Here is a 57,671-nt window from a genome sequence, read left to right as displayed (position 1 = left end):
TTCACAGGTAGCCGCTTCAACTGAGGAGCTAGCAAAAGGCAGTTACTCTATTTCTGAGGACGTTCAGTCCACAGCGCAGCTAATGACAGGGATGAATCATACGTTCCAGGAAAGTGTTGCAATCGGCAGAGAATCTTCTGATAAAGGGAAGGAAGCTTTACACTCGGTACAATCCGGGCGCGAGTCCCTTCTCATGCAGGAGCAATATGCTCAAAAAGTAGCGGAATCCTCACGAGCAATCAAAACTGCAATTGACCAGTTTACGGAGTATGCCGGAGAAATTCAGCAGGCAGCTGTATTTGTCCGCAGTATTGCAGACCAAACCAACCTCCTCTCTTTAAATGCAGCGATTGAGGCTGCAAGAGCAGGTGAGGCTGGAAAAGGATTTGCTGTGGTAGCCAATGAAGTAAAAAAGCTCGCAGAGGACTCATCACAGGCAACCGACAAAATTTCAGTTATGGTGCAAAACATTCAAAAAGGCATTGCAGCTATAGTTGAGGCAGCTGACGAAGGACAGACGTTATCTTCTAAGCAGCTTGAATCAATGAATGAAACAGAAGCTGCTTTTAAGATCATTTCATCAAAGGTTAAAGCGATTGATGATCAGTTAAGTTCTCTCGTGGAAAGCATGCAGCAATCCAGCACGCAATCCAATCAAGTGGTGATTGCCATTGAAAATATTTCAGCAGTCTCTGAGGAAACCGCTGCCGGAACTGAAGAAATTTATGCTTCAACAGATGAACAGCTAAAAGCTTTTGAAGAAATGAATAAGCAAATTGATGTGTTATCTGAGATGAGTAAAGATATGAAACTCCAGATCAATCAATTTACCTTGCCCAATGTAAGCGAGACAGAAACTACATCGCATGAAAAGAACGAATAAGCTTATATCAGCTTTTTAGAATTTTTCAGACCATCCACCTATATGTGTTCAAATGTCTGCTCAATTTAGAGGATGGGTCACTCGTTCTATTCTCCCTCTAGTGTTCAAAGGTCATTATTTTAATGAAAGAAAGCTTTATAAGTCAGTTAGTGGCAAAATACCAGCCAAAAGTCAGCAATAATACAGTTCCAGAGTGGTTTGTTTTATACTTCTTCCGCAAAAATTAACGTTTAAGAACCTGTCATTCATTGTGATGACGGGTTTTTTTCATTACAGATCGATTATTATTTTATTACAGCAGATCGAATTATTTTAAGAAAGAAAACGCTTCACCCCCTTTTATATAGGAGTTTCACTTCTTTTTATACAATTGTAAAAACTTCGTCTATTTTGTAATATACAATTTCTCCATCGTTCGACTCTCCAACTCTCCTTAAAAATAGTCTATACTACACGGAAGAGCACTCAGGTCAGCGTTTACCCAAGAAGCAGTAAAGTATTTCCACAGCTGAGGGATAAAAAGATAACATGAATCTTTCTTCCTCCCCTGTCTAAATTCGACAGAAATAGAGCTGAACGCGGCTGCAAAGTGCCTATATTTGACAAACTACAATCCTTATAAACTATAACAATAATATCGGAGGAATCATACATGCTATCAAACGCTGAAATCGGCATCGACTTAGGAACGGCTAATATACTGGTATATAGTAAAAATAAAGGCATCATTATGAATGAGCCTTCTGTAGTAGCAATTGATATTAACACCAAAAAGGTTCTGGCAGTCGGGATTGACGCCAAAAATATGATTGGTAAAACGCCTGGCAATATTGTCGCAGTCCGTCCTTTAAAAGACGGGGTAATTGCGGACTTTGATGTCACAACGGATATGCTGAAACATATAATGGGAACGATTGGAAAAAAACTTGGATTTTCTATGCGCAAACCAAGTGTGGTGGTGTGCACCCCTTCAGGAGCGACGTCTGTTGAACGCAGGGCCATTCATGATGCAGTGAAAAACAGCGGTGCAAAAGCTGTTCATTTGATTGAAGAGCCTGTAGCAGCTGCTATCGGAGCAGACCTTCCAGTGGGAGAACCTGTAGCGAACGTTATTGTGGATATCGGCGGCGGAACCACAGAAGTAGCGATTATTTCGTACGGAGGCGTTGTATCGTGCAATACAATTCGTGTTGCAGGCGATAAAATGGATGAAGATATCATTCAATACATCCGCAAGTCCTATAATCTTTTGATAGGCGAACGAACTGCTGAGCAAATAAAAATGGAAATCGGCTATGCCCCTATCGAACATGAAAGTCTTGAAATGGAAATCAGGGGACGTGATCTTGTGACGGGTCTGCCTAAAACCATCTCATTAACGTCAAAAGAGGTTCAGCAGGCCATTCAGGAGTCATTATCAAGCATTCTTGAAGCCATCCGGGCAACGTTGGAAAACTGCCCTCCCGAACTTAGCGGAGATATTGTAGACCGCGGAGTTATTTTATCCGGAGGCGGAGCCCTTTTAAATGGAGTACAGCAATGGCTAAGCGAGGAAATTGTTGTTCCCGTACACATTGCACCAAATCCGCTTGAGTCTGTAGCGATTGGTACAGGAAAATCATTATCTGTTATTGATAAGCTTCAAAAAATAGCCAGATAACAAGGAACGAACCTTAATTTGCGCATTAGCGGCGAAGAGTCAGAAAACAGCGATTTTCTTTCTGAAAATCGCTGTTTTTTGCGTTTATTCTTTTTTATTCAGGGTAAACACTTTTCCTTTTAGAAAAAGTGATCTAAACTATAAGTTGTTTCGTTTACATATTAACACGGAAATTGTTAAGTGGCTCTTGTTCCCGTATGATAGAACTATCATATTTTTCAGCAAAGGAGTTTGTTATGTCGGGACCACAAGATATTGAACTTTATCAGCAGCTATTGCAGAAAGACAAGAGTGCCTTAGAGTCATTGTATGACCGCTATCACAAATTAATTTATTCGTTTTCTTTCCGCATGACAAAGGATACGACTCTGGCAGAAGAAGTCGTACAGGAAGTTTTTATTAAGCTGTGGAATTCTCACTCACCATATAGTGAAGAAAAAGGAAAATTTTCCTCCTGGCTCCTCACCATGACTCGGAACACTGCTTTGGATCACTTGCGCAAACAGTCCTCCAAGCCGGCGGTCGAGTTTGAAGAAAGAGATTCACTAAACGAAACAGCAGAAACACCGAGTGATCTTCTTGAAGAAAAAGAGAAAAACCTGCTTGTTCGCCGCTCCGTTCAAAAATTAAAAAAAGAGCAGCGCCATATTATTGAATTATTTTATTTTCAGGGATTAACCCATGAAAAAATTTCAGACAGGACGGGACTGCCGCTCGGTACTGTTAAAGGAAGAATACGGCTGGCATTAAAGCATCTGAAATCGCATCTACACGAGGAGGGAGGAAAAGCCAATGGCTAAACACGGAGCTGAATGTGATCAAATTATCGATTATTTTAACGGGCACTTATCACAGGCGGAAAAAGAAGCATTTGAACATCATCTAGAACATTGTCCAGAATGCCAGGCAGAACTGGCAGAATGGAACGCCTTGATTGAAGACCTTCCTTATGATTCAGAGCCTGTATCACCGCCTGAAGGAATGAAGGAAAGAGTTCTGACAGCGGTTTTTGCAGAAGAATCATCTAAACCGCATACACCTCCAGCAGAACCTGCATCGATTAGTGATAGTAAATCTAATTCTTCCTCCCGATTTAGACGTTCTTCAGCAAAGTGGGCTCTGCCGGCAGCTGCTGCTTTACTTCTTTCTCTTGGTGGCAATGCATTTTTGTACAATGAATTACAGCAGCAATCAACAGAATTAACGCAAACCCAGGATACAGTTGATGAACTGCTTCAATATGTAACGTTATCACCAACCGGCGAAGCGGAAACCAGCCCTGCGGCGACTGCCTCCATAGTGAGAACAGGGTCTGAGGTCAACGTGGTGATCAACGCCTCATCCCTAGGACCGCTTGCAAATGATGAAGTCTATCAGGTGTGGTTAATCGAGGGCGAAAGTCCGAAAAGAGCTGGTACATTTGTAGCCAGTGAAAACGGGGCAGGAGCTGTTGTGTTTACGCTGGATGAATTTAATTCGGATCAATGGAACCAAATTGCCATTTCACATGAACCTGATGCACAAAGCGAAACACCTGAAGGAGAAGTTATATTAGCCTCGGAGCTTTGATTGTATTCTTACTTGATAAAAAACAAGCATGTCCCCGTGACCGTGAATCATGTGGGCATGCTTGTTTCTTTGACTGCATCCTTACATTATATAGGAGCTGTCCTTTTTGTCTTAACTAAAAGGACAGCTCTTTTTATTGGAAACAGGTTCCGTCTTGCTTTTTAAAAAAGACGGCTGGTATAGAAAGTTGGGTGAATTCCAGGTATTTTTATATCGTTTATGAAAAATATGAGAAGCTGCGGGAGATACAGGCGGGATCAGCCAGGTCCAGTCTCCTGTTACCTCTCTCCCAGCATACGCTTCCTTCTCTTCAAATAAAGCAAACTGATTGCCTGCAGTATGATGGTCCACCATGCTTACACCTGCCTGCTTGAAAGAATCCAGTACAGCCTGATTAAGCTCGATAATCGCCCTGTCCTTCCACAAATTCGATGCTAATTGAGTGGATAACCCCATCTTTTCCGCCACTAATGGAAGCTCATTGTATCTTTTTTCATCGGCAAAGTTGCGTGCAGCGATTTCCGTTTCCATGTACCAGCCGTTAAAAGGGGCTGCAATATATTCCAGTCCTCCGATTTCCAATTTCATATCAGAAATAATCGGAACGGCATACCACTTTAATCCAAGCTCATTAATACCAGGAACCGCGCTGTGTTTAATCGGCACTTCTTTTACAATGGAAGACGGAATGCTGAAGTAAAAAGGCTCTTCTTCATTTATCTGAACAACGATTGGCAGTACGTCATATTTTGTGCCTTTGCCTCTCCAGCCTAACGATTCGCAAAACTGTGTAAAAGAAACCGAATGAGGATCTCCTATTATTTCTCCATTTTCCCTGCGATAGCCGGCATAACGAATTAGCTGATGATTCAATATTCTTATAGCATCCTTGTTAATTTGACGGGGTGTAAAGACAGTGATTGTGGGTCTTATTTTCCCATCATTTGTGGCGTATTCTATATGATTAAGCAAGGCTTTTTTAACTTCGTCCTTTGTCAATGCCGTTCTGGCATCCACTACATGCAGACTGTTCCAAAAAAGACGCCCTATACAACGGTTACTGTTGCGCCACGCAGCTCTCGCTCCAAATTGAAGCTCATTTGCAGTATGCGAATACGTACCCGTCCTCTCAATATCTCGCTGGATTTCTTTTAATCTGCTATCTTTTTCCTGAGTACTTCTATTCATCTCACGGCAGTATAGATGAATAAAAGATTCTGCTTTTTCCATTAATGAGTTTGTCATCATCATACGCCCTTTGTCATTCTCTATTTTGATCTTTTATTATCATAGCATGATCAAATTAGCAAGGTCACAAAGAAGCGTTTAAATTCGTGAACGACTTATGAAAGAAGATTATACCAGTCATGATAGGCTTGCTCGGCTGACTCTCTTTCCTGATATAGCCGCTGCAGCTCTTCGATGCTTTTTTCCTCAATTAACTGCTGATCCAGCTCTTCCAGCTTTTTTTCAAGCTCATCAAGTTTTAGCATCCACTCCTCCTCGCTTATTTCCTCGGAAATAGGAGGAGCTTTCTCTGGGGTTGATGCGTTTTTAATTCCTTCTTTATTCCTTCTGATCTCTTTTTTCTGAATGGATTTTTCTTCTCTTTTTTCTTTTGCCCATTCGTACGAGCCTTCGAAAACAGTTAAGTTTTGATTTTCCAGCCAGGCAATTTTTGTGAACAGCTGGTTTAAAAAATATCGATCATGTGAGATTGCTAAAATCGTGCCATTGAACTCTCTTAGCGCATCCTCCAGCACCTCCCGTGACTCAATGTCCAGATGGTTAGTTGGTTCATCCAACAAGAGCACATTGCAGGGTTGATGCATGAGAATGGCAAGGCGGAGCCTCATCCGTTCTCCCCCGCTCAATCCCGATACCTTATTGAAGACATCTGCCCCGTAAAACAGGAAAGTAGCCAGTACATGCCGTGCTTCAGGTTCTGTCATTTCAAGGTCTTTTCTAAATAAATCAATCACCCGGTCGCTTTTTTCAAATTGCAGTGCGTCCTGCGACAAGTACCCAATCCGGCAGCTCCTTCCTATTTTTACAGTACCTGAATTTGTCTTCTCCATGCCGAGAATGAGACGAAACAGCGTCGATTTTCCCGTACCATTATCTCCGATGACGGCCATTCGGTCTTGATGAAATAAAGAAAAAGAAACCTGCTTGAATAGGAGCTCATCATAGCCTTTTGTTACCTGACCAAATTCGATTACATCTTTTCCGCTTCTTTCGCCGGATGTAAAAGCAAGATTCATTTTTTTAGCTTCCAGGACCGGCTTTTTTAACCGTTCGATTTTTGCAAGGGCACGCTCCATACTTTTAGCTTTTCTAAAAAGTTTTTCGTTTGGCGGGTTTGCTTCATTTGCCCATTGGCGCAGCCTTTTGATTGCCTCTTTCATTTTTTTAATTTTTTTCTGCTGTTCTTCATAAGCATGAAACTCCTGAAGCAGCTTCTCTTCTTTCCGTTTTGTAAATTCTGTATAGCTGCATGAGTATACCGTTAATTCCCCATCCTCTAAATCCGCAATAGAGGTGACGGTTTTATCTAAAAAGTAGCGGTCATGAGAAATAATTACCACTGCACCGGAATAGTGCTGAATAAACTGCTCCAGCCATTCAATTGAATGCAGGTCAAGATGATTCGTCGGTTCATCAAGTAAAAGCAAATCAGGCTTTTGCAATAGTAAAAGCGCTAACCCAAGCTTTGTTTGCTCACCCCCGCTCATTTCGCTAAAGGTACGGGCAAGCAAATGATCAATTTTGAGGCCATTTGTCACCGCGTCAATCTTAGATGATAGTTCATAGCCGTTTTTCAGCTCAAATTCTTCCTGCAAAGCCCCATATTGTTCGACTAAAAGGGATAGGCTCTCTCCATCCTTTTCCTGAGATAATAAAGCCTCGAGCTCGGTCATTTTTTCCTGGATTAAAAGTTCTTCTCTGAAGGCCTGCTTTAAAAACTCTTTTCCCGACATCTCTTTTGAAACAGAAGGAATTTGTGCCAGTGATCCAACCGTACACTCTTTTTGCTTTGTTATAACGCCTTCGTCAGCTTCTTCCTCCCCGCTGATCAGTTTCAATAGAGTTGACTTACCACAGCCATTTCTGCCGACCAGACCTAAACGTTCCTGTTCTTTTATCGTGAGGGACAATTCCTCAAATATCATTGTCCCGCTAAATTCCTTCTTCACTGATTGTACTTGACATAGTATCATCATAAGTTCCTCCCAAACGATTGTTGAGAGACCTCTTTTCCATAAAAAATAGCCATAGGGCTACTTATCCCCACAGCTACGTAAACAGAGCCAGACATTCAGTATGCTTCGGACATACTCCTGCTCTATTTTGCTAATGTTAAGGTGATAAGAGATCTCTGAATGAAATTGGTTTCGTGCATTTGCTTAAAAAAGGACAGACTGCTCCCTTTGAGCGTATATGCATGAAAAATTCCACAGCAGATCGTAAGAAAACTTAAAATCGCTGAGAAAATCGCCAATTCATACCCCATCTCTTTCACCTCCCAATCCGTTCAATCTAAAATATGACTTTATTATAGAGAATATTCTTACCAATTACAACGCCTTCTACTGCATAATTTTTATTTTTTCCATTAAAAAAAGCGAGCCTGGGACAAAAGTGTCTCAAGCTCGCTGACCGTTTTCTGCAGGGACGTCCCTGAGCCTTTTCAGGGCTCTGCGCTGTAAAGGCTCTAACAACGTTATAACCTGAACGAGTCGCCGTCTTCCGGTCCCATCATACTATTTTTAAATACTACCTCGTTTTTTACCTTTTCTAAGTTTTGTCCCAACCTAGGAGAATATTTATTTATATGGGAAGCTGTATTGCACATCAGGCAAGACGCTTAAAGTTCTGACCCAGTATTTCATTCATACTGTGAACGGTAATAAACGCCTTCTCATCCTGTGCGCCGACAAAATTCTTCAGTCTGGATAAGTCCTTGCGACCAAGGATCGTTGTAATAACTTCTTTTTGTTCAAAGTTAAATGCACCCTTGGCTGAATGAATCGTTGCTCCACAGCCAAGTTCTCTTACAATAAACGCACGAATTAAGTCGCTTTTCTGACTGATAATCACGACTTCTTTATTCGCGTTAAACTGCTGTAGTGTATAGTCAATCATTAAGCCATTTAAAATAACCCCGAAGAATGCATACATTCCGATCTGCGGCCCAAATAGCAAAACAGATGAAAGCGCGACAGCTAAATCTGAAAAAAGAACTGCCCGTCCAATTTCAATTCGAAAATATTTATTAATAATCATCGCAATAATATCTGTTCCGCCAGTTGAAGCCCGCTGATTAAAAACAATGGCCATCCCAATTGCTGCGATACATTGTCCAATAATTAACTGTATAAGTATATCATCACTTAAAGGTGCGGAGATCGGCACAAGCCACTCCAGCAGCCAAACATATCCGGATAAAGCAAAGCTCGTGTATACGGTTTTAGCACCGAATTGAAAGCCCAGAAAAGCCACACCAAGTGCAAATAGCACAATATTCACAATCACCATGAATAAACCAATTGACATTGAAGGAAAAAGGGAGTTTAACACGATTGACATCCCGCTCACTCCACCTGTTGCCAAGCTGTTTGGTGAAAGAAAGAAATGCACATTCAAGGCAACAAAAAGTGCACCTAGATTCATTAATAAAAAGCTTGTAACTTTTTTCATACGAAATGCCCCCTAACGCTCAAGTTTATATTCACAAGACCGCATTATACGCATGTCCTATGCCTATGTAAAGCAAGAAAGAGGATGCAGAATCGCATGTGAATTCAGTCAGTTTTTAAGATGCATGGCGATGTTTTTTTATTCATATCGGTTTGCTCAACGAACTCAGATCTGACAGTACTGTTGCCAGTTTGTCACTGTTTTTCTGGTACTTTAATCTATTTTCATCATCGGCTGCATACATGGACAGAAGATCGAGCTCGGCTTTAGATTTCTCCAGAACCGCTTGAATTACTTTTCTCTGATCAGATAGATTATTCGTATCTGGATCATCATAAAGATCCAGATGCAGCTGTCCGAATGAATTAATCTGGGCTAAAAAAACATCTTCAATTTTCTTCTTTTTCTTTGCCAGCTGCGCGGTTAGCCATGATTCATCCTTCCCGATAGAAGCAAGCGTTTTGACCATAACAGAACCATCCATGATAACGGTGCACGGCTCTTTTTCTTCAGCAATGGAAAGGCCGATATCTTTTGGAGTCAACGGCCTTTTTTCCCTTTTTAACAGAACATTTAAATCACCTGTCGGCTCTAAAATAGCAAACTCGACATCCGAGATATCAAACACTTCTTTTTTACGAAGAAGCTCCATTAATTCATCTGTTGTATAGCTCTCTTTTTTCATGCTTTCTTCAATTATATTGCCATTTTGAATAACTACCGTTCCTTTTCCTTCAAAGAAATCACGCAGCTTCTTATTTTTCATCGATAATTTATCAATAATGATTGGAATAGCAATAAAAGAGGCGATGCCGATAATTCCATGAAAAAAATTTCGATCCAGTCCGGTTATAACCTCTGCTCCAATACTACCTGCTGTAATCCCAATCACGTATTCAAAAAAAGACAGCTGGGAGATCTGCTTTTTCCCAAGCACCTTCGTCATGATAAACAGGACAATCAACATGGCAAGTCCTCTGCCTACAACAATCAGCCAATCCGGCATCTGATCACTCCTCTGCTCCAGGCTGCTTTATGACTGCTTGGAGATGTCTTCTTGAACCAATTGATTTTTCATATCATGGATCACTTCACTAACTTGTATCATCGCTTCGCTGTAAAACTTTTTTTCTTCTATTGCTGCCGCCTTAACCGCCTGCTCAGCCAATTTTCGTTCTACCTTTTTTAAATTCACCAGACAGTTTCTCACTTGAACCTTACTCATCTCTTCACCCCTGGTTTTTTACTCTTTACTCATTATGGGGAAGTTGCTATGTGGTTATGCAAGAAGGAGGAATTTTCTTAGAATATACTCCTCCCTCATATCTCTTGTGGTAAAAATAAAAAGAAAAGAGGTCAGGAAAAAGTGTCTCAACCTCTTCTAACCGGTTCTCTGCGCTTCAGGTGGACGCTCTCCTCAGGGACGGCGCTGAGCCTTTCCAGGCCCTTGCCCTGAATAGTCTCAGCTTGCCGTCAAATCCTGCAGGAGTCGCCACCTTCCGCTCCGTTCACCTCAGTTATCTATTAGAACATACTTAATATACGGTTTAGGTAGTTGTTCCTTGCTAAAAAAATGGCTTATTCGTCTTTAAAGTAATCAAAATCAATAGCTTTAACAATAAAGGTTTGGTTCACATCGACCCCTACATTATGAGAAATCATTAATTTTGAAAGTTCGATCCCGTCAATCAAAATAATTTTTTTTGATTCAAGACGTTCCGCATATTTTTTTGCACCCTCCGTGAAATACGAAGTTGTTATAAATACACCTTTTCTTGCACCTTTTCCATCCAAAGCACCTGAAAAGCTTTGAACTATTTCTCTGCCAACAGAATTAGTAGCTGAAAACCTTTTTGCTTGAACATAGATATTGTCCAGACCCAATTTATCTTCTTTAATTACGCCGTCCAACCCTTCATCATTGGTACGTTGAGTTACCTGGCCATCCCCATATCCCATTACAGTTAGTAATTCAACAACGATATCTTCAAATTTCATCCAATGAACCGTTCTTAATTTCTTAAGCAGGTTATCTGCTAATTCACTATTCAGCTCATCTAACTTTTCCTTTACTACTGTTAATGGATCTACATTTCTTTCCAGCTCTTCAATTTCTTCAGTAATTTCAGAATAACTTTCACCAAGTAATTCACGGCCCTCATCTGTTATTCTATACGTTAATCTGCTCACTTCTTCTATGTAATTTTCTTTCTTTAAACTATATCTGACTCCTCTTATTCTTGATAATAGTACAATATCAGATGTATTTTCGTAACGCATATGTCGTTGTTTTTCAGATAAATTAAAGTGCTTCACAATTTTTTCTGTAATATCACTTGCAGTATATATATTTCCATCTTTGATAAGTTCAAGATAAGGTATCATTAACTGACCTGAGGAAGGAATGGATTCTTTTATATTCTCATCAAATAGATTTTGAACTGGTTTTAACTTTTTTTGAGTTAGTATTAGGTTTTCTTCTTCTTCAGTATTAGGAACACCCTGTGTTAAAAATATTTTTTTAAGCTCTGAGGCTGTATATCCCGCATCGTTCATCTTTTTTAAGAACTTCATGATCCTTAAAGATTCATTCGTGTACATAATTCGATTATTCATAAGCTCGTAAGGAATAAAATCTGAAAAGTTTTTCACCCAACGTCTTCCGTTTGCTTCAGACCATCCGGTCATTTCCGACATCTTAGTCTTAGTCAATAAGTTTTTCACCATCCGACTGCACCTCCTTTATATTACTTTTACTGTTTAATTTTAACATATATAATCCGTTGATTCTTCATATTAAAAACTAAAAACACTCATCCATACTAATTTCATCCTAAACTTTTGCAATCTGCAAATTTCAGGTGAACTTAAAATGAATGAGTGCTCTATTCATGACTAGACTAATTTACCGATTATCAACCGTCTCCGGGTACATATCATGATTCATCAAACGATGATACGCCATTTCCTCATACTTCGTTCCCGGCTTGCCGTAGTTGGTATACGGATCAATGGAAATTCCGCCTCTTGGCGTAAATTTCCCCCATACTTCGATGTAGCGTGGGTCCATCAGTTCGATTAAGTCGTTCATGATGATGTTCATGCAGTCCTCGTGGAAGTCGCCGTGATTGCGGAATGAAAATAGGTAAAGCTTTAGGGATTTGCTTTCGACCATTTTTTGATCTGGGATGTAGCTGATGTAGATGGTCGCAAAATCAGGCTGGTTTGTTTTCGGACAGAGTGAGGTAAATTCAGGGCAGTTGAATTTAACAAAATAATCTCTTCCTGCATGCTTGTTATCAAATGATTCAAGGACTTCAGGTGCATAGGTAAATGCGTATTGTGTTCCCTGATTTCCTAATAAGTTTACGCCTTCAAGCTCTTTATCTGTTCTTCCTGACATATTGTTTTCCTCCTATTAAAAGATGTAGCACCTTAAGTATAAACCAGAAAAAGGACACATCCCAAGGAATGTCTCCGATTAAAAATAATCCATGTTACTATACGCCTGATGACAGGGTTAGTCAATACTTCTTGTAGGCAGTTTTACCGGCACGCCAATGGTTAAAGAAGGGTTTAATTTAAAGGGATCATAGTCTATTGGATAAACATCAAGGTGATTAAAACCGGAGCCATTCATGTGATAGCCATGCTCCTCCACCCATCTGTAGAGCTGCTCGTAGCTTTTCCAGGCGTGCTGCCCTTTGTGTTCCGTTATGGCATAGTCATGGGAGGGGATAATAATTTTATGCATATCCGGTGGAATGGGCTGTGATTTTATCGCCTCGGTGCCAATGTAATACGTAAATCCATCTATTCTGTCGTGGTAGGATAAGCCAATCAAATTGGAATGTTCGTTGGTCAGTTGAAGCTCCTGCAGCCGGTCTTTCGATGCCTGAATGACGGGCTGAATGCTTCCGTGCGCTGCCGCTTCATACGTTCCTGTCCATTTCAGTCCGATAAAGTAAAAGCTTGATTTTCTCATAATTCTGCATTCCTTCATTTAAAAGGCTCCTTTCACCAGTTAGAATTAGAATGAAAAATCGTCCCACTTTACTTATTCTCCTTTTGCCTCTTTAATCCTCTTTAATTCTTCACAATTCCGAGCATTATTTTTATCAAAACCTGCTGATCTGTGCTATCGTTAAGGTAGCATTGAACGTCTCTAATTCCCTTACGATTCATGTGATTAAATCTTATGCGGGGTGAGTAAATGCAAGGTAAAAACAAGAAAAAATGGTTTGGATTCAGTATTGCTTTTGTCTTGTCAGGAATTGCTTTATATATAATGTTCTCGGATCAATTTGCCAGCAACTCCTATGGAAGTGAGCCTTTAAATGAAATGGATGTTCAGGAAACAGAAGAAATCGCTGTTTTTGCAGGAGGTTGCTTCTGGTGCATGGAACCTCCTTTTGAAAAGCTTGCAGGTGTGAGAGATGCTGTCTCAGGCTACACAGGAGGCAGTGAAGAAAATCCGGAGTATAAGGAAGTCGCAGGCGGAGAAACCGGCCATACGGAAGCGGTAACAGTCATTTATGATCCATCTGTGATCTCCTATGAAGATTTGCTGGAGGTTTACTGGAGACAGATTGACCCGACCGATGCGGATGGACAGTTTGTTGACCAGGGAATGCAGTACCGGCCGGAGATTTTTGTTCAGAACGATGAACAGCGTGAAGCCGCTGAGGCATCGAAACAACGATTGGAAGAGTCAGGCCGCTTTGATGAAGACATCATTGTACCGATTACAGATGCAGACACATTTTATGTCGCTGAAGAATACCACCAGGATTACTATATCAAAAGTGCAGACCGCTACGAATTTTACCGGAAAAATTCCGGGCGGGACCAATTTTTAACTCAATATTGGGGAGAAGATTTGAGTACTTCCTTTACAACTAAAGAAGAAGCAAAAAAAGATAATCCTTATTACGTGGACTATACAGAGGAAGAATTGCGGGAAATGCTGACTGATATTCAATACGAGGTTACGCAGGAGGATGGAACGGAAAAGCCGTTTGACAATGAATATGACGGGTTTTACGAGGACGGCATCTACGTGGACATCGTTTCAGGAGAGCCTCTCTTCAGCTCTGAAGACAAATATGATTCAACAACAGGCTGGCCATCCTTTACAAAGCCGCTAGTTCCTGAAAACATTGTAGAAAAAGACGATCCCGGATTATTTGGAAACCGGACTGAAATCAGAAGCAAGCATGGAGACTCTCATCTAGGCCATGTATTTGACGATGGTCCGGAACCAACCGGACTCCGCTATTGCATGAATTCAGCTGCGTTAAAATTTATCCCAGCTGAAGATCTTGAAAAAGAAGGCTACGGCGAATTCAGCGATCTTTTTTAAACGCTACACAAATGAAATCACAAAGAAGAATGTTTTCATGACTGTTCATGAGAACATTCTTTTTTGTTCAGAGTTATTTTTGGAATGAAAAGCTGAAACACAGCAAAGGACTCACGTTCCTCCTTTAAGAAGCGGACCGGCACCTATGTTCCACCTACAGATCTGAATAGTACTCAGCAATCGTACTAATTACAGCTCCCATGGTCTGACCTTTAAATGCATCTGGAACAGACACATTTTCCTGATTGGCATAGTAAAAAGCATCAAGTTGGCTGTTAAAGGCAAAGCCCAGTGCGATTAATTTCTCCTGGAGTACCTGCGGCAACGTAGTTTCACCTGTATGTTCAGTAAAATAAGCAGTTGGATACACCCATACATCGACGTCTCCTTTGCCTGTATGAACCACAAATAAATCACGATCTGTTTGAGAAATCCATTGATTCTTGGAATAAAGTGAAACCCGGGCCTTCTCAAGCCCTGAAATACCATCTAAATTAATGCCGAAAATCTGGTTTACAATCAGTCTGAGCTCTTCGCCGCTCAATTTCTTTTCAAAAGACGAAAAGTATAAATCCATTGCCTGCACTTTTGATAATGACATGATGTAAGCATCCTGTTCGTTTGATTGAGGATTGATCCCCAATTCCTTCCTTATGCCCTTCATTGCGTCGTCAGGATAGGAATCTGCCCGTCTTCCCTCTCCTAGGTCAGATACAGCATTCAGGTCAATGTTAAAAACATCGTGAATAATTTTCCTGCTATCTTCAGCCTTGATCTTGTTGCCAGGCTGCTCAAAAGAAGTATCCATCACTTCTGTTTTACTCATGCTTTGAAGCGTCGAAAGTGCTTCAGGAAAAGAGAATTTCCCCTTTGCTTCTTTTTTCAACTGTTTTAATACGGCTTCTGTAACCTCTGGTGAATACATTCTTTCTTTTGAATCAAGCTCTTCAATCATGTGCTTCAAAGGTTTCGCCTCCCCTGTGTCTGGCATAAATACGAGTGAACCGGCTATCGTTAAAGCTGCAGCCCCAAGAAACGGCTTTTTCCAATGTTTGTTTCCACTATGCATGACCAACCTCTCCATTCTTGAGATTACATAAATTAGTATACCTTAATTTGCTAGTTTAGAAGTTTTGTTTTTAGTAAAATCGCCTTAATGTTTGTAAAAAGTCAGCCTTCACCATAAAATATAGAAGTAAAAATCATTTGACTAGGAGGATCACTACCCATGTCACTTCTTTCTGAAATTCTATCCTATAATGAACAATTTGTAAGAGAGAAAGAATATGAATCGTATGTTACAACAAAATTCCCGGACAAACGTTTAGTTATCTTAACCTGCATGGACACGCGCCTTCTAGAATTGCTTCCAAAATCCATGAACATGAAAAATGGGGATGTAAAAGTAGTCAGAAACGCTGGCGCCCTTATTGCGCATCCGTTTGGCAGTATTATGCGGAGTCTTCTTGTTGCCGTGTATGAGCTGCAGGCGGATGAAGTGCTGATTATTGGCCACTATGACTGCGGCATGGGCGCTGTAAACAGCCATTCAATGATTGAAAAAATGAAGGACCGGGGAATTGAAGAAGATACGCTTGCCACCCTCCAGTATTCAGGCATCGACGTTCATGACTGGCTGAAAGGCTTTGATGATGTACAAGACAGTGTCAGCCACAGCGTGGAAATGGTACGCCAGCATCCTTTAATGGACAAAAAAATCCCTGTACATGGTCTGGTAATTGATCCGGGGACAGGTCAGCTGGATTTAGTAAAGGACGGGTACAAAGAAATTGAGATTCAAAATAAATAACAATTGATTTCAAGCTAAAAAAGAACAATCAGGAAAGCAGTTTTCACTGCTATTCTGATTGTTCTTTGCTTTCTCTCATCTCTTCTAAATAATAAATATAATCATAGGGTTTCCCTGCAAAACCCATTTGGCGGTGCATGGCGGTGACGTTTCCACGGTGATAGGAACCGTGGTTGACCACAGTGTATACCATTTCTTCAATTGAATTTTTCATTTGTATTCCTTTCATCGTCCGAAACGAATGAACGACAGCAGGGTCCTCAACATTTTCTATGTAAGTCATCATTTGATGATGAAGATCAGTAAATTCCCGTTTAGCTGTTTCTATATCAGGAAGAACGATAGGATCAACTCCAGGTTTTTCTTCTCCCTGCATTCGCTTTAGCCATGAGGAATCAACCAGCCATACATGTTCAAAGACAGCTTGAATCGTCGGGAAAACGCTTTGTATTTGGTTCGTCCATACAGTGTCAGGCAGCTCTTGAAGATGAGTCAGCTGCCGAGCTGTTCCCCAAATATGATAAGAAAACCAGTTCTGAAGTGAAATCATATGAATCTTCCTTTCTCTCATTTTAAGATCGGCCAACAGGAAATGAGCCAATAGTGGCTCCACTGTCCAGCTTCGCATAGGAGGACCTCCCAAGATATAGGGGAATGGAAAGGGCCTGAAAGTCAGGCAATCCGTTAGCTAAAAATCTTTCCTCGTCTTTGTAAAACGTTTTAATTTCCCCGACAAACCAATCATGGTCCCCATAGGTTTGCCTGTCAATTATGGTCAACTCATAGGCCACATAGGCATCATGCAAAATAGGCGCGTCTGTCGTTTCCCCCCGGTCAAAACCAATGCCGCGGAGCTTATCTTTTTCATTTCCTGTATAAACTCCTGATTCCTGAATAAGCTGCGCCAGCTCAAAAGGGACAAATTGAACAGCAAAGGTGCCTGCTTCCCTCAGCATCTGATAGGTATGCCGGTCCCTTCCGATCGCTACACCATAAAGCGGAGGATCCATTGAAATATAGGAATGCCAGCCGGCTGCCATGATATTATCGCAGTCATTCGCATGAACCGTCACAAGCGCGACCATCCCGGGATAGCTGTGCATGACGGTTTTATTCACTTTTTTCCTCAATTGATTCAGCTCCTCCTTGCATTGTATTACTATTTTACTTCCAATTGAACAGTCCATGTGTGAAAGGTTGTAGTAAAAGAAGCTTCCGGGGATGGACTGCACGCATAAAGCCCCACTTTAATGGGCTGGCTGTGATTATCCTCATGCAGCCTAGTAATGCGCATTTGTTCGTATTCCTCTCCATGCAGAGCCGTCTTTACCCAAATTTGATACGTCCCGCTAGTCCGCTTGATTTTAAAAGACAGAGGCTTGCAGGAATCTTTATTAGGAAAATTCTTTGAAGACCAGTCTGAAAATCCGTTATTCGTAACCACCGAGCCTAAATAGCATTCTCCATCCGGCATATATTCGAGAGACGCTTTTAGCCAGCAATCCTCAGACAGCATGATAAAAAGTCCTGCCTGGTCATATCGGTTTGAAGGATCTTCCATTGTTAAATTTACTTCCGTTTCAAAGTCACCTTCGATTTTTTTAAAAAACACATGCCCATTCATTCGTTCAAATCCGTAGTACGTTTTTCTCCAAAAATCTGTATTTTCTTCTGATTTTATTTTCAGCACTTGATTTTCAAGTGACCAGATAGAGGGTTCATTGATCCAGCAGCAATCGTGGGACTGATCTAGCAGCAGTGAACGCATAATGATTACTCCTTTCAAACCTGTAGTACTCTAGTCTTTCCCTCTTCGGTCACCTTGATAACGCCTTTTGGCACATTTCTATTTTGCAAGCTCATGTTTAAAGGCATAAATAACCGCCTGGGTTCGATCCTGGACCTCTAATTTCCCTAAAATATTGCTGACATGCGTCTTAACGGTCTTTAATGCGATATACAAATGATCTGCGATTTCCTGATTCGTTTTTCCTTCCGTCATAAGCAGCAAGATTTCTGTTTCCCGCGCAGTTAACTCTTCATGAAGCGGACGTTTATCTCCTTGACGCATTTTTTTCATCATTTTGCCGGTGACTTCCGGTTCGAGCACCATTTCCCCGTAATATGTTTTTCTTACAGCATCTGCTATTTCGCTTGCTTTGGAGGTTTTGAGCATATAGCTTGTCGCTCCTGCTTCAAGAGCGGGGTAGACTTTGTCATCATCAAGAAAGCTCGTCACAATAATGATTTTCGCCTCTGGCCATGAGGCAGTAATTCTTTTGGTGGCTTCGATGCCGTCCATATTTTTCATTACAAGATCCATTAAAATAATATCAGGTCTCAGCTCCAGCGCCATTTCCACTGCCGGACCGCCGTCGTCCGCTTCCCCGATCACCTCTAAATCCTTTTGGGCAGACAAATAAGATCCTACTCCAATACGCACCATTTCATGATCGTCTACAAAAAGCACCCGAATCACGACAATCCCTCCTTCCTTTCTTCAAACCGCACTCTTACTTCCAAACGCGTTCCTTTACCCGGCAGAGACACGATTTTAAGCGTACCGCCTATTTCACCTGCACGCTCTTTCATATTCATTAAGCCATAAGAACCTGCTCGTTCAGTCGTCACATCAAAGCCTACACCATCATCTGTCACCCGGAGAATAACATACCCATCCCGCTTTATGCACAGCACCTGAAGTGAATTGGCTTTGGCATGGCGAAGAGTATTAGACACTGATTCCTGCAAAATGCGAAAAAGATGATCTTCAATCCCTTTTTCAATGTTCATCTCTTCAGACTTCCACTCAATGGCAAGCGGCACTTTTTGTTTAAGTTCAAGAAGCAGTTCATCCATCCCTTCTTTCAGGGTTTTTCCTTTTAAGGCAGCCGGGCGTAAATGAAGCAGCAGCGCCCTCATTTCAAGCTGGGATTGATGAATCATTTCTTCCACCATTTTAAGCTGACGGGTTTCCCTGCCTGGTGAATCATCCCTTGTTTCATTTATTGCTGACATCAGCATGGAAGCCGCAAATAACTGCTGACTGACGGAATCATGCAGCTCCCGCGCCAGCCTGTTTCTTTCCTGGGATACCATTTCCTGAACAATCTTCTCCTGGCTTTCCACACGCTCACTTGCAAGCTTTTGAGCGGTGCGTGCCTGGTCATGAATCAATTCCTGAATACGGTCAGCTTCCTTTGAAAGAACACCAAACTCCACAGTCTGCGGGGGTTTGCCAGCTAAGGTAGACCGGCCCAATTTAGTATCCTCAAGCTGGTGGGTTACGTATTGAATCTGCTGCCGGAGTCCTATGCTTTGGACGAGCGCCCACAGTCCTGCAATCAGACAGATGCTCATTAAAAGGAAAAACACCAATGGAATATCAAGCAGCCGCGCAGACCAGAAGATATTCCAGCTTTGAGGCGGAAACAGCAGCAAATAAACACCCAGTGAAGCGATAACCGCAGAAAATGCCAGACCCAGTGCCTGAAGAACCAGTTTCATCAAAATGGTCATACGCGCTTCACCTCAAGATCCCCCATCCAGGCAGAGGTAAGAATTTTAATCTTTTGTGGGGAAGAGGGATAGGATTCAGAGGTAAATGACACACTCTCATTCCACAAGCGGGTGGTCTGAAATTGGAAAACGGAGGCTGTGCCGATTAAAGAAGAATGGCGAATGGCCACATCGAGTTCATATGGAACCAGGATGGTCAGCTTCCCGACACAGCTGCGAATCGAAATAACCGACTCTCCGGCCGGCAGAACCGTATTGCTTAAATCAATCACGACATCTCCAATTCCATTTTGAAGCTGAATGTCCTCCCATTCATACGTATGCTCAGGAGTATGCTGATGTCCCACCCACTTATTGTTTAAAAGCTGTTCACGTTTAAACTGCAGGCCTTCCGCCATTCCGGATTCCTGGGGAGAATTAACTTTTGGCGTGATGATTTCTGGATCTTTCTGTGTTTTAAAATAATGACTTACCCAATAAACAATTCCGGCAAGCACGAGAAGTTTCAACGTGAACATAGAAAGAATCGTTAACACTAAGGTAAGCAGCCCTAGTCCAAAAATGATTTTCCCTAATAACCTGGTAAACTTTTTTCGGCCAAGATACAGGAGAACTCCTGCAAAAAAGAGCGAAAACAGCGTACCGCTGCTGAAAAATAAGATTTCAATGAGAACAAGGCCAAGCGCAAGCAGCACCCAATTGGCAATCATGTCTGTCTTAAATTTTGAAAACATCCTCATCACTGCCCCCTTCTTTCCCGCCTGTGCTTCATATAAAAACATGAACAGCCATCAGATCCACTCTGATTTGCTGTTGATGTTTTCACCCTTTCTATTGTACCGTTCTGTCGAAACAATCACTATACCAAATGAAAGAAATTCGGGAGTGCGCTTTGCATCCTCCCGAATCGTCTCGTTTAGCTCTGCTGCTGTGAATCGTTTGTTTCTTCTTTCATTCTTTTTTGTAGCTGAGCGATTTGCTGATCAATTGACTGCTCTTCCTCTGCTTTTTCACCTGTTTCAAGCTGCCGAAGATAATTCTCGATCTTTTTAAATCGCAGCTCTTCTTCTGTGAGGCCTGAATCATCGGTAAATGTCTGCTCTGCTTTTTGGTTAGCTTGAGCTACGTTCTCTCTTCCCATTACTTCAAGACGTTTAATGTACATGTCTTTTAGCTTATGCTTCATCGTGGCATGCATTTCTTCCAACCGGTGCAGCTGGTCTGTCGTTTCCTGAAGGGAAAGCTGCAATCGTTCTTTTCTGCCCTGATAATGCGTGAGCTCGCGAAGCGCTGTTTTTGCCAGTTCAGTTTCCCCTGCTTCTTCTGCAATTTTGACATGCTCTTCTCTTTTAGCTGCCATGGAAGAAGCCTCTTCAAGCTCTTTAGTAAATTCTTTCTTTAGTAATTTCTGGCGATCCACAAGCTTTCCGACTTTATCTGTTTCCGCTTCACATTCACGCAGATAACGATTAAGTTTTTGAATCGGCTCACTTTTAGCTCCCCCGCTGCTTACATCCATGAAATCTGCTTTAATGGCTTCTGCTACTCTTGTTAAAACGTTTGTCATTGTAACCGCTCCTCTTTTATGATTTATTTTTCAGCTCTTGCCATTGCTTTTCAAAACTGGCGAATGGGTCGTACGATTTCCCGCTCGGTGCGTCATCCCATTTTTTATAAACGACATACACCACATACAGCGCAATAAGGGCTAAAATTGCCGGCACGTTAGCAACAGCTGTTATCCCTGCAATGGCAGCAATGGATCCCCACAGAATTTTTTTGAATAAGGAATCTGTTTTCATAAACCACTTAACCGTGTAGTACAGAATTGCTGTACTGATCGCAAGACCGATCAACGATCCGAGGTTTGACAGGGCGATAAAAACTGCCACAATTCCAATCACAACCAACCAAAATTTATTCATATTTTGTTCCTCCTTTTCTTATCATGCTCTAATCTTACCGTGTTCTTATTTTTCACAACACGCTCTCTGGCTTGATTTCCAACTAGGACCTGAGGCGTACTCGGACGCAGGAACTATTCCACAAGCACAAAAAAGATGAATCAGGAGCTCATCGTGCTTGCTCCTGATTCATCTTTTCCCATTCACCACATCCAGCGGCGCATCATGCCCAATGTTTGTATAAGGTATTTTTCCCAGGGGGCCTTGCCCTTTCAAAATTCGTCTTCAATCATGCTGTATAAAAAGTGGTCCTCCCATACCCCATTAATAAACAGATTCTGGCGCAGACGTCCTTCCTGCTGCATTCCCACTTTCTGCAATACTTTTATGGAGGCTGTGTTCCTTGGAGAAACAAGTGCTTCCATCCGGTGCAGTCCAAAATCACGAAAAGCAAAACGTAAGGCTGCTGCTACCGCTTCTGTTCCATATCCCTGCATCGTTTTCGCATGATCCAGGGAATACCCAATATAAGCAGAAGAAAAAGGCAGCCTGCGAATAGAATAAATCGAAATACTGCCAATCAGCTCATTGGTGTGCGCCAGGAATATCCCCCAGCTGTATTCTTTACCCAGCTTTAACTGTGCCTGCGCCTCCGCCAGTTTTTCCAGCTGCACCTCCCGTGTGTAGTATGATTCAGGGTGTTTGGGTTCATGAATTGTCCAGAAATCCCGATTGCGCCTTAGCAGCTGAACAAACAGATCCACATCCTCCACTCCCAAAGGTCGAAAATACAGCCGCTCACTTTTCAACAAAATCATCTATACACTCTCCAGTACGACCAAACTTTTTTCCATACTATAAGTGTAAACCCAAACCTCCAAAAAATCGAATGGATTTTAAAACGAGATTTTTTTTGGATTAAGGAGTGGGAATACGATTACTCTTTATTGAAGTAAAGCACAAAAGGGGTCTGGCCCCTTTTGCAAAGCAATGCATAAAAGGGGCCAGACCCCTTTTATGGGGTAAAGCATTAAAAACGTCCGCAGGAAACCTTACCTGCGAACGCAATTTAAAGTTATTCAGCTGAAAGCTCGATAAATTCTTTTGCGTCACGGACGCAAAGGGCAATGCCTTTTTCCCAGAATGCTTCTTTTGTAATGTCTTCGTTTAAATGCTTCATGGCTAAATCTTCCGTACTCATGACAGCTGTATCGCGTAATAGCGCCATATATTTTTCTTCATAGTCTGTTCCTTCTTCAAGTGCTCTTGCATAGATGCTTAAAGAGAAAAGATAGCCGAATGTGTACGGGAAATTGTAAAACGGCACACCTGTAATATGAAAGTGCATTTTTGATGCCCAGAAATGCGGGCTTGTGTCTTCTACTGCCCCGGCATAGGCTTCCTGCTGCGCCTCTGACATCAGTTCATTTAAACGGCTTGCAGGGACTGTTCCTGCTTTTCTTTCCTCATAAAAACGCGTTTCAAATAAGAACCGGGAGTGAATGTTCATAAAAAATGCAATGCTTCTCGACACTTTGTCTTCGAGCAGTGACAGTTTTTCCTCATTGGATGAAGCTTCTTTTACCGCTGCATCCGACACAATCATTTCTGCAAAGGTTGAAGCGGTTTCTGCCACGTTCATGGCATACAGACGATTTAACGGGTCCATGGGACGGAGTGCGTAGGTGTGAAAGGCGTGTCCAAGCTCGTGAGCGAGTGTCGCCACATTAGACATTGAACCGCTGTATGTCATAAAAATACGTGACTGCTCATCTAAAGGAAAGCTTGTGCAAAAACCGCCTGGCCGTTTATCAGAGCGGTCTTCTGCTTCGATCCAGCCTTCTTTAAAGGCCTTCTGAGCAAACTCAGTCATTTCCGGACCGAATTTTTCAAAATGCTTTAAAATAAATTCAGCCCCATCGTCATACGACAGCTCTTTCGACTCTGAAGAAATGGGAGCACCGAGATGTGCCCATGTCATTTTTTCCAGGCCTAAAAGTTCTGCCTTGCGCTGGAGAAAATCAGCAAACGTTTGTTTATTTTTTGCAATTGCTCCCCACATCGCATCAAGTGTTTCCTGTTTCATCCGATTTAAATCAAGCGGTTCCTTCAGTACATTATCCCAGCCGCGCTTTTCGTAGACGTTTAAGCGGAAGCCGCCGAGATGATTTAAGGTCTCTGAAAACAGACTTTCATGATCTTTCCAAGCTTCTTCAAGCTTTTGATGCACTTCTTCACGCACCGCTGCATCTTTATGTGAGGTTAAATTATTTGCCTGGCCGACAGACAGGATTTTTTCTTCCCCGTCTACTTGCACCTTGATGCTCATTGAGGAGATAATAGCATTGTACATTTGTCCCCATGCATGGTATCCGTCCACTCCAAGAGATTGGATGAGGGCTTCTTCCTTCTCAGAAAGCCTCTCTTTGGATTTTTCTCTCCATTCGTTTAACACGAACGTTAAAGGTTTTAACTCCTCATCTTCAATAAGCCGGCTCCATGTTTGCTCATCCACTGCTGATAATTTCTGTTGAAACGCAGTGAAGGCTGAACCAAAAGCGGCACCCAAGCCTGTAATGTTGCCTCTTAGCACATTCGCTCCTGTATCCTTCGTATCCTGGGCTTCAAGACAGCTGGCAAAAGCGCCTGCCTGGCGAATTCCCATCATTGTCTGTTTTGCTTCTTCTATCAGCTCTTTTACTTGTTTGTGATCCAGATTCTGCTCAGAAACGCTGAAATTATGTACGTTTTGTGCGAAAGCTTCTGTTTTCTTCTTATACTCTTCCAGATGTTCTTTTAAAGCGGATGATTGACTTCCACCTTCAAAAAAAACCTCCAGATCCCATCGCTGCGGATATGTTACGCTCGACATTCCCATTCCTCCTTTGAAATAACTGTTCATAACCGTAAGACTGCCTGTTCGGTCTTTGTGAACGCGCCAGTAATTTAAGAAATTTTCTGATTACTCGCTGTTTCTACTATAGCATAATACTTCGAATCACGAAACAGTCTTCTTTTCAAGCCATTTTCCTCTTTCGAAATGTCTCCTTCTTCTTTATCCACAACGGCCTTTTCATGTGATAAACTAATAGAATTGAAGTTGAACGAAAGGATGATTAGATGATCCTGCAAGCAGAAAAAGCATTGCAAACCTATTTTGGCTACCGTTCTTTCCGACCGGGTCAGGATCGGGTGATTGAATCGATTTTAAATGGGGAACACTCCCTCGGAATTATGCCGACAGGAGGCGGGAAATCGTTATGCTATCAGATTCCTGGGATTATTTCCGAAGGAACTGCCCTTATCATTTCCCCGCTTATTTCACTGATGCGCGATCAGGTGGATGCACTGACTGCAAATGGCATTTCCGCTACGTATATAAATAGCTCCCTTACTTCAGCAGAAGTATCACAGCGTCTGCAGGATATACGGCAGGGTCAGTATAAATTCGTTTATGTAGCGCCGGAACGGTTTGACAGCGGGGCTTTCTTCCAAACGATTTCTTCTATTAAACTATCTTTAATTGCTTTTGACGAAGCGCACTGTATTTCGCAATGGGGCCATGATTTCAGACCAAGCTACCGGTCCATCGTCAGCACATTAACTTTGCTGCCCAATCTGCCGGTCCTGGCTGCACTGACCGCTACAGCAACCGATACAGTCATCCAGGATATAGCGAGACTGCTGTCGATCGAACCGGACCATATCGTGAATACCGGCTTTGCCCGAGACAATCTTTCCTTTCACGTGTTAAAGGGAGAAGATAAACAAAAATTTATTTCACGATATATAAAAGAGCATGAGCTTGATACAGGCATTATTTATGTGGCGACACGTAAGGAAGCTGACCAGCTGACTAAATCCCTTTCCTCAAAAGGTCATTCAGTTACGTGCTATCACGCCGGACTTCCTGAACACATCAGGGATGAAGCGCAGCGGCAATTTATTTATGACGAGAAAAAAATAATTATCGCTACGAATGCGTTTGGTATGGGAATTGATAAGTCAAATGTACGGTACGTTATTCATTATCAAATGCCGATGAATATGGAGTCGTATTATCAGGAAGCAGGTCGTGCAGGGCGTGACGGGGAGCCAAGTGATTGCTTTTTGCTTTACAGCCCGCAGGATGTCATGCTGCAAAAATTTCTGATCGAACAATCGGTGGCAAATGAAGACAAAAAAGCAGATGAATACGGCAAGCTTCAGCAAATGGTGAATTACTGTCACAGCAACAGCTGTCTGCCGCGCTTTATTCTTCACTATTTCGAGGATCCGCAGATGACAGGCGACTGCGGCCATTGCAGCAACTGCAGAGACGAAAGGGAAAAAATCGATCGAACCCGTGACGTTCAAATTGTACTGTCTACTGTAAAGCGGATGGGTGAGCGATTTGGGACGGGAATGACAGCAAAAGTGTTAAAAGGATCAAAAAGCAAAAAAATACTGGATTTCGGTTTAAACAAGCTTTCCACTTACGGCATGATGAAATCTCAAACGGAAAAACAGATTAGTGATTTTATTCAATACCTGATTTCAGATGGCTACCTGGGGTTAGAGAGCGGTCAGTTTCCGACCATACGTCTTGGAACCAGGGCACTCAGCGTTTTAAAAGGGGAAGAAGAAGTGTGGGTGAAATCAGCTTATCAGGTTCAGCATCAGGATTCCTCCTATGATGACCGGTTGTTTGAAGAGCTTCGTACGCTTCGCTCTCAGCTCGCCAAGGACCATTCGATACCTCCTTATCTGGTGTTCTCAGATGCTACGTTAAGGGAAATGTCTACACATTATCCGAAAAACGAAGAGGAAATGCTTGCTATAAAAGGAGTTGGTGATCGAAAGCTGAAGGAATTTGGACAAGCTTTTATGGAGTTGATTCAATCCTACGTAGAAGAACATGGGACCACTTTACCAAAAACAGAAGCTCCCACTATAACCAGCGATAAAACACCTTCTATCCTGCCTGAAAACGAAGAACAGCCAAGCTACTTGTTTTCTTATCAGCTTTTACAGGAAGGGCATACGGTTGAAGAAATAGCGAAAGCCCGGGCCATGACTGTACAAACAATTGAAAAACATTTGGCCTCTTCTTTCAAAGAAGGACATCCACTTCCCTTTGAAAAGTGGTTTTCGCCTGAGCTTGAGGAATCAATTTTACGTATTCGTCATACCCTTGAAGAACCGAAGCTAAAACCGATTAAAGAAGAGCTCGGAGATAAAGCAAGTTATTTCCAAATTAAAATGGTGCTTGTTAAAAACAATTTTATGTAGAAAATTGTCCCACGGATGGATGAATAGCGATAAACAGGGAATACAGGAAACATAACTTAGCAGCAGGAGGTCTTTTCATGATACATTTTTTTGTTAATCTTCTTGCGTTGATAGCGGTCATTGCCGTGAATGCCCTTGCTAACATTCTCCCAATTAACGGGCAGACCACCGGCGAAATATCAGACCGTCTCAATGTGCTTTTCACACCTGCGGGATATGTATTTTCTATTTGGAGCTTGATTTATGTTCTTTTGTTTATCTGGGTTGTCAGAGGCGCCTTTCCTTCTCAAAGAAATCGGGATATCTACACGCGCACTTCAGCCCTCTTTGTGGCAAGCAGTGTATTCAATATTACCTGGATTCTAGTGTGGCATTATGAGTTTTTCATCGCTTCAGTTTTTGTCATGCTGGGCCTTCTGGGTTCTCTTATACTTCTGTATCTTGTCATTCAGCGAAATGAGCCGTCATTTTTTGACCGCCTTCCTTTCTCTGTGTACTTAGGCTGGGTAAGTGTTGCCACCATAACAAATATTTCATATACACTCACTTACTATGAATGGGATGGCTTTGGTCTTTCTCCTGTGCTCTGGGCTGTGATTGGACTTGTAGTTGGGACATTTCTTGCGCTTTGGTTCCGCTATACACAAAGAGACTGGGTTTACCCTCTCGTTTTTATTTGGGCGTATATCGGCATTGCGGTTAAAAATCAGGGAACAGAACCAACAGTCGTTTTTGCTGCCATCGCATTAGCAGTGGTCATTGTGATCGGCACGGTATTTTTAAGGAAGAAGAAGAAAAAACTCTCCGGATTCAGCACGAGAAAACTTACGTTCAAATAGATACGTCTTCACCCTTTTAAAGGATGAGGCAAAATTGATAAATGGAGAAGGCCTGGGACAAAAATGTCTCAGGCTTTTTGACTGGTTTGCTGCGCTCCCCCTGGGTTCCAATTTCAAGAAAATCCATCTTCAAATTAAATAATTTGAAGTTTACATTTCGATTTGTGATGTCTCAGCAAGTGTGAAATTCTAGCTGAATACTGACTCCCCACTTCTATTTTTGTTTGCCATTACTGGACTTTCTGATAGGATAAGAAAGGAGTAACTTCCTGTTTTTACAGGAGAAGGAGCGGAATTTTGGACGGACAATTTGTTTTTTCGATGTTTTTAATTACACTGTCAGTGGGACCAATCCTGATGATTCTTTCCATTATCTATGGCCGAAAGAAGCAGATGAAATGGCTTTGGATAATGAATGCTATTTTTCTGTTATTTTCAATTGGAGTTGTGCTTTATTATCTTTTCAATTTGGATAACATAAATGCAGAAAATGTGCCGGGCGACCCTCGTGTGCTCGTATTGCTTCTGATGTCTTCCTATATATCTATTCCCACTGCTCTGTCATTCTTTTCTTTGGCAGCAGCCATTTTTATTCAACAAAGAAAAAAAGCAAATGAACAAACTGAAATCAAAAAAAGCTGAGTGCTTGCATTCAGCTTTTTTTGGTTCCAACAATGTATTCCGTTTGAGGGTAGACAATATCCTGAAACTACTTTAGTATATAAAACGTAATAATTACGATTTAAGAGAGGAAGAACTACATGACCATTCCTGTGACTGTCCTTAGCGGCTATTTAGGCGCCGGCAAAACAACTTTACTAAATCATATCCTATCAAATAAAGACAATCTTCGTGTTGCCGTCATTGTGAACGATATGAGTGAAATTAATATAGATGCAGCACTGGTAAAGAACGGCCATTTCAGCCGAACTGAGGAAACGCTGGTAGAGCTTCAGAATGGATGCATCTGCTGTACGCTTCGGGATGATTTAATGAAGGAAGTTGAACGTCTTGTCCAAAGAAGCGAGTTTGATTATATTCTTATTGAATCAACCGGAATTTCTGAGCCAATCCCTGTTGCTCAAACCTTTACGTATCTTGATGATGAGCTCGGCATCGACCTTTCTTCCATCACAAAGCTCGATACAATGGCAACTGTAGTCGATGCTTTCCGATTTTGGCAAGATTATGAAAGCGGCGAAACACTTCTCGACCGGAAGCAGACAGGTGACGAGCTGGATCAGCGTGATGTGTCAGATCTTTTAATTGATCAGATTGAATTTGCAGATGTGATCGTCTTAAATAAAACAGATTTAATTTCTCAGGATGAGGTTCAGCGAATCAAAGCCTTTTTAAAGAAAATTAATATGGAGGCTCATATCATAGAGTCGTCTTATGGAAAAATACCTTTAGAGGAAATTCTTCATACTAATCGATTTAATTTTGAGCAAGCGAGCCAGGCTGCCGGATGGATTAAAGAACTTAATGAAGAACATATACCGTAAACGGATGAGTACGGAATTTCTTCTTTTGTTTATCGAAAAAAGCGTCCCTTTCACCCCCGGCGTTTTCATGACTGGCTTATAGACATTCCGGATGAAATCGTGCGTTCAAAAGGATTTTTCTGGCTGGCAAGCAGAAATCAGACAGCAGGATTATTTTCTCAAGCCGGTTCATCTATTCAGCTGCAAGGAGCAGGAGAATGGATTGCAGCTTTATCTTCAGAGGAACAAGAGCAGGTAAAACAAGAGGAACCGGAAATCCTTGAAAAATGGGATGACGTTTGGGGAGATCGCATGACAGAACTAGTGTGGATTGGCATTGATATGGAGAAAGAGTCGATAATCTCTTCCCTGGATCAATGTTTATTGACGGATGAAGAGATGAAAAGCGACTGGAGCCTGCTTGAAGATCCCTTTCCGCCTTTTCAGGTGAGTGAATAACGAAGCTGGGACCGTTACGATCGTTAAAAAATTATAGCCGGTAATTTTACAGCGACCCAGCTCATATGAAGGAAAAATACTCCTGTATAAAGTAAGGCAGCCGCCGAAATCCCTATCTTAAACCATGGTTTTTGCAGGATACGATCATAGGAAATAAACAGAATTAAAGCCAGTGAAAGAACTAATTTTATCGTCAAAAATAGGAATGGATGCATGTCGTAGACCATCCTCATAAACGGGTTTGCTTCTTCTATAAATGAATAGCTTAAGCCAATATGCGTAATCACACCATCAAGCAAGTTGAGTATGGATAAATAATAAGTAACAGCTTTCATCCAGATCCGCCCTTTGATCGTAATAGTTAGACTTGTTTTATTATATATGCCCTTCATTACAACTTTTAAAAGTGCTAATAGACCCAGATCTTGACTATCTATGCTTGAAAGAAAAAAAGATGCTGTCGCGAATTATTCGTGACAGCATCTTTTTAAATTTAGTTCTATGAGAAAGGGTACGGTTCAGCCTTTCAAAATCAAGCTGACTCCCCCTGCCTCTCTTATTTTGTTAAGATCATCGGCTCGCCTTTTGTAATCACGATCGTATGTTCAATCTGAGCGACTAAGCTGCCATCCGGAGTTTTGTACGTCCAGCCGTCTGATTGTTCTTCAACAAAGTCGGCCTTAGAGGAAATAAACGGTTCAAAAGCAATAACGCTGCCTTCCTGAAGCAATTCGTTATCCCAAGGATCAAAATAATTTAAAATATGATCTGGTGCTTCGTGAAGGGATCTTCCCACACCGTGACCTGTAAGGTTGGTGATGACTTTATAGCCGTTTGCACGGGCTACACGGGAAACAGTCTTGCCAATCTGACTCTTTTTTGATCCTGCCTTTGCTTTTTTGATGGCTTCATAAAAAGCCAGCTCTGCTGTTTCACAAAGTTTTGTCAGTTCTGCGTTATCTCCTACTACAAAGGAGATTCCCGTATCAGCAAAATAGCCGTCCAGTGAGCCTGAGACGTCAATATTGACAAGGTCACCCTCCTGTATAACGCGGCTGCCTGGAATCCCGTGTGCCACTTCGTCATTTACACTTATACACGTATAACCGGGAAAATTATATTCTCCTTTTGGACCAGATACAGCTCCATATTCAGCAAATTTTCTTTCCCCTATTTTATCGAGTTCACTTGTTGTGATGCCCACTTTTGTCGCAGCTCTCATTTCGTCACGGATTTCCGCTACGATCGCACCAATTTTTTTAAGAGCCTGAAGCTCCTCATCTGTTTTTACTATCATGTTCTCTCTCCTCACACCGATTAAACTTCCCACTGACAAGTCAGCGGTATATTGATCTTTTTAGGGTATCATTTTTCCTTAGAAAAAGTAAGTGACAAGCCCGTCGGATCATTTTTGGATCGAGAAAAAGGACTGCCGGATGCCAGCAATCACTGAAATTCCGTACAGTCCTTTTGGGTTCTGCTTATTTATGAAGCTCTTCTTGTACGCTGCTGAGTCGCCACCCGCGGCACTGTTGTAAGAAGTGTTCCTAACACAATCGCTGTAAGGATGAATGCAGGTCCAAGGTAAGAACCGTTATACGTCAGCGAAAACAGCCATGCAGGTACAGATGGATCACCGGAGCCAAAGAAGATGACACCTGCAAGGTAATGGCAGATAAATCGAAGCAGCACGCCGATAAATGTACCCACTGTAATCCATGTTACGGCTTTTTTCATCAATCCATCACCCAATGCCCGCTGAATGGGTCCTGCAAAAAGGCCCGCCATGCCGACTACAGTAAATGCGATTGGATAATCAAGAGCGCCTTGAACAGGAGTTAAGATATACGCTCCTCCAAGAATAATCTGCAGGATGCCTACCAGAAAGCCTGTTAATAAACCGCCTTTAAGCCCCCACCTGAACGCCATAAGAATGATTGGCACCATGGCAAAGCTGATGGATCCGCCCTGCGGCCAAATGGAAAAACTGAATCGGTCAAGGATTAATCCAATTCCGGAAAAGATCGCGACCTCCAGTAAAAATAATAGTTTCATCCGTTCCATACTGATTCCTCCTTCTGCGAATCGATGCACCTCGCTCCAAGGGGACTTTACCAGTTGCTTTTTGCTTTTGAAGCCAACCAACGATGCTTGGCGGGGTTAAGTTGCATTCCGCTTAAACATATGCCGCAGCGTATGGCTAAAAAAGCATACAAAAAAGCAATGTCCTGAGGATAGAAATCCAGACATTGCTTCATCCGCGCCTGTTTCCATCCACATTCCTGCGTAAGCATTAACTTACAGGTTCAAAGGGTCTGAACAGAAGTGTTCACTCTCAGCCATTTCGGCTCCCCTTGTGGAAGTTGCATCTTCACTTATTGTAACGTCTATGAACCTATTTGTCACCCGTTAGATTCCTCATTTATTGAAGTCATTTTGTGCTATACTTTAGGATGACTAAAAATTGGATGTTTCTTAAAGAGAGCACTTTCACGAGGGATGTTAAAAAGATGAAATGGATAAAAAATAGATTTATAGGCGGGCGAATCGTCAAAACAGGAGTAGCAGTCTTTATTACGGCGTTCATATGCCAGCTCCTCAACCTCCCTGTTATGTTTGCTGTTATTACCGCCATTGTTACAATTGAACCGACCGCGGCTGACTCCATCCGAAAAGGGATGATCCGCTTTCCCGCATCAGCCATTGGAGGCGCCGTCGCCATGCTGACTGCTTTTCTACTCGGAAACACCGCCATTACTTATGCCATCGCTGCAGTAGTGACCATCTGGCTTTGTCATAAATTGAGGCTGGAGGCTGGAATGCTGGTGGCTGCTTTAACAGCCGTTGCCATGATTCCTGGAGCAGAAGATCATTTTATGCTTACATTTATTACACGGCTTGGCACAACACTCATCGGCCTGTTCACTTCTACACTCGTAAACTTTGTTTTGCTTCCACCTAAATATGAAAATCAGATTACCCAGCAGGCTTATGAATCTCAGCACGAATTTACTGCTATATTTCAACAACGGATTGAAGAGCTGTTGAACGGCAAAGTTCGGTCACGTCACCTTGAGGGAACAGCAGAGCGTCTGCGGCATAAACTCGACCGAATTGAAACCCTCTGTAAATTTCAGCTTGAAGAATGGCATTATCACAAATACAAGCGGGAGGAAATGAGAAAGGTACATTTTCATCAAAAGAAAATCTACTTGTTGAAACAGCTTACCTATCATCTTACCAACTTAATTTCCCCGCCTGTACAGGACCAGCCGTACTGGTCTGACAAAGAAAAAGAAGACATCAGACAATTAACGGCTCAGCTGATTGAACGGGTGCACAGCACGCAGCACTTAGAACCCATCAGCCGCAGCTCTTTGCAGTCAATGCGTGATGCATTAAAGAATGAAACACATGAAGATGAACTTCCCTTAAAAAGTTATATATACTTTGAACTGCTGACCATCCATGCACTGCTTCGGAAGCGGAAAGATTTCGTCCGCGTGCCCAGCACCAAGCCTGCAGACCTGTAGGGAGATGAAAGTCCATATTTTATCTTACTGAAAGTACAATAAAGGCTGAACAAATTGATATCGTAAATAAGACCATTTTGACCCTTTTGGATTTCTATCTAAAGGGGCGTTTCATTATAAAAGGGATTTTCTTAATTAAGTTATTCTCCTTAAACTAAATTTATAAAAAAATGAAATGATATATGTATATAGCAGAGCCAGGGCAGAGTACAGGAAGAATCGAGATAAAAAAGATGTAGCAAGGGAGGAATTTTCTTGAGGTTTTCCAAAAGTGTTTTTATACTCGTTTTTGTTCTTTTGATTGTTGCTTGTTCTAAAACTGAGGAGCCAGAAAAAATAATAGGTGAAACTCCAAGCGAATCGAAAGGGGCATTTGCTTTTGATAATAGTTTATATACTATAGAACGAGGGAAAGTATTGGCTGCAGATGCAGGAGAAGAAATCGGGTCAATCAAAGTACTAGTAGATGAAATAAATGAGAATGGTGAAGCGGTAATATTTGATTCCTCCCTTAACTTACAGGCTGGGACTAAGATATTTAAAGTAAAAGAACAAGACCAAAGCAATACTGTGGTTGCAATAAAAATTGGTGATATATATTATGGGGCCATCTTTCATTCAAATTTAAATTAAGTCTTTTGGAAAACAGTTTGCTTTTCTCAATGAACTCTATTTGTAATAAGTATTACTTTAAAAAATTTAGATTGGATTCCTTATGTGAAAAATGGAAAGTTTTTTGTTCCAAAATACACCTGCTCAATTTCATGACAGATCTGAATTGGAGAAACGAACGACAAATGAATTGAGAGAACAACGATAAGCGGATAAGCACCTTTCTTTGGTGCTTTTTTGATGCCTATGGTCTGCTGAAAAAACAGCCGTTATTTCAAAGCTAGATCTAAGACATAAATAAAAACTGCCCTCATGAACAATTTTTCTGTCCGTGAAGGCAGTTCTTTTTTATGGAAAAACTCTAAGCTTAAAGCACATTAAAATATCTTGCTTCAGGATGAGCGAATACAATAGCAGAAACGGAAGCTTCCGGCTCCATCATATATCCGTCGGTTAGCTCAACACCAATTTCTTCAGGTCTGATCAGCTTAAATAATTTCTCCTGATCTTCCAGATTCGGACAGGCCGGGTAGCCGAAGGAAAAACGCTGTCCCTGGTATTTCGCACTGAAACGCTCCTGCATCGTAAAGTCCACTGGGTCCGGAAAGCCCCATCGATCTCTCATTTGCTGGTGAAGCAGCTCTGCAAATCCTTCTGCAGTTTCAAGAGCTAGTGACTGAAGAGCATGACTTTCAAGGAAGCGTCCCTGCTCTTTGTAGGCCTGCGCTTTTTCTCGAATTCCACGCCCTGCAGTGACAGAGAAAAATCCAACGTAATCCATAATGCCGCTCTCGACGGGCTTTAAATAATCTGCTAGACATAGAAATGGCTCTCTTGGCTGACGCGGGAACGTAAATCGTTCAATTTCATTTGCCGGATGCTCAGGATCATAGATAATCACATCATCGCCATCACTTTGAGCAGGGAAAAACTGATACACGGCTGACGGCTGGATGAGTGATTCTGCCTTCACTTCCGTAATGAGATCATCCACGACCGTTTTGATCTTCATGGTCTTCTCATCTTTCTCAGCAAGCAATCTTGAAATCTTTCCTTTTACTCCAAGATGGTGGCCAATGAGCATCTGCAGATTAATATACGCTTCTACGTGCGCCACTGAATAGGAATTTAACACTCTGCGCTTTAAATCAGAAGGTGTAAAAACCGGAACATCTGTATTTACGGCAGGCTTTGTTTTTACCGCCGTTACGGTTTTTTTCTCCGGTTCTGCCACTGCAGCATTGGCGGCCGCTTCTTTTTTCAGGCGGCGTTCTTCTACAAGCTGCTGCCGTTCAAGTTCATCCTGCAATTGATTTGCGAGTGTTAAACCATTCATCGCATCTTTTGCATATAAAACAAGTCCTTCATAATTTTGCGATATTTTCGTATCAACAAACTTTCTCGACAGTGCCGCACCGCCTACTAAAATCGGAATATCGAGTCCTTCTTGTTTCATGTCGCCTGCTGTAATCACCATTTGCTGAGCTGATTTGACCAGAAGACCTGAAAGTCCAATAATATCCGGCTTCTCTTTTTTTATCGCTTCGATTAGAACAGGCGGTGTCACTTTAATGCCAAGGTCCACTACCTCATAGCCATTATTGCTTAAAATAATATCCACCAGGTTTTTCCCAATATCATGAACATCCCCTTTTACCGTCGCAAGCAGTACTTTTCCTTTAGAGGAGGAAGTATCAGAGGCTTCCATATGCGGTTCAAGAAAGGCAACAGCCGCTTTCATCACTTCTGCGCTTTGCAGAACCTCTGCCACAATCAGCTGATTATCGTTAAACAGCCTGCCTACCTCTTTCATGCCTGTCATCAGTGGACCGTTAATAATGCCAAGCGGAGCGTCGTACTCTCCAAGAGCCAGCTCCAGATCCGGTAGAAGTCCTTCCTTCGTTCCTTCCACCACATAATAAGCCAGACGTTCTTCCAGTGTCATATCAGGCATCGTTGATTTGGATTCTTTTTTCTTGCCCCGGTAAAATTCTGTGAAGGTAGCCAGTGATTCATCAGTTGTGTCAAAAAGCAGCTCTTCAGCCAGCTTAATTTCTTCTTCTGAAATAGAAGCAAACCGTTCCAGTTTTTCTGTATTAACGATGGCATAATCAAGACCAGCTTGTGTGCAATGGTAGAGAAAGACAGCATTTAATACTTCCCTGCCAACAGGCGGCAATCCAAAGGATACATTCGAGATTCCAAGAGTCGTCTGCACAAGCGGAAGGGCTTCTTTAATTGCCTTGATTCCTTCTACAGTGGCTTTAGCTGAACCGATATACTGCTCATCACCTGTTCCGACCGGAAAAACGAGCGGGTCAAAAATAATATCGGAAGGATTTACACCATACTCATCCACTAAAATAGAGTAGGAACGCCTAGCGATCTCAAGCTTTCGATCGACTGTGACCCCCATCCCTACTTCATCAATGGTTCCTACTACAACAGCCGCTCCAAATTTTTTTACCAAAGGAATGACCGCATCAAAGCGTTCAAGTCCATCCTCTAAATTTATAGAATTAATGATTGCTTTCCCCTGGGAATACTTCAGGGCTTGTTCAATAACGTCTTCATCGGTTGAATCAATGACAAGCGGGACCTTTACTTTTTTAACAACTTCCTGGATAAACGTCTCCATATCCTCACGTTCTTCACGGTCAGGATCAGCAAGGCAAATATCAATCACATGCGCGCCGCCTCTCACCTGGGCGCGTGCAATTTCAGAAGCCTCTTCAATTTTGCCTTCAGCAATCAGCCGCTTGAATTTACGTGAGCCGATGACATTGGTTCGTTCTCCGATCATCAGTGGGCGCATAGAAGGGTCATCATAGACCAGCGGTTCAATACCGGACACCGTATGAACCTGTTTTTTCTCAAACTTTCTAGGCTCATACGCTGCCATGGTCTCAGAAAGAGCTTTAATATGAGCAGGGGTTGTGCCGCAGCATCCCCCTACAATATTCAGCCAGCCTTTTTCAGCAAACCCTTCCAGTTTTTTAGCTAAAGACAGCGGAGTTTCATGATAGTTACCTTCTTCATCCGGCAGTCCGGCATTAGGGTAGCAGCTCACATAGGAATTGCTTAAATCAGACAGTGACCGGATATGATCCTGCATAAATTCAGGACCGGTTGCACAATTAAGCCCAACTGAAACAGGATTCATATGCTCCACGCTTATATAAAAGGCCTCGATCGTCTGACCGGCAAGAGTCGTCCCCATTGGCTCAATGGTCCCTGAAATCATAACATGAAGTTCTTTCCCGGTTTTTTCAAAGGCTTTTTGTATGCCTAAGAAGGCACATTTTACATTCAGCAAATCCTGGCTCGTTTCCACAAGCAAAAGATCAGATCCGCCATCAATTAATCCCGTGGCCTGTTCGGCATAGGATTCAGTCAGTTGGTCAAACGTCGTTCCACCGGTTACACTGAGCGTTTTTGTTGTTGGCCCCATCGAGCCCGCTACAAATCTGGGGCGTTCCGCAGTTGACCATTTATCCGCAGATCTCCTTGCAATTTCTGCTCCGAGCCTGCTTAATTCATAGGCGTCCTGTGAAATGTCATACTCTTCAAGCACGACACTCATACTGCCAAATGTATTTGTTTCAACGATATCCGCTCCTGCTTCAAAATAAGCATCATGAATCCGTTCAATCACATCTGGTCTTGTGCGATTTAAATTTTCATTGCACCCTTCAAATTCTTCTCCGCCAAAGTCCTCTTCACTTAGCTGGGCTTCCTGAAGCATTGTGCCCATTGCCCCGTCCATTATAAGGATTTTCTTTTTTAGTTGATCAGTGAATAATGTTGGACACATTGTGAATCCCTCCGGCTCTTTTTGCAGCTTGTTTATTTGCGTATTTCGTCAATTCAGCAGTTACTTCATAGCGCATAAAAGGAGTGATTAAATAGATCCCATTAAAAAGGTCAAGCGCTGCGTCGATGAGAGATTTTGTGATGGCAATCCCTTCTTTAGCGGACTGCTCTTTATCGCCTGATACTTTTGCCATGCGTTCCCGCACCTCATCTGAGAGCTTAATGCCCGGTACTTCATTATGAAGAAATTCTGCATTGCGGCTTCCCGTTAACGGCATTAATCCAATATACATCGGCTTTTCAATATGCTTGGTGTGCTCATAGACTTCAAGCAGTTTTTCCTGTGAAAATACCGGCTGACTCATAAAGTAATCTGCACCAGCGGCGATTTTTTTCTCCATTCTTAATACGGCACGTTCTACACTTCTGACATGCGGGTTAAAGGCAGCTCCGATTGAAAATGAAGTCGACTCGCCCAAGTCTTTTCCTGACATGGAAACTCCCCGATTAAGCTGGCTTATCATTTCAATCAGTTCAAAAGAGGATACATCATATACCGAGGTCGCCCCTGGAAAGTCCCCAACCTTTGTCGGGTCTCCCGTTACAGCGAGCAGATCGTGTAGACCCAGTGTATGAAGGCCCATCAAATGAGACTGGAGTCCAATCAGATTCCGGTCCCGGCAGGTAATATGAACAAGCGGTCTAGCACCGATTTTTTCTTTGATTAAATGGCCTAGTGACTCGTTTGACACCCTCGGACTTGCCAGTGAATTATCTGCAAGTGTAATTGCATCGGCTCCCGCTTCCGTTAAAGCTTTAGCCCCTCGCATAAACGCTTCTGTGTTGAGTTTTTTTGGAGGATCCAGCTCAACTACTACTGAAGGCCTCGATGCGACAATAGATGGCAGCGATTCGGGAAGATCAATTGCTCTTGATCTGACTTCGATTTTCGACTCAGGCTCCCGGATTTTTTTCTCGGTTACAGGGACTGCTCCTTTGAGTGCATTGGAAAAGGCGCGTGTGTGATCCGGCGTTGTTCCGCAGCAGCCTCCAAGAAGTCTCACCCCTTGAGCCTGAAACGATTTTGCCACTTCCCCGAAATATTCAGGATTATTATTATACTGCAGGCCGCCATCTGTAAAAGAAGGGAGACTCGCATTTGGATAAGAAGATAAAAAAGCGTGCTTAGGAAGCGGCACACCCTCAAGTGACCGGAGCATATGATAGGGACCCTGCCGACAATTAATTCCGACTCCATTTGCTCCCAGCTCCTCCAGCTGTTTTAAAGCAGCCCCAACAGATGTTCCATCCTGAAGCACGCCAATTTCCTGCAGGGATACCTGTGCAATAATTGGCAAATCAGTTGCTTTTCGTGCAATCTGGACTACTGTGGAAAGCTCTTCCAGATCGTAATAGGTTTCAAGCAGTAGACCGTCCACGCCTTCAAGAAGCAAACAGTACAGCTGTTCTCTAAATGTTCGCTTAATTTCTTCGAGCTCAATGGATTGAGGACGAATGCTTCTGATGCCGCCAATAGTTCCCAGCACATGAGTCGATTCCCCGGCTGCTGTCTTGGCATTTTTAACTGCTGCGCTGTTTATTTCTTTTACATGATCCTGCAGACCATACCTCTCAAGTTTCAGATAATTGCCCCCATACGTGTTGGTCTGAATGACGTCTGCGCCTGCTTCAATATAAGCAGAATGAATCTGCTGAATATGTTCTGCCTGCGAGATATTCAGCTCTTCAAAGCACTGATCCGTTCCGTATGAATAAAGCAATGTTCCCATTGCACCATCGGCTATAAGTATTTTTTCTTTCAGCGCATCCTCAAGCTTCATGTTCATTCTCCTCTCCCTCTCATTGCGGCCCTGCAGCCTTTTTCTCTTTGCGATCATCTTCTATGAGTCCTTATACTGGTCGGAGCTGAGCGAGCGCCTTCAGCTTTTACTCTATCCAGCTTCAGGCGCTAGCTCCTCGAGGTCATAAGTCACGGCGACCCAGCAGGCGAAGGGCATGCCTGCATGGTCACTGTTCCTTATGCTTGTCGAAGCTGGACGAGCGCCTTCAGCTTTTACCCTATCCAGCTTCAGGCGCTAGCTCCTCGAGGTCATAAGTCACCGCGACCCAGCAGGCGAAGGGCATGCCTGCATGGTCACCGCTCCTTATGCTTGTCGAAGCTGGACGAGCGCCTTCAGCTTTTACTCTATCCAGCTTCAGGCGCTAGCTCCTCGAGGTCATAAGTCACGACGACCCAGCAGGCGAAGGGCATGCCTGCATGGTCACCGCTCCTTATGCTTGTCGGAGCTGGACGAGCGCCTTCAGCTTTAAAATTAAAAAGGCCTTCTTATTTGTATAAGAAGACCTGTAGGTTTGTTTACAACTCTCCTTATCTTCCTTCCACGGTTTTACGTGCAAGCTGGAGTTAGCACCTTTTCATGAAATAGTGTTCATGAAGGTTGCTGAGGTTTCGCAGGGCCTGTTCCCTCCACCTCTCTTGATAAGAATCCAAACTATTTAATTAATTACGACTACTCTACTAGATGAGGATTGTTCTGTCAACAAACTTTCGCTTTCTATAAAGCTAGTCAAGGGCAGTAATTCCCGGAAGACGCCATTCCACTTCTTCATCTTCAAAGGTACCGACCCATTTGAAGGCGGTGGAAGCAGAGGCTGCATATTGAAATGTTGCTTCCGCAGATTCACCTGAAGGAATTGTTACATTTACTTCTTCTCCATGAAGTTCTTTTTCTTCATCTGTAAGGTCCATCAATACAAAGTTTTCATTAGTAATTGACAATTCTTCTTCCGAATCGTTTGTTACATTTAATGAGATTTCGTAAACTCTCTGTGATTCATCAATTTCTTCAACTACTCCTGCTTGTGTGACGGACATGGCTGCTCCATTTACTTCTGCTTCATCTCCAACGACGTAAAGAGATGATTCTTCTGTTTCCTCAGCGGGTTCTTCAGTCATTACTTCCTCCGCTGAATCGTTCTCCTCTTCTGCTGGCTCGTTTGTGGTTTCGTCTGATGAACAGGCAGCCATCGTTAAAGCTCCTGCCAGTGCTGTAATTAACCAAAATTTCTTCATTTAAAATGTCCCCCTATATATGTAAAAGATTCCTATCCATTATCCTTCGTAGAACGAAAGATTTCAAGGGGATACCCAAAATAACCCAAAAGTCTAATTATTTAATATATTTAGTATTTTCTGTTTTCTTTTACCTTTTCTCAATCATTCTGTTTATTCTTTTCCAAAAGCTGTTATTGTTTAATCATTTCTATTATTTTGTTAAACTAATTAAAACGAATGAGAGAGAGGAGCATGGCATATGTGCGGCCGGTTTTCACTGATCGAGGCGCTTGCAGATTTAAAAGCTCATTACGATTTTAAAATGAGAGACGACTTTGAGTATGCAGCAGGGACGAATATTGCCCCTTCTCAATATGTCACTGCAGTTGTAGAAGTAGATGAAATTCGGTATCCTGTTCAATTTCGCTGGGGGCTTATTCCTCCATTTGCCAAGGACGAAAAGATTGGCTACAAAACATTTAACGCCCGTGCAGAAACCGCAGCTGAAAAACCCAGCTTTAAGCGGGCATTTCAAAAAAAGCGCTGCTTGATCCCTGCTTCTTCCTTTTATGAATGGCAAAAAATTAACAGCAAAGAAAAGCAGCCTTATGCAATCAAGCCTTCTGCTGATTCTCTCATTACGTTTGCTGGTTTATGGGAGACATGGAAAAGCGAGGAAGGCAGTATAAGGAGCTGCACAATATTAACTACCCGGCCAAATGAAAAAATGGCTTCCATTCATGATAGAATGCCTGTGATTTTAGAGCCTGAGGCTTATTCAAAATGGCTGAATCCAAATACCCCGGAACAGGAGCTCCAGGACCTGCTGCAGCCCTGCAAGCCTGAAAATATCAAGCTTGAAAAAATTCCAAATGACTTCTTTAAAACAGCAAAGTAAACTCTTTACTAAGAAGCTTTCATACACTTTATATAAATAAAGAAGGCTGAGACAATTTGTCCCAACCCTCAACTATTGATCCGTGAGCAGATGTTCTCTTATCCAGCGAGTACATCTGTTTTCGGATATTTTATTTTACTATTGTCCGGCTTTGCAATTGAGAAAGCAAGTGTGAGCGGACCAAGCTTCCCTACAAACATCACCACGATGAGCACCACTTTACCCGCTTCGCTTAAATTACCTGTGATCCCCATAGACAAACCAACCGTACCAAAAGCAGAGACGGTTTCAAACACGATCTCTAAAAACGTGAAGCCGCTTTCCGTGTGGGTTAAAATCATCAAAGCCAACGTCACAAGCAAAATACTGCTCATGGCAATGGCCAGGGATTTAAAAACGAGCTCCTGCTTGATCTGACGGCTGAATAAATTGATCTCTGCTTTTCTTCTGAAAAAAGAAACAGTAGCAAGCAGTATTATCACAAAGGTTGTAACCTTTATCCCGCCGCCGGTTGAAGCACTGCCTGCCCCAATAAACATGAGGACAATAATGAGCAAAATGGATGAATCATCCAAACTGGCGATATCTAGCGTATTGAAGCCGGCAGTCCGCGGTGATACAGCCTGAAAATAGGAGGCCCACAGCTTTCCATCCAGTTCCATTGGTCCCAGCGTGAGAGGATTTCCATATTCATTTAGAAAAATGTAAAGCATCGCCACTACGTTTAAAACAAAGGTTCCAAGCACCATAATTTTTGTGTGTAAACTTAATTGTTTCACAGATCGTGAATGCCAAAGGTCAATCAGCACGGTAAACCCAATCCCCCCAAGTATAAACAGAGCCGAGATGACAATATTTATAAGCGGATCATTTACATACCCGGATAAACTATCTGCCTTCAGCCCGAAGCCCGCATTATTAAATGCAGATACGGCATGAAATAAGCTGAAGTAAAGCCCTTTTGCCATGCCAAACTCAGGCACCCATACAGTTGCTAGCAGCATTACAGCAAAAGCTTCTATAATAAAAGCAAAGATCGCAAGCTCAATAGCAAGCCGAATAATTCCTCCTGCTCCATTTTGATTCAAGGACTGCTGGATAATAAGTCTTTCTTTAAAGCCGATCTTTCTTCCAAGCAGGAGAAAAATTAAGACCGCAAATGTCATAATTCCAAGTCCGCCAAGCTGAATCAGACACATAATCACCACTTGACCGAAAATAGTATATACGGTCCCAGTGTCTACTACGGCGAGTCCTGTTACAGTCATGGCTGAAACTGCGGTAAAAAAAGCATCGAGCCAGCTTAGCTCGCCTATATAAGAAAATGGCAGCTTAAGCAGCAAAGTTCCGATTGAAATACTGATGATAAAAACAGCAATTAATAGCTGCGGCGGGGTTAACGTGCCGGTCTTTTTCATGTGGGTCAGACTCCCTGCTTTTCAAAGCGATGAAGTTTCCGGTTTTCACCAATAACGATTAAAACATCTCCCTCAAGCACTTTGTCTTCTCCACTTGGTGATACGAGCATGTCATGATTGCGGTAGATCCCAACAATATTACATCCGAATCGGTTTCTCACGTTTAAAGTAGCAAGCGTCTTTCCAACAATTTTCGGTGTAGCTTTAATTTCCACCATGGAATGTTCATCTGACAGCTCAACATAATCAATAAAATGCTCGGAGGTGAGGCGGTGGGCTATTCTTCTTGCCATGTCTTTTTCCGGGCGAATCACTCGCGTTGCACCAATTTTCTCCAGAACCTTTTGATGATATAAGCTTGACGCTTTTACCCAGATTTCTTTAACACCAATATCAGTTAAGATAATAGTGGTTAAAATGCTTGCCTCAATATTTTCACCAAACGATACCACGACCAGATCGAAATTACGGATCCCAGCCTGAAGCAGCAGCTGTTCATCCTGAGCATCCCCATGTACGACATGGGTGGCCAGGTCACTATAACGGTCCACTACTTCTTCATTGCGATCCATTGCAAAAACGTCTGCCCCGATTTCATTAAATTCTTCTACTAAATGACCGCCAAAGCTGCCAAGACCTAATACAGCGAATTGTTTTCTCATCTTTCCCATCCTTTTTCCATCGTTACTGTCATCGTTGCCTTTTTTTGCACAAAAAAATCCACGAGGAAATTATCCTGTGGTCAGTTAATGGCGCACAAGCATCATTCTCTCTCCTTAACGCTTACGGGGTTAGCTGTCGGATTAGGGCATGAAGAGTAGCCCCGCCTTAAAACTAAAGGCTTCACCCCTTGCCTCGCAAAAGCAGGCATGTGTGGTTCCCCCGTTTTCCATAAGAAATTCAGCGACTTAGAATCTTACTATGAGAGCAATATTACGCTCCTTCTTTAAAAGAGTAAAGAGGATTTACAAAAAAAAATTATTTGCTCTTCTGCTCTGCTCAACCTATACTTTTCAGAAGAGAATTTATCAAACAAAAGTAGAAAGGAGCCCGCCTAATGCAAAAACAACCCATCCCCTCCCAGGAGGAATTAACAAGAAGAATTGAGGTCTCTCAGCGCAGACGGCCGGCTGATCTTGTCATAAAAAATGGCAGGATCATAAATGTGTACACACGTGAAATTACCACAGGTGATATTGCTGTTGTTAATGGAACCATTGCTGCTGTAGGAGAAAATTATGAAGGACTCGAAACGATCGATGCGAGTGGCTTATTTGTTTCCCCTGGATTTATCGATGGTCATATTCATGTCGAATCAACTACATTGACTCCGTCTGAATTTGCCAAAGTCATTTTGCCGCATGGTGTGACGACCATCATTACAGATCCACATGAAATAGCAAATGTGCTGGGGACTAAAGGGATTGACTACATGCTGCAAAATTCAGAGGATCTCCCTTTAGACCTCTTTTTTGTTCTTCCTTCAAGTGTACCTGCAACTTCTTTTGAACATGCAGGTGCTTGTTTAAATGCTGACAGCCTGCGTCCATTATATGATCATCCCCGCGTTTTAGGTCTTGCCGAGGTCATGGATTATCCTGCAGTTGTGAACACAGAGCCGGATATGATTCGAAAAATTCATGATGCCCGATCCCGCACCGGCATTATTGATGGTCACTTAGCGGGCTTATCAGCCGATGAAATCAATGGCTATCTGGCTGCCGGCATCCGGAATGACCATGAATGTACGACACCGGAAGAAGCACTTGAGAGAATTCGATTGGGGATGAGGGTGATGATCCGGCAAGGGTCCGGATCTAAAAATCTTCCTGCCTTAATCCAGGCTGTAACCGATCAAAACGCTCATCGTTTTTCATTTTGCACTGACGACAAGCATATTGATGAACTGATACAGGAAGGAAGCGTCAACCATTGTGTGAAAGAAGCCATTCAACTCGGCCTTGATCCCTTGCTTGCTTACCAAATGGGAACCTTACATGCAGCTCAATGCTATGATCTGCATGACCGTGGCGCTGTTGCACCTGGTATGAAGGCAGACCTGATTCTGATATCAGATCTTAAAGAAGTAAAGATCGAGCGCGTCATTCAAAACGGTAAACCTGCATCAGAAGGGTCGAAGCTGTTAAACGAGTGGTCCTATAAAGCAGACGGACTGGATGAATGCATCAATACCGTTCATTTAAAACCTTTATCAAAAGCAGACCTTCAGGTAAAACCGGCAAAAGAAACCGCTAATATTATTGAAATCATCCCTGGTCAAATCAAAACAAAGCACGCAAAAGAAAAGGTCGCGCTGGATGCTGCTGGTTTTTTTGATCCTGCCCTCAACCCGGATCTTCAAAAGCTTGTGGTTGCTGAACGGCATCAGGCGCTGGGGACTGTGGGGACTGCAATTGTAAGGGGATTTGGCTTAGCGCCAAACAGCGCTATTGCATCTACTGTCTCACATGATTCACACAACCTGATCGCTGCGGGAACCTCTGATGATGCCATTTTACAAGCGGTTGATTGGCTGGATCATCACCAGGGTGGGCTGGTTGTCGTTCAAGATGGAAAGATTATTGGAGAAATGGAGCTTCGTCTGGGTGGACTGATGTCAATTAAAAACGTGAAGGATGCCCAGCACGATATGCAGACGATTCTTGAGGGGCTTCACCAGATTTCACCTCATGCAACCTTTAATTTATTTTCCATTCTTTCGTTTCTAGCCCTGCCCGTCATTCCCTCCCTTAAGCTGACGGACACGGGTTTGTTTGATGTTTTATCTTACTCGCATATTGATGTATGAGCTACAGGGATTAGTTCAATACAAAAGCACGTCATCGATAATAACAAAATCCGGACTCACGCGAATTCTGATAGCTGAATTCAAATGAGTCCGGATTTTTTCCTTATTCAATTATGCCAGGTCACACCAAGCGGGCAATGGTATGCTTTAATGTATTAATAAAAGTGGCATATTCAAGCATATTATACCGGTTTAATACGTCCGCATGCTCAGGTTTAACTCCTGTAATATAGGTTTTAGCTCCCATCAGCGAACAGTTTCCAATCAGTTGAATAAGCTGCCTGATGCCTTCTGCTTCCATATTCCCGACTGACTGCATGTCTACAATTAGTTCATGCACCCCATTTTGTGAAATATGTGATAAAATTCTGGCTTTGCTTTGCTCAAGCAAAGTTCCGTCCAAATCACCAAATACCGGTATGAGAATGACAGTTGGGGCAAGATGAATGATAGCAGTGGATAGCTCCTGAATTCGCTGAAAAGAAGTATTAAGCTGGTTGTTTTTCAGCAGCAATTCCATATCTGTTTCCTGAAGACGTTTTTTATGCTCATTTATTTTAGTCATCAGTTCAAGCAGCAGAGCTTCCTGTTCCATAAAAACGATGGAACAGGTTTCTTCTGTCCATTTGACGTGAAGGGTAAAAAGAGCTGTCTGATTATTTTTTGTGATCATATTTAATTCTATTTTTGACTGGTTAGAATCAAGCAAAAATTTCTCTGCCTTAGTTTGACTCTCTGCATCAATCCAGTCAATAATCTTTTCTCCCCCGCCGAAAAGGTTCAATGCTTCGTTAGAAGATTCAAGAATTCTCATTTCTTTGTTCATCACGATTGCAGGGAGAGCCAGTGTTTCAATGCTGCTCAATCTACCTCTCCTCGCTTCCTGTCTTTATCCATCCATTTAGATAAATCTTCCGGGGAGTGGACCATCGTAACCCGGTCGTGAATGGATTGAAGGGCTTCCTCAGCCTGGAGAGATAGATAGCGTCCGCCTACAAGCAGCTCAGTTCCATCCAGCGTTTCCATCAAGCTTTGAATATAAGCTGGAACCTTTTTTCCCTGAGCGAGCATGCTGGCGGATACTCCTACAACATCCGGCATCCAGACCCTTGCCATTTCTTTCACATATTCAAGAGGCAGGTTTGCCCCCATCATTCTGACGTCATACCCCTCTTCTTCAAATAGCTGAGCCGTCATGCGAATGCCTAGGTCATGCTCCTCATTTTCAACACAGAAAAAAAGGGCCTTTCCAATTACCGAATCCACTTTTTTGATTCTTGGCTGAAGGATTTCAAATTTATATCTTGCCAGAATAAAGTCACATGTTGCTGTAGCAAGATGCTCATCTGCCACTGAAATTTTATTATCCTGCCATAAAGCCCCGATCTCAACCATAGAAGGGGTAATAATATGATTAAAGATATAATCTGTTTTCTTTCCCTCATCCACAGCCTGTCTAATAATGGACCAGCTTGACTCCTGGTCTCCGGATAAAATTCCGCTCGTAAATGATTGTGTATACGTTGCAGTCATGCCTTCCTACACCCCTTCGGCCGATGTTCCCAGTAAGATTCATTCATACATATCCCGTACAAAGTATTTACAGCAATGCGGCTGCTTAACCATTTTCGCATGGTTACTTGACCGTTCCTGCTGTCGTCTTTGCAGCCTAGCAAAGAAATATCTCAGCACGGATACGATGATACATACACGATCTTTTTCTATATATAAATTGTCAGCTTTCTTGGGATAAAAGTCAAATATTCTTAATTACCAGGGCCCATTTAGAACACATTTAAAAAAGCATACCGCTAGGCAGGATTATAAATCCCGCCTGAAGCAGCATGCTTTATTTTATTATTCGACAGGCAGCCAATCTCCACGTTGAATCGTTACTTCTTTAAGATCCACATCCAACTCGCGGGCGTAGCGTTTGATCTGCTTGACTTCCATAGGAGAAACGAATGAAAGAACCGTTCCGCTTGCCCCTGCTCTTCCTGTTCTGCCGGAGCGGTGAATATATTGATCGAGATTTTCCGCTGCATCCATGTGAATCACATAGGTTACATCCTGAATATCAAGACCGCGTGTTGCCACATCGGTTGCAAGCATCAGGGGCAGATCCCCATTCCTGAATTTGCGCATGGAAGCAGCCCGTTCTTCCTTCGAAAGATCACTGTGCAGCGGTGCAATCTCCAGATTCTTGTAATTAAGCTTTTCCGTTGCGGTAAGCACATCGCGGACTTCACGCATAAATGCCAGTGATTTTTCTTTTTTCATTGAATCCATTCGAACGATCCGCCGAATTAGATCTATTTTTTCACGTGATTCACATACCATATACTGGTGAGTTACATTTGCTGCTTCTGAAGCGTCTCTTTCCACGCGGATTACTTCAGCATTTTTCGTGATCGATCTTCCATGTTCCTCGATCTCTTTTGGAAGCGTTGCAGAGAACATGGCAATCTGACGCTGATCTGCGAGTGTGCTTTTAATAATATCTGATATTGCCTGAGTATGCTCCGGCAGGAAAAGCTGATCCACTTCATCGAGTATAACCGTTGTGACTTCATGCGTTTTTATTTTTTTCTGCTTAATAAGCTCCAAAATTCGGCCGGGTGTACCAATTAAAATATGCGGCTGTTTTTTCAACTTTTCAAGCTGTCTTTTTGGATTTGCTCCTCCAATAATTGAAGCGGCTCTTATCCCGCTCGGTTTTCCCCACGATTGAGCTACGTCCAAAATCTGCATAGCCAATTCTTTTGATGGAGCTAAAATAATGGTCTGAGGCAGTTTTTTAGCAATCTCCATTTTCTCAATTACCGGAATGATATACGCCAGCGTCTTTCCAGTTCCAGTCGGTGACTCAGCAAGAACATCTCTGCCGCTCATCATAAGCGGAATCACACGCTCCTGCACCGGCTTAAACTGCCCAAACCCCGCTTCCTTCCATCTATCCTCTGTTCTAACCAACATCTAAATCCACTCTCCGATCTTTCCTATTCATTCTGCTATTATACCACCGTTTGGAGAAATTGGGTAACTTCTGTAGTGCAGTAAAGTACAAAAGGGGCCTGGCCCCTTTTGTACTTTACTGCTAAGAAGTAGATTCACTGTGGAAGAAGCTTGACAAAAATAGTTGGATGGATGAGTCTGATTTCTATTTTTTAGGGGTATGTATAGATGAAGTCAGGTTCAGGAGGAGGAGCTGAGTATGGGTGATTTTTTTCGGCTGTTAAAAGGTGGGAATAAGCCGTCTTTTATGGCTGCCATTGTTAATACGTTTATTGGGTTTTTAAAGTTAGGGGCGTTTTTACTGACTGGAAATGTGGCAATGTTTGCAGAGATGATGCATTCATTTGGTGATGCTGCCAATCAGTTTTTTGTTTTTATTGGGTCGGCATTGTCGAAAAAAGCCCCCACCGACCGTTTTCCAAACGGCTTTGGCAGGCTTGTTAATTTAGTTTGCCTCGGTGCTGTTCTTATTGTAGGAATCTTGTCTTATGAGACCGTAAAAGAAGGGATTCATCACCTTTTGCACCCTGGAGAAAGCACCGGTATCGCAATCACACTGGCTGTTCTTGGAATTGCCGTTTTGCTTGAACTGTTCGTTCTATATAAAGCGGCTAAAGAAGTGCTCCATGAAACCGGGAAAGAAGGAAGCGGCTTATCAGTATTTAGACTTGGCTTTACCAATTTAAAACGGGCTAAACCGGCAACTAAGCTTGTTTTTATGGAGGACCTGGTTGCAACAGCCGGTGGCGTTATCGCAATTATTGCTGTTCTTATTACGTATTTTACCGGTGTCGGGCAAGCAGAAGGAATTGCTTCCATTGTAATTGGTTTAATGATGTTTTATGTAGTCGGTCGTGTATTTCTTGAAAACGCACGCGGCGCCATCGGAGAAACCGATGAAGAAATGCGCCAGCATATTGCAGACTTACTCCTCGCAGACTCACATGTAAAGGATATTCAGCGGATTGAAGTCGTAAAAGAGGGGGAGCATCTTCATGTAGAAGTGGAGATTGAAGTGGACCCGACTCTGACAATTGCTGAAGCAGATTCGATCAAGGATCGGCTGGCCCTTCTGATCTACGCACAAAAAGGAGTGACAGACGTCATTATCGAATTTGATGAAGATAACCTTCAGCCAGACTGGGAATAACATATTGTTTTTATTTTCTTCATAAAGAAAAGGCCGGGACAACGTTTGAAGTTGAGTCCCAGCCTTTTTTTGAGTACGGATTTGCACATTCAATCTTTTACAGAATCATTTTTTCCCTCAGCTGGCTGTTGTGCAGATCGGCGTAAAAACCTTTTTGACGGATGAGGCTTTCGTGGTTTCCCCGTTCAATCAGCTTTCCATCTTGCAGCACCATTATTTGATCGGCATTTTGAATGGTGTTCAGCCTGTGGGCAATGACAAAGCTGGTTCTGCCTTTCATTAGACGCTGAAGTGCTTCCTGGATTTTGATTTCAGTAATGGTATCGATGCTGCTTGTTGCTTCATCAAGCACGAGAATTTTCGGGTCGGCCAGAATGGCTCTTGCAATTGATAGGAGCTGTCTCTGACCTTGACTGATCCCCTGTCCGTCTATTTGGATGAACGTATCAAACTGCTTGGGCATTTTCCGGATAAAGGATGCGGCATTGGCAAGTTCGGCCGCTTTTTCAACCTCTTTGTCTGTCGCGGTCAATCGGCCGTAGCGGATATTTTCCCGAATCGTCCCTTCAAATAAAAAAGAATCTTGGAGAACAAAAGCCATATGGCTTCTCAGTGATGACCGCTGAATGGTTTTAATATCTCTTCCATCCATTTTTATGACGCCTTCATTAACGTCATAAAAGCGTGAAAGCAAATTAATCATAGTCGTTTTACCGGCTCCTGTAGGGCCGACAAATGCCACGGTTTCGCCAGGTGAAACGGTAAATGAGATGTCAGCTAATGTAGCTTCGTCTTTTTCATAAGCGAATGAGACATGAGAAAATGTGACTTCTCCTTTAAGATCCTCTAATTGTACCGCTTCTAACTCATCTCTGCGCTCTTCCTTTTCATCCATGATATCAAAAACCCTTTCAGCACCTGCTATAGCCGATAACAGCGTATTAAACTGGTTCGCAAGATCATTGAGTGGACGGGTAAACTGGCGGGAATACTCGACAAAAATGACAATGACACCGATTGTCACCACTTCGTCCCCATTTATAACTAACAGTCCTCCCACAAGCGCGATAATGGCAAAGCTCAGGTTGTTCAGAAAGTTCATGAGCTTTGGAATAAATCCGGAAAATGTCTGAGCCCAGAAGCCGGCGAGTCGCAGCCCTTCATTCTTTTCTTTAAATTGATGGATTACCTTTTTTTCCTGTGAAAATGTTTTAATAATCCGCTGTCCTGATAACGTTTCCTGAATATACCCGTTTAAGTCCCCCAAATTTCGCTGCTGCTCCTTAAACAGTCTGCCTGTTCGTTTGGTGATCCACTTTAACCCAAAGTACATGGCAGGAATCACCAGCAGCGTGATCAGCGTGAGAAGCGGGCTTAAATAAAGCATCACAGAAGCCGTCCCGATTAAAGTCAATAAACTTGAAACAATTTGAATGACAGAGCTGTTTAATGTAGAGCTGACATTTTCCATGTCGTTGGTTACCCGGCTCATTAATTCACCGTGCTGACGTTTATCAAAAAAAGGAATCGGAAGCTTGTGCAGATGGTTAAATAATCTGGTCCGCATGGTATACACGGTGTTTTGAGCGATTCTGACCATCCACATTGCCTGAAACCAGGAGGATAGAGAGTGAATAATATATATAACTCCTAATATCCATAGAAGCTGAACAAGACCGCTGACATCTTGATTGACGATATAATCATCGATTCCCATGCCGACTAAAAAAGGACCAAGAAGAGCCATTGCTGAACTTATCACAACCATTAGAATCACAAGGAAAAGCTTTCCCTTGTTCATGGCGAGGAAGGACCATATTTTTTTTAGCGTACCGGCTGGATCCTGAGCCTTCTTTTTCTCATGCTCATTCCGGTTGGACTGATCGATCTCTGCAAATGATCGTTTCTTATACTGGAATGGTCTAACGACGTCTTTGAGCAATGGTAAGCGCCTCCTTCCCGACCTGTGATTCAACAATTTTCAGGTAAAGCGGAGATCGTTTGAGCAGGTCTTCATGCGTACCCTGAGCCAGAAGTTCCCCTTCATCAAGAAGCAGGATATGATCGGAGGCCATTGTCGTGCTGATTTTTTGCGTAATCATGATAGTGGTACAGGACAAATCATTCAGGGATTCAAGAAGATCAGCTTCCGTTTTCATATCCAGTGCACTGGTGCTGTCATCCATTAATAAAATGGCCGGCTTGCGTACCAGGGCCCTCGCAATAGACAAACGCTGCTTTTGACCACCTGAGAGATTGACTCCTTTTTGTCCAAGCTGGGTCTCATACTGCTTAGGTAAATTCATAATGGTGTCATGGATTTGTGCCCGCTTTGCAGCTTCCTGAATCGCTTCAAAGCCCGCTTCCTGGTCACCCCATGCAATATTCTCTCTCACTGTACCGGTAAAAAGCATCGCTTCCTGGGGAACAAAGCCGATTTGCTGCCGCAGGTTTTCCAGCTTATATGAAGTAAGGTCTCTGTTATCAATCAGGATTTTCCCGCCCGTCAAATCATACAGTCTTGGGATCAGCTGAAATAGCGTTGATTTTCCTGACCCGGTCGCTCCTACGATGGAAACCCGCTTTCCTCCTTCTATTCTAAAAGAGAAGTCGCGCAGCACTTTTTCATTTGTTTGCGGATATATAAACGTAACATTTTCAAATTCGATACTTCCTTCTGTCATCACATGCTCTTCACTTGTTTCTTTATCCAGTAAATCCACTTCAGTTTCCAATACTTCTCCAATCCGGCTGCCAGATGCTTTTGCTCTTGAGAACACCATTATGATCATCGTTACGATGGATAAGGCACCTGTCATTCGGGTTGCGTAATTAACGACAGCCACGACATCCCCTACACTCGCGCGGTTGGTAGACACTTCAACACTGCCATACCATAAAATTACGATAATACCGGCATTCATAACAAGCAGGATAATAGGCATTGTCACTTCTACGAGGCGGAGAGCCTTGACGGTATTTTCCATCAGCACTTCACTGGATTGCCTGAACCGCTTTATTTCATGCTGAGCTCTCAAAAAGGCTTTAATCAGACGGATACCTGCCAGATTCTCCTGCATCACGTTATTCACATGATCCACCCGTTCCTGAACACGTTTAAAAAGACCGCCCGCTCTGCGCATAATAATCAATAAAAACACCACAAGAACGGGAACAGCTACAACTAAAACCAGCGCAAGCCGCCAGTTGACTACTAATGCCATAATAACGCTCCCGATCACTAAAAGAGGCGCCCGCATCATAATACGCAGACTCATAAAGACTGTATTTTGCAGCATGGTCACATCATTTGTGAGCCGTGTAATCAGAGAAGATGTGGGGGTCTTGCTGAAGTTCGTAAAGGAAAAGGATTGAACTTTATCATATAAAGCTTCTCTAACGTCAAATCCAAAGCTTTGACTGACATGAGAGGAGTAAAAAGAGTTGGTCACACCGGCTGCAAAAGCCAAAAACGAACAGCCGATTAGTACGCCTCCCCATAGAATAATGACTGAGACATCCTGCTCCAGAATACCGTCATCAATAATTCTGGCAATAAGCAATGGCTGAATCAATTCCACTGCAAGCTCCATCAGCATAAGGGAGAGAGCAATGACGATGGCAATTCGATAAGGGGTTAAAAAAGGAAAAATCCGTTTCATTCTATGCTCCTCCAGTCAGGCAATTGCGCTTTTCAAAAAGTGGGCTTTTTCTTTGATACTCGAAATAGTCTTGTTGAAAACTTTATCACAATTTTCTTAAATTGAGTAGACTGAGCCTGCGCTTGGGCTTAAAATTGGCAGGAACATAACAGAAAGGCTGTGGCTAGTAAGCCACAGCCTTTCATGAATAGGTGCCAGCCCCTATTTTTCTGCCAGCACATCTGCAAACATTTTTCCATACTCCGGCAAGTCCGGCGGGCGTCTGCTGGACACAATATGACCGTCCCGTACGACTGGTTCATCGTGCCAGGTTGCTCCTGCATTTACCATATCGTCTTTAATGCCTGGCGTACTGGTTACCTGTCTGCCTTGTAAAATTCCGGCAGAAATCAGCACCCAGCCGGCGTGGCAGATTTGTCCGATTGGTTTTTCATGCTTATCCATGTGCCTGACCATAGCCAGCACTTCCGGATATCTTCTTAATTTATCTGGAGCCCATCCGCCTGGAACTAAGATACCGTCGTAATCGGATGGTTCAATTTCTCCAAAGGCATACTCGGATTGAGCCGGTACACCATACTTGCCCATATAGGTTTCTGCTTTATTTTCTCCAACTAAATGCACCTCTGCTCCTTCTTCACGAAGCCGCATAACCGGATACCACAGCTCCAGATCTTCAAAATCCGGACTGACTAAAGCGATCACTTTTTTTCCTTGCAGTCTCATTTTTAAAGCACCTCCATCTGCTAGTGTACCATTCCCCCAGTCAGCATATCCAAAACGCAATATCTGCTGCCATGACTAGTCTTCAATCAAAAGGAATACAATCCCTCTCTTTTTCTGTATACTAAGAAGAGCAGATAAAGAGAAAGGATGATAAAATGATTAAAATTACGGAATATACAGTTGAAAAAATAAACGATCCTTTTGGTATTTTAACAGGAGACCGTTATGAATACATGCTCGAAGTGGATGTTCCTGAAGACGATGAGCTATACACAGAAACGGGAGTAGCTATTAAAGTTATTTTCCGTGTAGAAGACGGCAATAAAGGAATTGTGAAATATGATTTAATGGATAAAGCAACTTCCCAGCCGATGGATTTTGAACTTGAGGACGATGAATATGCTGAAATTGAAGCGTTCTGCTTATCCAATTTACCGGAAGAAGCATAAGAAAAACCGCCAATTGGCGGTTTTTTTATTTTAAGTCCTTATGCATGAATGGACATTTGCCTGTAATCGGTTCTATGTCATCACCGATAAAAAACTGCTTCCATTCATTGTGTTCCGGGTCTCCGTAATGACTGATGTCCGGATGTTTAGGAAGCTGATCCCATTTTTCCACGCGTTCACGGACTTTTTCACGGGACATAATTCCGCCTTTTTCTGTTCCCTCAAGCCCCTGGAAAATAGCTCGGGGCTGGAAACCAAGGACCAGTCCGTTTCCAAGGTTACGGGTTTTGCGCTGCTTGTAAGCCGGAGCGTTTCCAAAAACAAAGATGGGCTCACCTTTAAAATGAAAATCCCACAAAAAATGGTCGGGATCTTTCGGATGCTCCTCTGGCCATTCAACTGTATCCTGCTCGTGAAGATATTGAAGAATATCCCAGAATTGCTTTTGATAAACGTCAAGCTCGCCTTCTTCTTCAAACGGCTCTACGAAAACAAAGAATCCGTGTTTGATCTTGGTAGCCTCGTTAAATAGTGCAAGAAATTCATCGAGCGCATCCGGCAGATTAGACCAGTCTTCTCTGGAAATATAGGCGTAGCGGAGCTCACCTTTTTTCTGCCCCTTCATGCCGAAGTAGCAGGGAAACGTAGCATCTGTGACCGTCTTTTCAAATGTTTTATATTCTCTCACCAGCCACTCAGGCAGATGATCATGCTGTTCCATTTGTTCTTTTGTCAGCAGTTTCGAACTTGTCGCGATCATTCACTCAGCCCCCATTTTTGATAAATACTGTATTACTTCTACCCGCTTCCATCCAGCGCAAAACAAAAGCAAACAGACATTTAAAAGTTTACGGGAAGCATTTACAAATATGCATGTTTTACTTAACTTTTATAAAGACTTCATCTTCAATCCATGCAGGGTAAAAATCAAGTTCAATATATAAAGGGTTGGTAAATTCTTGCTGCGGTATATCAAAACCAAACCTTGATGAATTTTCTCCGCTTGAGTTATAAGATCCGGACATGCCAAGCTCTTTATCTTCGCTGTCCTTTATTGAGCCAAATGGAACAAATCCAAAGTTATCACCAGCAAAACTGAAAAAAGCTGAACCGTTTGCGATTTCATCAAAGACAAGACGATTTCCTTTCGGCTGTTGAAGAATGGAACGCTTTTCTGTATCAAACACCAAAAACTCACCTTCTTTATCAATGGCCTGCATTTCATTTATTTCAAGATACAGCTCATCAGGATTTTCAAAATAATTGCTTTGCAAATAAACAGACCAGCCGGTTTCATTATCTCCGCTTGAAGTTGAACCGTTTGAGGATCCAGACCATTCTTCCCCGTCCTCATTTACAAGACGCATAGATTCGAAATGAAGAATTTTTTTCGAGTTATCAGGATGGGCTTTGATCTCCACAGCAGTTCGAATAGGATTGACAACCACTCGTTCAATGATTAACACTTGCCCTTCAATATCAACTTTTTGGTTAAGATCATATACTTGCTCAGTCTCCTCCAAATGTTCGATCGAAAATGGGATCGAAAAACTCTCTGTTGAAGAAGCTCCTTCAATTTCCGCATCGAAAATATAGTCAGAATCAGTTGATGGTTTTGAAAACATGACTTCAACCTTGGACGTAAAGCCGTTGCTTTGCTGAAACGGTCCGGTATTATAAGAAGTTACCGCTTCAAGTTCACTTCCGTCAGAAGGAGTTAATTCTGATTTTTTTATAGTAAATTCTTCTTGCGTCTGCTCTGTTTCTACAGAATAAAAGATTACTATTCCCTGTTCATCAGCAATCGCAGAATCTATCGTCAGTTTCATCCCGTTTTTTTCCTGCGACGCACCAATGTCCTGCATAAACTCATTTTCCACAGCAGACATCAGCCCCTTGTCGTCGTGAATAAGTTCAACAATTCGCTCCATACCGGGAATTGAGGCAATATGACTCGCAAAAGCAGGAGATACGCGGATCGAAGCAATTAATGTAAAAACCAAAATAGAGGCAGCAATGACCGGCAAAATCCAACGCCTTTTTTTCCGTTTACTTTTTGAGGAGTCCATTTGTGCCCGGCTTAACCCTTTTGAGATCGATTGATTCAATTTGTCTATTGGTATATCCATTTCATCGTATTTTCGTTTGTGTTCTTGTAATCTATTTTCTTCATTTTGATACACGTCTTTTACCTCCTTCCTCCCCCATATGTTCTTTTAATTTGGCGAGTGCCTTTGTCAGCCAGGTTTTAATGGTCCCTTCCGGCCGGTTCCATAATGCAGCAATGTCCTTAATCTTTAAGTCACTGAAATATTTTAAATGAAGCAGTTCCCTTTCGTTATCATCAAGCATTTGCATTGCATCTTCTAATTCTACAAATAAATAATCATCCTCTGAGGCAATCTGGTTGATTTTATCCTCGTTAAAAATCTCCTGCTTATTCTTCTTTCGTTCATCCTGACAATAATTGATCGTGATCCGAATCAGCCAGGTTTTTATGTAAGCAGGATTTTTTAAGCTGCTGATCGATTTATAAGCTCTGTACGTTACTTCCTGCACGGCTTCAAGTGCCTCCTCTTCATCTTTTAAAAACGCGAGAGCCGTCTTATATAAATCGATTTTATAGAGATGGATTATCTGCAGAAAAGCAGTGTCATCTCCAAGGATCGCTTTTTGCACGTTATCATTTTTCGCCATCTCCTCACCTCTTTTTACTGATCTTAGATTTTATGTCTCAATTTTTACATTTTCTCCTATACATTAGACAGAATAAATTGAAAAAAGTTTTACATTTTTAAAAGTTTACTAAATTTTTTTGAAATAAAAGAGGCTGGGACAAAACTCAGCTGAATAAACGAGAATGCCCTCATGAACTTTAGTAGCTCATGAGGGCATTTTTTATTTGGATAATTAAAATTTTTAATAATAGATAAGGACAACCTCTGGTAAAATTAAAGTCACCACAACAAAAACCACCGGAGGTGTCCTTATGTTTAAAGATTATAACATGAATCAAGTTGTTTTGCCCCTAGACTTGGAAATCAAACTT

The 57,671-nt window shown here is 42.4% G+C and carries 52 protein-coding genes, 1 pseudogene and 3 riboswitches (1 of these 56 running past the window's edge); of the genes and pseudogenes, 16 read left to right on the top strand and 37 right to left on the bottom strand.

Annotated elements, in window-relative coordinates; genetic code table 11:
- The 4 genes from ACQCT8_RS16275 to ACQCT8_RS16260 form a co-directional block, all read left to right on the top strand.
- A protein-coding gene (locus ACQCT8_RS16275; RefSeq protein WP_426872845.1) for a methyl-accepting chemotaxis protein crosses the window boundary here: on the top strand, positions 1–883 show its 3' portion. The gene continues 815 nt to the left of window position 1, outside the view; only the last 883 of its 1,698 coding nucleotides appear in the window; its start codon lies beyond the left edge, outside the window; its stop codon occupies positions 881–883.
- Positions 884–1,535: 652 nt separating this feature from the next.
- Positions 1,536–2,543 carry a rod-share determining protein MreBH gene (gene mreBH / locus ACQCT8_RS16270; protein WP_426872843.1) on the top strand — a complete coding sequence of 336 codons (1,008 nt, stop codon included), beginning with the start codon at positions 1,536–1,538 and terminating at the stop codon, positions 2,541–2,543.
- Positions 2,544–2,779: 236 nt separating this feature from the next.
- Positions 2,780–3,343: an RNA polymerase sigma factor gene (locus ACQCT8_RS16265; protein ID WP_426872841.1), complete on the top strand. Its 564-nt coding sequence runs from the start codon at positions 2,780–2,782 to the stop codon at positions 3,341–3,343.
- Positions 3,336–4,112, top strand: a complete 777-nt coding sequence (locus ACQCT8_RS16260) for an anti-sigma factor domain-containing protein (protein ID WP_426872839.1) — start codon at positions 3,336–3,338, stop codon at positions 4,110–4,112. Before ACQCT8_RS16265 ends, ACQCT8_RS16260 begins: the two co-directional genes overlap by 8 nt.
- A 111-nt stretch (positions 4,113–4,223) precedes the next feature.
- On the opposite strand, the gene ACQCT8_RS16255 is transcribed toward ACQCT8_RS16260, so the two are convergent.
- From ACQCT8_RS16255 to ACQCT8_RS16215, 9 genes are all read right to left on the bottom strand, one after another.
- Positions 4,224–5,360, bottom strand: coding sequence for a nitric oxide synthase oxygenase (locus ACQCT8_RS16255; RefSeq protein ID WP_426872837.1), 1,137 nt, complete (start codon positions 5,358–5,360; stop codon positions 4,224–4,226).
- 95 nt (positions 5,361–5,455) lie between these two features.
- Positions 5,456–7,333, bottom strand: a complete 1,878-nt coding sequence (gene abc-f, locus ACQCT8_RS16250) for a ribosomal protection-like ABC-F family protein (protein ID WP_426872835.1) — start codon at positions 7,331–7,333, stop codon at positions 5,456–5,458.
- A 125-nt stretch (positions 7,334–7,458) separates the two neighbouring features.
- Positions 7,459–7,626 carry an RAxF-45 family protein gene (locus ACQCT8_RS16245; protein WP_426872833.1) on the bottom strand — a complete coding sequence of 56 codons (168 nt, stop codon included), beginning with the start codon at positions 7,624–7,626 and terminating at the stop codon, positions 7,459–7,461.
- A gap of 341 nt (positions 7,627–7,967) precedes the next feature.
- Positions 7,968–8,813 carry a YitT family protein gene (locus tag ACQCT8_RS16240; protein ID WP_426872831.1) on the bottom strand — a complete coding sequence of 282 codons (846 nt, stop codon included), beginning with the start codon at positions 8,811–8,813 and terminating at the stop codon, positions 7,968–7,970.
- A 142-nt stretch (positions 8,814–8,955) separates the two neighbouring features.
- Positions 8,956–9,819: a DUF421 domain-containing protein gene (locus tag ACQCT8_RS16235; protein WP_426872829.1), complete on the bottom strand. Its 864-nt coding sequence runs from the start codon at positions 9,817–9,819 to the stop codon at positions 8,956–8,958.
- Between the two features lie 27 nt (positions 9,820–9,846).
- Positions 9,847–10,038 carry a hypothetical protein gene (locus tag ACQCT8_RS16230; RefSeq protein WP_426872827.1) on the bottom strand — a complete coding sequence of 64 codons (192 nt, stop codon included), beginning with the start codon at positions 10,036–10,038 and terminating at the stop codon, positions 9,847–9,849.
- Between the two features lie 353 nt (positions 10,039–10,391).
- The gene (locus ACQCT8_RS16225) at positions 10,392–11,540 is read right to left on the bottom strand and encodes a restriction endonuclease (RefSeq protein WP_426872825.1); all 1,149 of its coding nucleotides are present in this window, start codon (positions 11,538–11,540) and stop codon (positions 10,392–10,394) included.
- Positions 11,541–11,718: 178 nt separating this feature from the next.
- A complete protein-coding gene (gene queF, locus ACQCT8_RS16220) occupies positions 11,719–12,216 on the bottom strand; it encodes a preQ(1) synthase (protein WP_426872824.1) in 498 nt (165 codons plus the stop codon).
- 117 nt (positions 12,217–12,333) lie between these two features.
- Positions 12,334–12,816, bottom strand: a complete 483-nt coding sequence (locus tag ACQCT8_RS16215; protein WP_426872822.1) for a GyrI-like domain-containing protein — start codon at positions 12,814–12,816, stop codon at positions 12,334–12,336.
- Between the two features lie 210 nt (positions 12,817–13,026).
- Between ACQCT8_RS16215 and msrB the strand changes: the two genes are divergently transcribed.
- Complete coding sequence (gene msrB, locus ACQCT8_RS16210) at positions 13,027–14,175, top strand: peptide-methionine (R)-S-oxide reductase MsrB (protein ID WP_426872820.1); 1,149 nt, start codon at positions 13,027–13,029, stop codon at positions 14,173–14,175.
- 154 nt (positions 14,176–14,329) lie between these two features.
- Here msrB and ACQCT8_RS16205 read toward each other — a convergent pair whose 3' ends face one another.
- Positions 14,330–15,244 carry a hypothetical protein gene (locus ACQCT8_RS16205; RefSeq protein ID WP_426872818.1) on the bottom strand — a complete coding sequence of 305 codons (915 nt, stop codon included), beginning with the start codon at positions 15,242–15,244 and terminating at the stop codon, positions 14,330–14,332.
- 159 nt (positions 15,245–15,403) lie between these two features.
- Between ACQCT8_RS16205 and ACQCT8_RS16200 the strand changes: the two genes are divergently transcribed.
- Complete coding sequence (locus ACQCT8_RS16200) at positions 15,404–15,985, top strand: beta-class carbonic anhydrase (RefSeq protein ID WP_426872816.1); 582 nt, start codon at positions 15,404–15,406, stop codon at positions 15,983–15,985.
- A gap of 49 nt (positions 15,986–16,034) precedes the next feature.
- Here the strand turns inward: ACQCT8_RS16200 and ACQCT8_RS16195 are convergent, their stop codons facing one another.
- From ACQCT8_RS16195 to ACQCT8_RS16150, 10 genes are all read right to left on the bottom strand, one after another.
- Positions 16,035–16,613 (bottom strand): DinB family protein, encoded by a 579-nt coding sequence (locus tag ACQCT8_RS16195; RefSeq protein ID WP_426872814.1) that lies wholly within the window; start codon positions 16,611–16,613, stop codon positions 16,035–16,037.
- A complete protein-coding gene (locus ACQCT8_RS16190) occupies positions 16,558–17,115 on the bottom strand; it encodes a flavin reductase family protein (RefSeq protein WP_426872812.1) in 558 nt (185 codons plus the stop codon). The genes ACQCT8_RS16195 and ACQCT8_RS16190 overlap by 56 nt, the downstream gene beginning before the upstream one ends.
- A 29-nt stretch (positions 17,116–17,144) precedes the next feature.
- The gene (locus tag ACQCT8_RS16185) at positions 17,145–17,753 is read right to left on the bottom strand and encodes a DUF1349 domain-containing protein (protein WP_426872810.1); all 609 of its coding nucleotides are present in this window, start codon (positions 17,751–17,753) and stop codon (positions 17,145–17,147) included.
- A 78-nt stretch (positions 17,754–17,831) separates the two neighbouring features.
- Complete coding sequence (locus ACQCT8_RS16180; protein WP_426872808.1) at positions 17,832–18,464, bottom strand: response regulator; 633 nt, start codon at positions 18,462–18,464, stop codon at positions 17,832–17,834.
- The gene (locus ACQCT8_RS16175) at positions 18,461–19,504 is read right to left on the bottom strand and encodes a sensor histidine kinase (RefSeq protein ID WP_426872806.1); all 1,044 of its coding nucleotides are present in this window, start codon (positions 19,502–19,504) and stop codon (positions 18,461–18,463) included. The genes ACQCT8_RS16180 and ACQCT8_RS16175 overlap by 4 nt, the downstream gene beginning before the upstream one ends.
- Complete coding sequence (liaF, locus tag ACQCT8_RS16170; RefSeq protein ID WP_426872804.1) at positions 19,501–20,238, bottom strand: cell wall-active antibiotics response protein LiaF; 738 nt, start codon at positions 20,236–20,238, stop codon at positions 19,501–19,503. Before liaF ends, ACQCT8_RS16175 begins: the two co-directional genes overlap by 4 nt.
- A 182-nt stretch (positions 20,239–20,420) precedes the next feature.
- On the bottom strand, positions 20,421–21,071 hold the full coding sequence (locus ACQCT8_RS16165) for a PspA/IM30 family protein (RefSeq protein ID WP_426872802.1): 651 nt from the start codon (positions 21,069–21,071) through the stop codon (positions 20,421–20,423).
- A gap of 16 nt (positions 21,072–21,087) precedes the next feature.
- On the bottom strand, positions 21,088–21,429 hold the full coding sequence (locus ACQCT8_RS16160) for a flagellar basal body rod protein (RefSeq protein ID WP_426872800.1): 342 nt from the start codon (positions 21,427–21,429) through the stop codon (positions 21,088–21,090).
- A gap of 251 nt (positions 21,430–21,680) precedes the next feature.
- Positions 21,681–22,226, bottom strand: a complete 546-nt coding sequence (locus tag ACQCT8_RS16155) for a GNAT family N-acetyltransferase (RefSeq protein WP_426872798.1) — start codon at positions 22,224–22,226, stop codon at positions 21,681–21,683.
- Positions 22,227–22,483: 257 nt separating this feature from the next.
- Complete coding sequence (locus ACQCT8_RS16150; protein WP_426872796.1) at positions 22,484–24,280, bottom strand: M3 family oligoendopeptidase; 1,797 nt, start codon at positions 24,278–24,280, stop codon at positions 22,484–22,486.
- A 248-nt stretch (positions 24,281–24,528) separates the two neighbouring features.
- Between ACQCT8_RS16150 and recQ the strand changes: the two genes are divergently transcribed.
- From recQ to ACQCT8_RS16130, 4 genes and pseudogenes are all read left to right on the top strand, one after another.
- Complete coding sequence (gene recQ, locus ACQCT8_RS16145) at positions 24,529–26,679, top strand: DNA helicase RecQ (RefSeq protein ID WP_426872794.1); 2,151 nt, start codon at positions 24,529–24,531, stop codon at positions 26,677–26,679.
- A 77-nt stretch (positions 26,680–26,756) separates the two neighbouring features.
- Positions 26,757–27,518 (top strand): tryptophan-rich sensory protein, encoded by a 762-nt coding sequence (locus ACQCT8_RS16140; protein ID WP_426872792.1) that lies wholly within the window; start codon positions 26,757–26,759, stop codon positions 27,516–27,518.
- Positions 27,519–27,815: 297 nt separating this feature from the next.
- Positions 27,816–28,160, top strand: coding sequence for a hypothetical protein (locus ACQCT8_RS16135; RefSeq protein WP_426872790.1), 345 nt, complete (start codon positions 27,816–27,818; stop codon positions 28,158–28,160).
- A 119-nt stretch (positions 28,161–28,279) separates the two neighbouring features.
- Positions 28,280–29,461 (top strand): annotated as a pseudogene (locus tag ACQCT8_RS16130) (GTP-binding protein).
- Positions 29,462–29,484: 23 nt separating this feature from the next.
- Here ACQCT8_RS16130 and ACQCT8_RS16125 read toward each other — a convergent pair.
- The 3 genes from ACQCT8_RS16125 to thiT form a co-directional block, all read right to left on the bottom strand.
- Positions 29,485–29,796: a DUF5658 family protein gene (locus tag ACQCT8_RS16125; RefSeq protein WP_426872788.1), complete on the bottom strand. Its 312-nt coding sequence runs from the start codon at positions 29,794–29,796 to the stop codon at positions 29,485–29,487.
- A 221-nt stretch (positions 29,797–30,017) separates the two neighbouring features.
- Entirely contained in the window at positions 30,018–30,758 is a 741-nt protein-coding gene (gene map / locus ACQCT8_RS16120; protein WP_426872786.1) for a type I methionyl aminopeptidase, read from the bottom strand.
- A gap of 188 nt (positions 30,759–30,946) precedes the next feature.
- Entirely contained in the window at positions 30,947–31,525 is a 579-nt protein-coding gene (gene thiT / locus ACQCT8_RS16115; protein WP_426872785.1) for an energy-coupled thiamine transporter ThiT, read from the bottom strand.
- Positions 31,526–31,723: 198 nt separating this feature from the next.
- Positions 31,724–31,826: riboswitch (TPP riboswitch) on the bottom strand.
- A 145-nt stretch (positions 31,827–31,971) separates the two neighbouring features.
- Between thiT and ACQCT8_RS16110 the strand changes: the two genes are divergently transcribed.
- Together ACQCT8_RS16110 and ACQCT8_RS16105 are read left to right on the top strand one after the other, a co-directional pair.
- On the top strand, positions 31,972–32,994 hold the full coding sequence (locus ACQCT8_RS16110; RefSeq protein WP_426872783.1) for an FUSC family protein: 1,023 nt from the start codon (positions 31,972–31,974) through the stop codon (positions 32,992–32,994).
- Between the two features lie 255 nt (positions 32,995–33,249).
- The gene (locus ACQCT8_RS16105; protein WP_426872781.1) at positions 33,250–33,627 is read left to right on the top strand and encodes a hypothetical protein; all 378 of its coding nucleotides are present in this window, start codon (positions 33,250–33,252) and stop codon (positions 33,625–33,627) included.
- 346 nt (positions 33,628–33,973) lie between these two features.
- Here the strand turns inward: ACQCT8_RS16105 and metH are convergent, their stop codons facing one another.
- The 3 genes from metH to ACQCT8_RS16090 all read right to left on the bottom strand — a co-directional run bounded on the left by metH (position 33,974) and on the right by ACQCT8_RS16090 (position 40,513).
- Entirely contained in the window at positions 33,974–37,420 is a 3,447-nt protein-coding gene (metH, locus tag ACQCT8_RS16100; RefSeq protein WP_426872779.1) for a methionine synthase, read from the bottom strand.
- Entirely contained in the window at positions 37,398–39,260 is a 1,863-nt protein-coding gene (locus ACQCT8_RS16095) for a bifunctional homocysteine S-methyltransferase/methylenetetrahydrofolate reductase (RefSeq protein ID WP_426872777.1), read from the bottom strand. The genes metH and ACQCT8_RS16095 overlap by 23 nt, the downstream gene beginning before the upstream one ends.
- Positions 39,261–39,805: 545 nt before the next feature.
- Positions 39,806–39,926: riboswitch (SAM riboswitch) on the bottom strand.
- 77 nt (positions 39,927–40,003) lie between these two features.
- Entirely contained in the window at positions 40,004–40,513 is a 510-nt protein-coding gene (locus tag ACQCT8_RS16090; protein WP_426872775.1) for a hypothetical protein, read from the bottom strand.
- Positions 40,514–40,754: 241 nt separating this feature from the next.
- Here ACQCT8_RS16090 and ACQCT8_RS16085 point away from each other — a divergent pair, with 241 nt between their 5' ends.
- The gene (locus ACQCT8_RS16085; RefSeq protein WP_426872773.1) at positions 40,755–41,393 is read left to right on the top strand and encodes an SOS response-associated peptidase; all 639 of its coding nucleotides are present in this window, start codon (positions 40,755–40,757) and stop codon (positions 41,391–41,393) included.
- Between the two features lie 98 nt (positions 41,394–41,491).
- On the opposite strand, the gene ACQCT8_RS16080 is transcribed toward ACQCT8_RS16085, so the two are convergent.
- On the bottom strand, positions 41,492–42,811 hold the full coding sequence (locus ACQCT8_RS16080; RefSeq protein WP_426872771.1) for a TrkH family potassium uptake protein: 1,320 nt from the start codon (positions 42,809–42,811) through the stop codon (positions 41,492–41,494).
- A 5-nt stretch (positions 42,812–42,816) separates the two neighbouring features.
- Complete coding sequence (locus ACQCT8_RS16075) at positions 42,817–43,473, bottom strand: potassium channel family protein (protein ID WP_278241952.1); 657 nt, start codon at positions 43,471–43,473, stop codon at positions 42,817–42,819.
- A gap of 103 nt (positions 43,474–43,576) precedes the next feature.
- A riboswitch (cyclic di-AMP (ydaO/yuaA leader) is annotated at positions 43,577–43,727 on the bottom strand.
- Positions 43,728–43,868: 141 nt separating this feature from the next.
- Here ACQCT8_RS16075 and ade point away from each other — a divergent pair.
- Positions 43,869–45,620, top strand: coding sequence for an adenine deaminase (gene ade / locus ACQCT8_RS16070; RefSeq protein WP_426872768.1), 1,752 nt, complete (start codon positions 43,869–43,871; stop codon positions 45,618–45,620).
- Between the two features lie 121 nt (positions 45,621–45,741).
- Here the strand turns inward: ade and ACQCT8_RS16065 are convergent, their stop codons facing one another.
- The 3 genes from ACQCT8_RS16065 to ACQCT8_RS16055 all read right to left on the bottom strand — a co-directional run bounded on the left by ACQCT8_RS16065 (position 45,742) and on the right by ACQCT8_RS16055 (position 48,596).
- Positions 45,742–46,485 (bottom strand): STAS domain-containing protein, encoded by a 744-nt coding sequence (locus ACQCT8_RS16065; RefSeq protein WP_426872766.1) that lies wholly within the window; start codon positions 46,483–46,485, stop codon positions 45,742–45,744.
- A complete protein-coding gene (locus ACQCT8_RS16060) occupies positions 46,482–47,153 on the bottom strand; it encodes a cobalamin B12-binding domain-containing protein (RefSeq protein WP_426872764.1) in 672 nt (223 codons plus the stop codon). Before ACQCT8_RS16060 ends, ACQCT8_RS16065 begins: the two co-directional genes overlap by 4 nt.
- A gap of 324 nt (positions 47,154–47,477) precedes the next feature.
- Positions 47,478–48,596 (bottom strand): DEAD/DEAH box helicase, encoded by a 1,119-nt coding sequence (locus ACQCT8_RS16055; RefSeq protein ID WP_426872762.1) that lies wholly within the window; start codon positions 48,594–48,596, stop codon positions 47,478–47,480.
- Between the two features lie 238 nt (positions 48,597–48,834).
- Here ACQCT8_RS16055 and ACQCT8_RS16050 point away from each other — a divergent pair, with 238 nt between their 5' ends.
- On the top strand, positions 48,835–49,785 hold the full coding sequence (locus ACQCT8_RS16050) for a cation diffusion facilitator family transporter (RefSeq protein WP_426872760.1): 951 nt from the start codon (positions 48,835–48,837) through the stop codon (positions 49,783–49,785).
- A gap of 97 nt (positions 49,786–49,882) precedes the next feature.
- Here the strand turns inward: ACQCT8_RS16050 and ACQCT8_RS16045 are convergent, their stop codons facing one another.
- The 3 genes from ACQCT8_RS16045 to ACQCT8_RS16035 all read right to left on the bottom strand — a co-directional run bounded on the left by ACQCT8_RS16045 (position 49,883) and on the right by ACQCT8_RS16035 (position 54,173).
- Complete coding sequence (locus ACQCT8_RS16045; RefSeq protein ID WP_426872758.1) at positions 49,883–51,727, bottom strand: ABC transporter ATP-binding protein; 1,845 nt, start codon at positions 51,725–51,727, stop codon at positions 49,883–49,885.
- On the bottom strand, positions 51,708–53,447 hold the full coding sequence (locus ACQCT8_RS16040; protein ID WP_426872756.1) for an ABC transporter ATP-binding protein: 1,740 nt from the start codon (positions 53,445–53,447) through the stop codon (positions 51,708–51,710). Before ACQCT8_RS16040 ends, ACQCT8_RS16045 begins: the two co-directional genes overlap by 20 nt.
- Before the next feature lie 201 nt (positions 53,448–53,648).
- Positions 53,649–54,173, bottom strand: a complete 525-nt coding sequence (locus tag ACQCT8_RS16035; protein ID WP_426872754.1) for a type 1 glutamine amidotransferase domain-containing protein — start codon at positions 54,171–54,173, stop codon at positions 53,649–53,651.
- 155 nt (positions 54,174–54,328) lie between these two features.
- Here ACQCT8_RS16035 and ACQCT8_RS16030 point away from each other — a divergent pair, with 155 nt between their 5' ends.
- Positions 54,329–54,622, top strand: a complete 294-nt coding sequence (locus ACQCT8_RS16030) for a DUF6509 family protein (protein ID WP_278241944.1) — start codon at positions 54,329–54,331, stop codon at positions 54,620–54,622.
- Between the two features lie 25 nt (positions 54,623–54,647).
- Here ACQCT8_RS16030 and ACQCT8_RS16025 read toward each other — a convergent pair whose 3' ends face one another.
- The 3 genes from ACQCT8_RS16025 to ACQCT8_RS16015 form a co-directional block, all read right to left on the bottom strand.
- Positions 54,648–55,382, bottom strand: coding sequence for a YqcI/YcgG family protein (locus ACQCT8_RS16025; RefSeq protein ID WP_426872752.1), 735 nt, complete (start codon positions 55,380–55,382; stop codon positions 54,648–54,650).
- Between the two features lie 118 nt (positions 55,383–55,500).
- Positions 55,501–56,805 carry a DUF4179 domain-containing protein gene (locus tag ACQCT8_RS16020; RefSeq protein WP_426872750.1) on the bottom strand — a complete coding sequence of 435 codons (1,305 nt, stop codon included), beginning with the start codon at positions 56,803–56,805 and terminating at the stop codon, positions 55,501–55,503.
- Positions 56,792–57,319, bottom strand: a complete 528-nt coding sequence (locus ACQCT8_RS16015) for a sigma-70 family RNA polymerase sigma factor (RefSeq protein WP_426872748.1) — start codon at positions 57,317–57,319, stop codon at positions 56,792–56,794. Before ACQCT8_RS16015 ends, ACQCT8_RS16020 begins: the two co-directional genes overlap by 14 nt.
- Between the last annotated feature and the right edge of the window lie 352 nt (positions 57,320–57,671).

The organism is Jeotgalibacillus proteolyticus, from assembly GCF_050107735.1.
GTDB classification, from domain to species: domain Bacteria; phylum Bacillota; class Bacilli; order Bacillales; family Jeotgalibacillaceae; genus Jeotgalibacillus; species Jeotgalibacillus proteolyticus_A.
The sequence above is the reverse complement of the archived record's forward strand: the minus strand, read 5'-3'. Positions and strand labels throughout refer to the sequence as shown.

Excerpts from the sequence above, each read along its gene's own strand:
- mreBH (WP_426872843.1), top strand. The coding sequence starts at position 1,536 with ATGCTATCAAACGCTGAAATCGGCATCGACTTAGGAACGGCTAATATA.
- ACQCT8_RS16265 (WP_426872841.1), top strand. The coding sequence starts at position 2,780 with ATGTCGGGACCACAAGATATTGAACTTTATCAGCAGCTATTGCAGAAA.
- ACQCT8_RS16260 (WP_426872839.1), top strand. The coding sequence starts at position 3,336 with ATGGCTAAACACGGAGCTGAATGTGATCAAATTATCGATTATTTTAAC.
- ACQCT8_RS16255 (WP_426872837.1), bottom strand. The coding sequence starts at position 5,360 with ATGATGACAAACTCATTAATGGAAAAAGCAGAATCTTTTATTCATCTA.
- abc-f (WP_426872835.1), bottom strand. The coding sequence starts at position 7,333 with ATGATACTATGTCAAGTACAATCAGTGAAGAAGGAATTTAGCGGGACA.
- ACQCT8_RS16245 (WP_426872833.1), bottom strand. The coding sequence starts at position 7,626 with ATGGGGTATGAATTGGCGATTTTCTCAGCGATTTTAAGTTTTCTTACG.
- ACQCT8_RS16240 (WP_426872831.1), bottom strand. The coding sequence starts at position 8,813 with ATGAAAAAAGTTACAAGCTTTTTATTAATGAATCTAGGTGCACTTTTT.
- ACQCT8_RS16235 (WP_426872829.1), bottom strand. The coding sequence starts at position 9,819 with ATGCCGGATTGGCTGATTGTTGTAGGCAGAGGACTTGCCATGTTGATT.
- ACQCT8_RS16230 (WP_426872827.1), bottom strand. The coding sequence starts at position 10,038 with ATGAGTAAGGTTCAAGTGAGAAACTGTCTGGTGAATTTAAAAAAGGTA.
- ACQCT8_RS16225 (WP_426872825.1), bottom strand. The coding sequence starts at position 11,540 with ATGGTGAAAAACTTATTGACTAAGACTAAGATGTCGGAAATGACCGGA.
- queF (WP_426872824.1), bottom strand. The coding sequence starts at position 12,216 with ATGTCAGGAAGAACAGATAAAGAGCTTGAAGGCGTAAACTTATTAGGA.
- ACQCT8_RS16215 (WP_426872822.1), bottom strand. The coding sequence starts at position 12,816 with ATGAAGGAATGCAGAATTATGAGAAAATCAAGCTTTTACTTTATCGGA.
- msrB (WP_426872820.1), top strand. The coding sequence starts at position 13,027 with ATGCAAGGTAAAAACAAGAAAAAATGGTTTGGATTCAGTATTGCTTTT.
- ACQCT8_RS16205 (WP_426872818.1), bottom strand. The coding sequence starts at position 15,244 with ATGCATAGTGGAAACAAACATTGGAAAAAGCCGTTTCTTGGGGCTGCA.
- ACQCT8_RS16200 (WP_426872816.1), top strand. The coding sequence starts at position 15,404 with ATGTCACTTCTTTCTGAAATTCTATCCTATAATGAACAATTTGTAAGA.
- ACQCT8_RS16195 (WP_426872814.1), bottom strand. The coding sequence starts at position 16,613 with ATGCGAAGCTGGACAGTGGAGCCACTATTGGCTCATTTCCTGTTGGCC.
- ACQCT8_RS16185 (WP_426872810.1), bottom strand. The coding sequence starts at position 17,753 with ATGCGTTCACTGCTGCTAGATCAGTCCCACGATTGCTGCTGGATCAAT.
- ACQCT8_RS16175 (WP_426872806.1), bottom strand. The coding sequence starts at position 19,504 with ATGACCATTTTGATGAAACTGGTTCTTCAGGCACTGGGTCTGGCATTT.
- liaF (WP_426872804.1), bottom strand. The coding sequence starts at position 20,238 with ATGTTTTCAAAATTTAAGACAGACATGATTGCCAATTGGGTGCTGCTT.
- ACQCT8_RS16165 (WP_426872802.1), bottom strand. The coding sequence starts at position 21,071 with ATGACAAACGTTTTAACAAGAGTAGCAGAAGCCATTAAAGCAGATTTC.
- ACQCT8_RS16160 (WP_426872800.1), bottom strand. The coding sequence starts at position 21,429 with ATGAATAAATTTTGGTTGGTTGTGATTGGAATTGTGGCAGTTTTTATC.
- ACQCT8_RS16155 (WP_426872798.1), bottom strand. The coding sequence starts at position 22,226 with ATGATTTTGTTGAAAAGTGAGCGGCTGTATTTTCGACCTTTGGGAGTG.
- ACQCT8_RS16150 (WP_426872796.1), bottom strand. The coding sequence starts at position 24,280 with ATGTCGAGCGTAACATATCCGCAGCGATGGGATCTGGAGGTTTTTTTT.
- recQ (WP_426872794.1), top strand. The coding sequence starts at position 24,529 with ATGATCCTGCAAGCAGAAAAAGCATTGCAAACCTATTTTGGCTACCGT.
- ACQCT8_RS16140 (WP_426872792.1), top strand. The coding sequence starts at position 26,757 with ATGATACATTTTTTTGTTAATCTTCTTGCGTTGATAGCGGTCATTGCC.
- ACQCT8_RS16125 (WP_426872788.1), bottom strand. The coding sequence starts at position 29,796 with ATGAAAGCTGTTACTTATTATTTATCCATACTCAACTTGCTTGATGGT.
- map (WP_426872786.1), bottom strand. The coding sequence starts at position 30,758 with ATGATAGTAAAAACAGATGAGGAGCTTCAGGCTCTTAAAAAAATTGGT.
- thiT (WP_426872785.1), bottom strand. The coding sequence starts at position 31,525 with ATGGAACGGATGAAACTATTATTTTTACTGGAGGTCGCGATCTTTTCC.
- ACQCT8_RS16110 (WP_426872783.1), top strand. The coding sequence starts at position 31,972 with ATGAAATGGATAAAAAATAGATTTATAGGCGGGCGAATCGTCAAAACA.
- metH (WP_426872779.1), bottom strand. The coding sequence starts at position 37,420 with ATGTGTCCAACATTATTCACTGATCAACTAAAAAAGAAAATCCTTATA.
- ACQCT8_RS16095 (WP_426872777.1), bottom strand. The coding sequence starts at position 39,260 with ATGAAGCTTGAGGATGCGCTGAAAGAAAAAATACTTATAGCCGATGGT.
- ACQCT8_RS16090 (WP_426872775.1), bottom strand. The coding sequence starts at position 40,513 with ATGAAGAAATTTTGGTTAATTACAGCACTGGCAGGAGCTTTAACGATG.
- ACQCT8_RS16085 (WP_426872773.1), top strand. The coding sequence starts at position 40,755 with ATGTGCGGCCGGTTTTCACTGATCGAGGCGCTTGCAGATTTAAAAGCT.
- ACQCT8_RS16080 (WP_426872771.1), bottom strand. The coding sequence starts at position 42,811 with ATGAAAAAGACCGGCACGTTAACCCCGCCGCAGCTATTAATTGCTGTT.
- ACQCT8_RS16075 (WP_278241952.1), bottom strand. The coding sequence starts at position 43,473 with ATGAGAAAACAATTCGCTGTATTAGGTCTTGGCAGCTTTGGCGGTCAT.
- ade (WP_426872768.1), top strand. The coding sequence starts at position 43,869 with ATGCAAAAACAACCCATCCCCTCCCAGGAGGAATTAACAAGAAGAATT.
- ACQCT8_RS16060 (WP_426872764.1), bottom strand. The coding sequence starts at position 47,153 with ATGACTGCAACGTATACACAATCATTTACGAGCGGAATTTTATCCGGA.
- ACQCT8_RS16055 (WP_426872762.1), bottom strand. The coding sequence starts at position 48,596 with ATGTTGGTTAGAACAGAGGATAGATGGAAGGAAGCGGGGTTTGGGCAG.
- ACQCT8_RS16050 (WP_426872760.1), top strand. The coding sequence starts at position 48,835 with ATGGGTGATTTTTTTCGGCTGTTAAAAGGTGGGAATAAGCCGTCTTTT.
- ACQCT8_RS16040 (WP_426872756.1), bottom strand. The coding sequence starts at position 53,447 with ATGAAACGGATTTTTCCTTTTTTAACCCCTTATCGAATTGCCATCGTC.
- ACQCT8_RS16035 (WP_426872754.1), bottom strand. The coding sequence starts at position 54,173 with ATGAGACTGCAAGGAAAAAAAGTGATCGCTTTAGTCAGTCCGGATTTT.
- ACQCT8_RS16030 (WP_278241944.1), top strand. The coding sequence starts at position 54,329 with ATGATTAAAATTACGGAATATACAGTTGAAAAAATAAACGATCCTTTT.
- ACQCT8_RS16025 (WP_426872752.1), bottom strand. The coding sequence starts at position 55,382 with ATGATCGCGACAAGTTCGAAACTGCTGACAAAAGAACAAATGGAACAG.
- ACQCT8_RS16015 (WP_426872748.1), bottom strand. The coding sequence starts at position 57,319 with ATGGCGAAAAATGATAACGTGCAAAAAGCGATCCTTGGAGATGACACT.